The 57,671-nt window shown below is 54.3% G+C and carries 46 protein-coding genes and 2 tRNA genes (2 of these 48 only partly in view); 15 read left to right on the top strand and 33 right to left on the bottom strand.

The window, feature by feature from the left end; all coding sequences use genetic code 11:
- Positions 1-342 carry the 3' portion of an NUDIX hydrolase gene (locus tag CRO08_RS02610; protein ID WP_097034938.1) on the top strand. 291 nt of this gene lie to the left of the window's left edge, so only the last 342 of its 633 coding nucleotides appear in the window; its start codon lies beyond the left edge, outside the window; the stop codon is at positions 340-342.
- Between the two features lie 79 nt (positions 343-421).
- Here the strand turns inward: CRO08_RS02610 and CRO08_RS02605 are convergent, their stop codons facing one another.
- The 6 genes from CRO08_RS02605 to CRO08_RS02580 form a co-directional block, all read right to left on the bottom strand.
- The gene (locus CRO08_RS02605) at positions 422-2,896 is read right to left on the bottom strand and encodes an InlB B-repeat-containing protein (RefSeq protein ID WP_097034937.1); all 2,475 of its coding nucleotides are present in this window, start codon (positions 2,894-2,896) and stop codon (positions 422-424) included.
- Positions 2,897-3,109: 213 nt separating this feature from the next.
- Complete coding sequence (locus CRO08_RS02600) at positions 3,110-3,865, bottom strand: hypothetical protein (protein WP_097034936.1); 756 nt, start codon at positions 3,863-3,865, stop codon at positions 3,110-3,112.
- 91 nt (positions 3,866-3,956) lie between these two features.
- Entirely contained in the window at positions 3,957-6,149 is a 2,193-nt protein-coding gene (locus CRO08_RS02595; protein WP_097034935.1) for an NADP-dependent isocitrate dehydrogenase, read from the bottom strand.
- A gap of 94 nt (positions 6,150-6,243) precedes the next feature.
- The gene (locus tag CRO08_RS02590) at positions 6,244-8,127 is read right to left on the bottom strand and encodes a cellulase family glycosylhydrolase (RefSeq protein ID WP_097034934.1); all 1,884 of its coding nucleotides are present in this window, start codon (positions 8,125-8,127) and stop codon (positions 6,244-6,246) included.
- Between the two features lie 170 nt (positions 8,128-8,297).
- Positions 8,298-10,091, bottom strand: a complete 1,794-nt coding sequence (locus CRO08_RS02585) for an endo-1,4-beta-xylanase (protein ID WP_176495036.1) — start codon at positions 10,089-10,091, stop codon at positions 8,298-8,300.
- Between the two features lie 177 nt (positions 10,092-10,268).
- A complete protein-coding gene (locus tag CRO08_RS02580; RefSeq protein WP_097034932.1) occupies positions 10,269-12,149 on the bottom strand; it encodes an endo-1,4-beta-xylanase in 1,881 nt (626 codons plus the stop codon).
- A 380-nt stretch (positions 12,150-12,529) separates the two neighbouring features.
- On the opposite strand from CRO08_RS02580, the gene CRO08_RS02575 reads away from it, so the two are divergent.
- Entirely contained in the window at positions 12,530-14,017 is a 1,488-nt protein-coding gene (locus tag CRO08_RS02575) for a feruloyl esterase (RefSeq protein ID WP_097034931.1), read from the top strand.
- 79 nt (positions 14,018-14,096) lie between these two features.
- On the opposite strand, the gene CRO08_RS02570 is transcribed toward CRO08_RS02575, so the two are convergent.
- The 8 genes from CRO08_RS02570 to CRO08_RS02535 all read right to left on the bottom strand — a co-directional run bounded on the left by CRO08_RS02570 (position 14,097) and on the right by CRO08_RS02535 (position 30,121).
- The gene (locus CRO08_RS02570) at positions 14,097-16,712 is read right to left on the bottom strand and encodes a carbohydrate-binding protein (protein WP_097034930.1); all 2,616 of its coding nucleotides are present in this window, start codon (positions 16,710-16,712) and stop codon (positions 14,097-14,099) included.
- A gap of 159 nt (positions 16,713-16,871) precedes the next feature.
- Positions 16,872-18,536 carry a carbohydrate-binding protein gene (locus tag CRO08_RS02565; protein ID WP_255252219.1) on the bottom strand — a complete coding sequence of 555 codons (1,665 nt, stop codon included), beginning with the start codon at positions 18,534-18,536 and terminating at the stop codon, positions 16,872-16,874.
- 88 nt (positions 18,537-18,624) lie between these two features.
- Positions 18,625-21,324, bottom strand: a complete 2,700-nt coding sequence (locus CRO08_RS02560; protein ID WP_097035701.1) for a beta-L-arabinofuranosidase domain-containing protein — start codon at positions 21,322-21,324, stop codon at positions 18,625-18,627.
- A gap of 206 nt (positions 21,325-21,530) precedes the next feature.
- Positions 21,531-23,366 (bottom strand): carbohydrate-binding protein, encoded by a 1,836-nt coding sequence (locus CRO08_RS02555; protein WP_255252218.1) that lies wholly within the window; start codon positions 23,364-23,366, stop codon positions 21,531-21,533.
- Positions 23,367-23,500: 134 nt separating this feature from the next.
- Positions 23,501-25,012 (bottom strand): carbohydrate binding domain-containing protein, encoded by a 1,512-nt coding sequence (locus CRO08_RS02550; protein ID WP_097034929.1) that lies wholly within the window; start codon positions 25,010-25,012, stop codon positions 23,501-23,503.
- Positions 25,013-25,121: 109 nt separating this feature from the next.
- Complete coding sequence (locus tag CRO08_RS02545) at positions 25,122-27,455, bottom strand: family 43 glycosylhydrolase (protein ID WP_097034928.1); 2,334 nt, start codon at positions 27,453-27,455, stop codon at positions 25,122-25,124.
- A 229-nt stretch (positions 27,456-27,684) separates the two neighbouring features.
- The gene (locus tag CRO08_RS02540; RefSeq protein ID WP_097034927.1) at positions 27,685-29,334 is read right to left on the bottom strand and encodes a sialate O-acetylesterase; all 1,650 of its coding nucleotides are present in this window, start codon (positions 29,332-29,334) and stop codon (positions 27,685-27,687) included.
- A gap of 106 nt (positions 29,335-29,440) precedes the next feature.
- Positions 29,441-30,121 (bottom strand): hypothetical protein, encoded by a 681-nt coding sequence (locus tag CRO08_RS02535; RefSeq protein ID WP_097034926.1) that lies wholly within the window; start codon positions 30,119-30,121, stop codon positions 29,441-29,443.
- A gap of 147 nt (positions 30,122-30,268) precedes the next feature.
- On the opposite strand from CRO08_RS02535, the gene CRO08_RS02530 reads away from it, so the two are divergent.
- The 5 genes from CRO08_RS02530 to CRO08_RS02510 all read left to right on the top strand — a co-directional run bounded on the left by CRO08_RS02530 (position 30,269) and on the right by CRO08_RS02510 (position 36,812).
- Positions 30,269-30,931, top strand: a complete 663-nt coding sequence (locus CRO08_RS02530) for a DNA alkylation repair protein (RefSeq protein WP_072812815.1) — start codon at positions 30,269-30,271, stop codon at positions 30,929-30,931.
- A 300-nt stretch (positions 30,932-31,231) separates the two neighbouring features.
- Entirely contained in the window at positions 31,232-32,056 is an 825-nt protein-coding gene (locus CRO08_RS02525) for a tetratricopeptide repeat protein (protein ID WP_097034925.1), read from the top strand.
- 29 nt (positions 32,057-32,085) lie between these two features.
- A complete protein-coding gene (locus CRO08_RS02520) occupies positions 32,086-33,933 on the top strand; it encodes a hypothetical protein (RefSeq protein ID WP_141398206.1) in 1,848 nt (615 codons plus the stop codon).
- A 1-nt stretch (position 33,934) separates the two neighbouring features.
- Positions 33,935-35,029 carry a hypothetical protein gene (locus tag CRO08_RS02515; protein WP_097034923.1) on the top strand — a complete coding sequence of 365 codons (1,095 nt, stop codon included), beginning with the start codon at positions 33,935-33,937 and terminating at the stop codon, positions 35,027-35,029.
- Positions 35,030-35,237: 208 nt separating this feature from the next.
- Positions 35,238-36,812 (top strand): biotin attachment protein, encoded by a 1,575-nt coding sequence (locus tag CRO08_RS02510; protein WP_097034922.1) that lies wholly within the window; start codon positions 35,238-35,240, stop codon positions 36,810-36,812.
- A 79-nt stretch (positions 36,813-36,891) separates the two neighbouring features.
- Here the strand turns inward: CRO08_RS02510 and CRO08_RS02505 are convergent, their stop codons facing one another.
- From CRO08_RS02505 to CRO08_RS02495, 3 genes are read right to left on the bottom strand one after another with little or no spacing between them, the layout of a single operon-like run.
- Positions 36,892-37,314: a hypothetical protein gene (locus CRO08_RS02505; RefSeq protein WP_141398205.1), complete on the bottom strand. Its 423-nt coding sequence runs from the start codon at positions 37,312-37,314 to the stop codon at positions 36,892-36,894.
- Between the two features lie 40 nt (positions 37,315-37,354).
- Positions 37,355-38,128, bottom strand: a complete 774-nt coding sequence (locus CRO08_RS02500) for a hypothetical protein (RefSeq protein ID WP_097034920.1) — start codon at positions 38,126-38,128, stop codon at positions 37,355-37,357.
- Positions 38,125-38,643: a hypothetical protein gene (locus CRO08_RS02495; RefSeq protein WP_176495035.1), complete on the bottom strand. Its 519-nt coding sequence runs from the start codon at positions 38,641-38,643 to the stop codon at positions 38,125-38,127. Before CRO08_RS02495 ends, CRO08_RS02500 begins: the two co-directional genes overlap by 4 nt.
- Positions 38,644-38,703: 60 nt before the next feature.
- Here CRO08_RS02495 and CRO08_RS16895 point away from each other — a divergent pair, with 60 nt between their 5' ends.
- Entirely contained in the window at positions 38,704-38,883 is a 180-nt protein-coding gene (locus CRO08_RS16895) for a hypothetical protein (RefSeq protein ID WP_176495034.1), read from the top strand.
- 42 nt (positions 38,884-38,925) lie between these two features.
- Positions 38,926-40,197: an IS256 family transposase gene (locus tag CRO08_RS02490; protein ID WP_097034567.1), complete on the top strand. Its 1,272-nt coding sequence runs from the start codon at positions 38,926-38,928 to the stop codon at positions 40,195-40,197.
- 161 nt (positions 40,198-40,358) lie between these two features.
- Here CRO08_RS02490 and CRO08_RS02485 read toward each other — a convergent pair whose 3' ends face one another.
- The 5 genes from CRO08_RS02485 to CRO08_RS02465 form a co-directional block, all read right to left on the bottom strand.
- Positions 40,359-40,562, bottom strand: coding sequence for a hypothetical protein (locus CRO08_RS02485; protein WP_097034918.1), 204 nt, complete (start codon positions 40,560-40,562; stop codon positions 40,359-40,361).
- Between the two features lie 3 nt (positions 40,563-40,565).
- Complete coding sequence (locus CRO08_RS02480; RefSeq protein ID WP_097034917.1) at positions 40,566-40,979, bottom strand: PIN domain-containing protein; 414 nt, start codon at positions 40,977-40,979, stop codon at positions 40,566-40,568.
- The gene (locus CRO08_RS02475) at positions 40,980-41,195 is read right to left on the bottom strand and encodes a hypothetical protein (RefSeq protein WP_073116189.1); all 216 of its coding nucleotides are present in this window, start codon (positions 41,193-41,195) and stop codon (positions 40,980-40,982) included.
- 103 nt (positions 41,196-41,298) lie between these two features.
- Positions 41,299-42,303, bottom strand: coding sequence for a hypothetical protein (locus tag CRO08_RS02470; protein WP_141398204.1), 1,005 nt, complete (start codon positions 42,301-42,303; stop codon positions 41,299-41,301).
- 604 nt (positions 42,304-42,907) lie between these two features.
- A tRNA-Glu gene (locus CRO08_RS02465) sits at positions 42,908-42,980 on the bottom strand.
- Positions 42,981-43,058: 78 nt separating this feature from the next.
- On the opposite strand from CRO08_RS02465, the gene CRO08_RS02460 reads away from it, so the two are divergent.
- From CRO08_RS02460 to rpmB, 5 genes are all read left to right on the top strand, one after another.
- On the top strand, positions 43,059-44,807 hold the full coding sequence (locus CRO08_RS02460; protein WP_255252217.1) for an ABC transporter ATP-binding protein: 1,749 nt from the start codon (positions 43,059-43,061) through the stop codon (positions 44,805-44,807).
- Positions 44,794-45,450: an isoprenylcysteine carboxylmethyltransferase family protein gene (locus tag CRO08_RS02455; protein WP_097034915.1), complete on the top strand. Its 657-nt coding sequence runs from the start codon at positions 44,794-44,796 to the stop codon at positions 45,448-45,450. The genes CRO08_RS02460 and CRO08_RS02455 overlap by 14 nt, the downstream gene beginning before the upstream one ends.
- Before the next feature lie 2 nt (positions 45,451-45,452).
- Positions 45,453-46,643: a glycosyltransferase N-terminal domain-containing protein gene (locus tag CRO08_RS02450; protein ID WP_097034914.1), complete on the top strand. Its 1,191-nt coding sequence runs from the start codon at positions 45,453-45,455 to the stop codon at positions 46,641-46,643.
- A complete protein-coding gene (gene ispH, locus CRO08_RS02445; RefSeq protein ID WP_097034913.1) occupies positions 46,644-47,576 on the top strand; it encodes a 4-hydroxy-3-methylbut-2-enyl diphosphate reductase in 933 nt (310 codons plus the stop codon). It begins immediately after the preceding gene.
- 65 nt (positions 47,577-47,641) lie between these two features.
- Positions 47,642-47,863 carry a 50S ribosomal protein L28 gene (gene rpmB / locus CRO08_RS02440; RefSeq protein WP_072812793.1) on the top strand — a complete coding sequence of 74 codons (222 nt, stop codon included), beginning with the start codon at positions 47,642-47,644 and terminating at the stop codon, positions 47,861-47,863.
- Between the two features lie 106 nt (positions 47,864-47,969).
- On the opposite strand, the gene CRO08_RS02435 is transcribed toward rpmB, so the two are convergent.
- On the bottom strand, positions 47,970-48,617 hold the full coding sequence (locus CRO08_RS02435) for a PolC-type DNA polymerase III (protein WP_097034912.1): 648 nt from the start codon (positions 48,615-48,617) through the stop codon (positions 47,970-47,972).
- Complete coding sequence (locus tag CRO08_RS02430) at positions 48,614-49,159, bottom strand: lysophospholipid acyltransferase family protein (RefSeq protein ID WP_255252216.1); 546 nt, start codon at positions 49,157-49,159, stop codon at positions 48,614-48,616. Before CRO08_RS02430 ends, CRO08_RS02435 begins: the two co-directional genes overlap by 4 nt.
- Before the next feature lie 73 nt (positions 49,160-49,232).
- Here CRO08_RS02430 and CRO08_RS02425 point away from each other — a divergent pair.
- Positions 49,233-49,305, top strand: a tRNA-Cys gene (locus CRO08_RS02425).
- Between the two features lie 78 nt (positions 49,306-49,383).
- On the opposite strand, the gene CRO08_RS02420 is transcribed toward CRO08_RS02425, so the two are convergent.
- The 9 genes from CRO08_RS02420 to trpA form a co-directional block, all read right to left on the bottom strand.
- Positions 49,384-50,310: a LysR family transcriptional regulator gene (locus tag CRO08_RS02420; protein ID WP_072812788.1), complete on the bottom strand. Its 927-nt coding sequence runs from the start codon at positions 50,308-50,310 to the stop codon at positions 49,384-49,386.
- 109 nt (positions 50,311-50,419) lie between these two features.
- Positions 50,420-51,067, bottom strand: a complete 648-nt coding sequence (thiF, locus tag CRO08_RS02415; RefSeq protein ID WP_097034911.1) for a thiamine biosynthesis protein ThiF — start codon at positions 51,065-51,067, stop codon at positions 50,420-50,422.
- A 1-nt stretch (position 51,068) separates the two neighbouring features.
- The gene (gene thiS / locus CRO08_RS02410; protein WP_097034910.1) at positions 51,069-51,263 is read right to left on the bottom strand and encodes a sulfur carrier protein ThiS; all 195 of its coding nucleotides are present in this window, start codon (positions 51,261-51,263) and stop codon (positions 51,069-51,071) included.
- A 3-nt stretch (positions 51,264-51,266) separates the two neighbouring features.
- Entirely contained in the window at positions 51,267-51,926 is a 660-nt protein-coding gene (locus tag CRO08_RS02405) for a TatD family nuclease-associated radical SAM protein (RefSeq protein WP_097034909.1), read from the bottom strand.
- A complete protein-coding gene (locus CRO08_RS02400) occupies positions 51,926-52,756 on the bottom strand; it encodes a pyridoxamine kinase (RefSeq protein ID WP_097034908.1) in 831 nt (276 codons plus the stop codon). Before CRO08_RS02400 ends, CRO08_RS02405 begins: the two co-directional genes overlap by 1 nt.
- A gap of 66 nt (positions 52,757-52,822) precedes the next feature.
- Positions 52,823-54,058: a cytosine permease gene (locus CRO08_RS02395; protein WP_097034907.1), complete on the bottom strand. Its 1,236-nt coding sequence runs from the start codon at positions 54,056-54,058 to the stop codon at positions 52,823-52,825.
- Positions 54,059-54,228: 170 nt separating this feature from the next.
- On the bottom strand, positions 54,229-55,824 hold the full coding sequence (locus CRO08_RS02390) for a bifunctional anthranilate synthase component II/anthranilate phosphoribosyltransferase (RefSeq protein ID WP_097034906.1): 1,596 nt from the start codon (positions 55,822-55,824) through the stop codon (positions 54,229-54,231).
- A 1-nt stretch (position 55,825) separates the two neighbouring features.
- Complete coding sequence (locus tag CRO08_RS02385; RefSeq protein WP_097034905.1) at positions 55,826-57,274, bottom strand: anthranilate synthase component I family protein; 1,449 nt, start codon at positions 57,272-57,274, stop codon at positions 55,826-55,828.
- Positions 57,275-57,306: 32 nt separating this feature from the next.
- Positions 57,307-57,671, bottom strand: the end of a protein-coding gene (gene trpA, locus CRO08_RS02380) for a tryptophan synthase subunit alpha (protein ID WP_097034904.1). It continues 388 nt past the right edge of the window; only the last 365 of its 753 coding nucleotides appear in the window; the start codon falls outside the window, past its right edge; its stop codon occupies positions 57,307-57,309.

Here is a 57,671-nt window from a genome sequence, read left to right as displayed (position 1 = left end):
TACTGCATAGATCCTCGCCTACGCGAGGATGACAATGGGGCGCGCGAGGATGACGATGGGGCTCGTGAGGATGACGATGGGGCTCGTGAGGATGACGAAGGCAAGTCAATCCGCTACCTCGGCAAGTTCCCGGTGAATCCGGACAGGCATCGCGGCGTATTCCATGTGGTATTCATTGACGGGGTCGTGAAGGCGGGCGCAACGCATTTCGACAGCACCGAGGACATCGAGTCGTTCGAACTTTCCGACGAAGACCTGCAAAAGAAAATGGCGGATGGCACGTTCAACCATCCGCTACAGATTGCGGGTTACTTTAAATTAAAACTAAGCAAGAATTTCTAATAGATCCTCGCCTTCGCGAGGATGACGACATGCTGCGCGAGGATGACAATGGGGCTTGCGAGGATGACTAAAGCAGGTATTAGCGCACTAGCACGCGCTGTGCGTCGCTACCCACGCGAACCAGGTACATTCCCGGCACAAACGTTCCCATGCTGAACGAGCCCGCACTTGCCGTAGCCTTCGCCACGACATGCCCGCGCATATCGTACACGACTACACCCGAGCCGGCACGTACACCCGAAATTTCGAGCGAACGCGCGTGCGCCACCACACTGAAGCGGGCAACACTCGAACCCGCGACAGTGGGAATGGCATCCGGGTCCACCCGCCAGTGCGGGTAAAGCACCACATCTGCATCGGCCACATAGTCCACGCCCAGCCTGTACACGCCCTTGCCTCCATCTTCGGTAGACCAGCCATCCTGCAGGTAGCCCTCGCGCGTGAACACGGCATCTTTCAGCTTCAGCGTATCGCCGAACACCTTGACCTGCGGCTCGACAATCTCCAGAGCGAATTCGCCACCCATGTAGGTAACCGTGAACGTCTTCACTTCCCACTTGGCGTACAGCTTCACCTTGCCCGTAGAGCCTTCGGTAATTTGGGTCGCCGCATTCACGAAGTCGGCATCGTAGTACCAGCCGTCAAAATTGTAACCCTTCTTGGTAGGCGAGCGCAACTTGATGGTCGGAGTCTCGACATTATACGAAACCGGGTTCACCTCGTTGTTCGCGCCCGAGCCCATAAGGTACACGATATCGTATTCCTGCAACTTCCACTTGGCATACACCACGACGTTTTCTTCAATCACCTTGCTGGTATCGAATTCCGAACCTTCCGCGAACGAGGAATCGGTAAACCAGCCCACAAACTTGTAGCCGGCAGCCTTCGGGGCTTCGGGCAGCACCACCTTCTCGCCATCCTGCACGTAGGCGATGTTCACGCCAAATCCGCGCGTATCGAACGTTACCGTCCAGGTCGGAGCCTCGGTCCACACTGCATACAACGTTGTATCACCCTTCGCCTCTCCGAGCGTTGCCAGAGACGCTTCCGCATCGGCCGTAAACGCCCAGCCTTTGAAGTAGTTCTTCACTTCATCTGCCGTATAGCTTTCCGGCAGGCCAATGCCCTCCACACTGATCACCTCGCCTTCCGCGACCAGCTTGGACATCGATTTCACGGTACCCTCGCCCGGGAACGCACTCCCGTTCGCATCGAAGGTCACCTTGAACATCTTCTTCCACACGGCATAAACCGTCTTCGCCTTGTCGGCAACACCCAGCACGCTATCCGGCTTCGTGGCATCGCTTGTAAGCGCCCAGCCAGCAAATACGGTATCGCCGCGGGTCGGCGGAATAATTTCCGTCGCCGTAATCTTGTCGCCGACCTTCAAGAGCTTGCTCGTCTTGTCGCCATCGCGGAACACGCCACCATTCGCGTCGAACTTTACTTCGAACATTAGCGCACCGCTCTCGTTACGCGATACACCGTTCACCACCAGGTGCACTTCGCCCACGGACCAGACTCCATCCTCGCTGCAGGCGCCATCTTTAAGTTCGCCACCGTTCAACGCGCACATAACCTTGCCGACATTCAGTTCTTCTTCACTCAACGTCGTGCCATCCACCTCGAGCGAATCCGTCTTTTTGCCAACGCCTTCCGAAGCGACATCCTTGTCAAAGTAAGCGGCACCGACATTCAAGACGCCGTACTCGAAATTGCCGACAATACCGCCCAACTTGCCGTCTCCACTATTGACAAGGGCGGATCCATCGTATGCGCAGGATTCAACAGCCACCTTATCATTTTCATTTTTACCCCTAATGAACCCGGCAATGCCGCCGATATAGGTCTGGTTTCCGCTGGCATAAATAGAAACCGAGCTCAGGCTGTTCTTGATTGTACCATTCCAGGCATTGCCGACGATACCGCCGACACCATTACCGTTTCCGCTCGTAAGGATCTTGCCCGAAACGGTACAACCCTCAATAGTGCCGCCTTTCTGCCAGGCGACAACGCCGCCGACAGAAACCGGCTGCTGGGCACCGAGAATTTCGCCGGCACTCGCCGATGCGGTAATATAGAGGTTATTGAAATTGAGGTTCTTGACCGTACCTCCCGACATGACCGCAATAAACGCAGCGTTCTGGGCGTTGCAATTCGCAACCGACGCATCGCAGAAAGGATTCTTGATTTCGGCAATCTTGCCCGCATCGATATAGAGGTTCGATATGGTAAAGCCGTCACCGTCAATAGTTCCGGCAAACTGGTTGCGCCCCATGCCCGCAGAAATCGGCATAAAGAGCTTGCCTCCCATATCCAGCGACCTCGTGAGTTTCGCGTTCAACGTAGCCGTTCCACCCGCGCGGTAAATTGAATCGGTAAACCACGCCAGGTTCGCCTCGTTACAGATAAGGTAAAAATCCTTGCCGTCAATCTTCTGCGATTCAGGCTTTTCCATGGACTTGCCGTCCCACGCGGCAAACGACTGGCCGGCGCCCGCCAAAAACAGGAGCGACACAAACAAAATAAAATGGGATTGGACTGCAATTTTCATCGTAATTCCCTTTTTTTGCCTAAAATAATTAAAAAAAAGACCTTTTGACCGGGTTCAAGAGTGCACTACAAAAAAAATATGCACTATATCACAAGCGCATATCGGTTCGGTTTTGTAAAAAAGCCTTTTTTGGCGTTTAAAACACAATATTGCAGGTAACCACGCCCAATCTAGAGCATTCCAATTTGGATTATGGACGGAGTTACCAGCTAACTATTCAGCGTCTTTTCGCGCAAAAACAGCCTTGCAGGCATCCGCAAAACTGACCTTGAACCCCTCAAGCGGGCCCAAGTCGACACCATTCTTGAAGTGCGGGATGAACTCCGCCAGCTTCGCGCGCGAAATTTCGGACCAGTTTCCTTCCTTATCAAGGCAGAAAAACTCGTTATCGATGTATGCCTCGTAGTTGAACTCGCTTGTCGTAGATTCCAGGCCAAAGTCGCTGTAACCTTCGGGAGCCTGCTTTTCGGAATCCTCGATGGACTCCTTAACTTGTTCCAAATCTTCCGCATATTCATCGTCCACATCGGCAAAGGCATCCACACCGATGCTCAGCACGCCTTCTTTTGCGACAATGGACTTGTTCTCGCCGAAGGTGGCCTCGTAGGCGCTGGAACTCTCAGGTTCCGCAGACGAAGAGGATTCTATCCAGTCGTCATCTTCCGAGGAACTGGACGCATCTTCAGCGCCCGAAGAGGAACTGCCTTCCTCAGAACTGGAACTTCCGCCAGTTTCGGAGCTCGTGGCAACCGAGGAACTGGACTGCTTCGTAGCGGCGGAGGACTTTATCACATGACCGGTCTTGTCCATCTTGCCCGACGCCACGAGAGAATCGTACTCATCCTGGCTGTAGGTAAAACCATCCGGCGCAATCGCTTCGGGCGAAAGGTCCGAGGTACACGCCACAAGCAGGAATGCAGCGAAAATGCATGCAAATGCAAACAAAGACTTTCCGATCGAAACTTTCATTTCAAGCCTCCGGTTCTACGACGAAAAAGCAGAACAGTCCCACAAAGGGAATGTTCTGCCGTTAAACATATAATTTTTTTGTGCAAGTGGACTACAGCGCGTCAATTACGGCATTAAATTCCGCAACCGGGCGCATCCACTTCTTCAGGAGTTCGGCCTTGGGCAGGTAGTAGCCACCGATGTCGGCGGGTTTGCCCTGCTCGGCGGCAAACGCGGCGACGATTTCGGCTTCGCGGGCCTTCAATGCGTCGGCGACCGGGGCGAACTTCTTGGCAAGTTCCGCGTCGTCCTTCTGGGCGGCAAGAGCCTCGGACCAGTAGAGGGCCAGGTAGAAGTGTGAGCCGCGGTTGTCGAGTTCGCCGATCTTGCGGGCGGGCGTGCGGTTGAATTCGAGAATCTTGCCGTTCGCTTCGTCGAGCGTGTCGGCGAGGACCTTCGCCTTCTTGTTGCCATCCTTGAGGGCGACTTGTTCAAAAGCGGGCACCAGCGCGAAGTATTCTCCGAGGGAATCCCAGCGGAGGTAGTTTTCGGCGAGGAACTGCTGCACCTGCTTGGGGGCAGAGCCGCCTGCACCCGTTTCGTAGAGGCCACCGCCCGCCATCAAGGGCACGATGCTGAGCATCTTGGCAGATGTTCCGACTTCGAGAATCGGGAAGAGGTCGGTGAGGTAGTCGCGCATCACGTTGCCGGTAACGCCGATGGTATCGAGACCGGCTTTGGCGCGCTTCATCGTTTCGACAATCGCCTTGCGCGGGCTCATAATCTTGATGTCGAGACCATTGAGGTCATGTTCGGGCAAGTAAGCTTCCACCTTCTTCTGGATTTCGCGGTCGTGGGCGCGTTCTGGGTCGAGCCAGAAAATCGCAGGCGTGTTGCTGAGGCGGGCGCGTGTGACGGCGAGCTTCACCCAGTCGCGCACCGGAGCGTCCTTGGCCTGGCACATGCGGAAAATGTCGCCCGCTTCTACATTCTGCTGCAAGAGCACTTCGCCCTTGCTGTTCACGGCACGAATGACTCCCTTGCCCTTTGCGACAAAGGTCTTGTCGTGGCTGCCGTATTCTTCGGCGCCCTGAGCCATGAGGCCCACGTTCGGCACGGTGCCCATCGTCTTCGGGTCGAATGCGCCGTTCTGCTTGCAGAATTCAATCGTCTCGTCGTAAATGCCGGCGTAGCAGCGGTCCGGAATGCAAGCGACAACTTCTTGCAGCTTGCCTTCCTTGTTCCACATGCAGCCGGAATTGCGGATCATCGCAGGCATCGAGGCGTCGATAATCACGTCGCTCGGCACATGCAAATTCGTAACGCCCTTGGCAGAATCGACCATCGCGAGATCCGGGCCAGCGGCAAGAGCGGCGTCAATGGCTGCCTTAACCTCAGCCTCGCGAGCATTGCCTTCCAGGCGCTTGTACAAGTCGCCCAGGCCGTTGTTCGCGTCAATCCCGAGTTCCTTGAACAAGTCGGCGTACTTCGTGAACACGTCCTTGAAAAACACGCGCACAAATGCACCGAACAGCACCGGGTCAGAGACCTTCATCATCGTGGCCTTCAGGTGCACGGAGAACAGCAGGCCCTGCGCCTTCGCCTCGGCCATCGCATTGGCGATGAACTTTTCGAGCGATGCCACGCGCATCACGGTGGCGTCGATGATTTCGCCCTTCAGGAGCGGCTTTGCGGCACGAAGTTCCGTAACGGCACCCGCTTCGTCGACGAATTCAATCTTGAACGTGTCGGCGTCGGCCAGGGTGATGGACTTTTCGTTGCCGTAGAAGTCGTCGGCCTGCATGCTTGCCACGTGAGTCTTCACGGAGGTGTTCCACGTGCCGTTGCTATGCGGGTTGTTGCGGGCGAAGTTCTTCACCGCCTTGGGGGCGCGGCGGTCGGAGTTGCCCTGGCGAAGCACCGGGTTCACGGCAGAGCCCTTCACCTTGTCGTACTTCGCGCGGATTGCCTTTTCTTCTTCAGTAGCCGGAGCGTCCGGATAGTCGGGCACATCGAAACCGTTCTTCTGGAGTTCTGCAATAGCGGCCTTGAGCTGCGGCACGGATGCCGAAATGTTCGGGAGCTTGATGATGTTCGCATCCGGTTCAAGCGTAAGCTTGCCGAGGAAAGCGAGGTCGTCGCTCGCCTTGCCGAAGGCGGCCAGAATGCGGCCCGGCAGCGAGATGTTCTTGGTTTCCACATCGATGCCCGCGGACTTTGCAAAACCGCGAACGATGGGGAGCAGGGACTGAGTCGCCAAAAACGGCGACTCGTCAGTCAGCGTGTAATAAATCTTCGTACTCATACAAAAGTAAAGATAGAAAAAGCATCACCACGAAAAATGCCCCGAAAACAAGTTTCGGGGCATTGGGTGTATGGATTAGGATTTCTTTTTTGGCTTAGCGGGTCACGCGGACGCTCTGCATTGCACCAGTAAAGCGGTTGCGCAGGTAGTAGACGCCGGAGGTCTTCACCATGCTGGAAGAGCGGAGCATGTCGGCTGCGGCGTTGAACCCGTAGGCGCTCATCAGGCCGAGGCGCACGCCGTTCTGGTCGAACACGTAGTAGTCCTGGAGTTTGCCCGCATCAAACTTGACATCTGCAATGGAGGTCGTACCCGGGTCGTCTTCACCGACAATCGGTTCGGGGTCGGTCGCGTCCTTGCCCTTCACGAAGGTGAAGTAGTCCACGTCGAACCAGGCGCCGGTCACGTCCATGCGCAGGATATGCTTGCCTTCCGGGAGGGTCACGTTGGCGCTGACCTTGTTGTAGTCATCGTAATTCTCTTCGCCGGACTTGGCGGCAGGAACCGTAATCACATCGGTAAGAGCCTTGCCATCGAGAGAAAGCTGGAAGCTGGAGGTAGAACCTGCGGCAGCCACGGCGGCAAACATCGTGTAGTCGCCCGCTTCCTTCACATTCACGGTCCATTCGAGCCAGTCGCCTTCACTGTTGTAGCCCACGATCACGCCGGTAGCCTTCTTGTAGAGGTCAACGCCCGTATCCTTGCGGTAGTCGCTATCGCCGTGATTTTCGGAATCGTCGCTATAGGACTGGTTGCTCGTGCCGTCATCATTGACGCCCTTGCCCGGGATGTCGAAGTCTTCGGCTTCCACCTTGCCCGGGAGCGCAATCGGCTGTCCCTTGAACGGAAGCTGCGGTTCGGGCTCGACCGGCGTGAAGGTCACTTCGTTCTGGCCCTTGTTGAGGTTGTTCGCAAAATATTCCTCAAGCCAGTTCATGGAAGCGCGCTTGCGGCCATCCTTTTCGATAAGGCCGGTGTTTGCCACCCAGGTAGAGCCGTTGATGTAACCCCAGATAGTGATACCCGCGACCCAGGGAGTTTCCCACATGAAGGGAACCTGGTTTGCATAGTCATTTTTCTGCTTGGTATCGTCGGCTTCGCCGATATCGTATTCCGAAACGAGGAGCGGAAGGCCCGTCTCGTTATGGATGCGAGTCATCTTGCTTTCGAAATCGTTCTTGCTCATGCCCTTGCAGTCGTGAGCCTGCTGGCCGTAAGCATCGACCGGAGCGCCATTCTTGACGATGGTCTGGATGAGTTCGATACCTTCGTTGATCTGCCAAGAGAGCGTGTTGTAGTCGTTGTAGATAAGCACAGCCTTCGGCCAGCGTTCGCGGGCCATCTTGAAGGCATTCGTGATAAAGTCGTACTGGTGCTTGCCATTCACCACACGGTCGCCACCGAGGGCCTCGATAATGTAGGAGCCGCCACATTCGGTATCGTCGGTGCTGTGGCCTTCGGCACCTGCAGCAGGCTTGCCGTAACCGGAGTGGTAGTTGTCGCCCGCCCAAATGGCTTCGTTCACCACGTCGATGTATTCGAGGTCCGGGAACTTGGCCGCAACGGCATCGAACCATTCAGTAATGTACTGCTTGGTCTTTTCTACCGTGATGCTCGGATTCTTCTTCTTGCAGAGGAAGTTCGGGTACTGGGAACCCCAAACGAGGGCGTGGAACTTAAAGTGACGCTCACCGGGTTTTTCCTTGGCCCACTTGTAGGCGCTTTCGCACTTGTCGAAGTTGTCCCAGGCGAACTTGCTTGTACCGCTGTTGCCGTTAGAAAGGGAATGGATGGAACCCCACTTACAGCCGTTTTCGGGAGTAATCTGGTTCCAATATTGAGCAAAGTCGCTACGGATCTGGCCACCCGTAGTAATATTGCCCAGGAATTTTGCGCCACCATCGGCCAATGCGGCATTCGCCACGGTTGCAAGGCCAGCGATGGCAGCGACAGCAAGAGAAAGAGAAAGTTTTTTCATACACCACATCCTTTTTATTGTCTATATTCCAAAATTACCTTGAAAAACGCCAAAAAAAGCATGTCGGGAGGGTGTTTCTATGGATAGATTATCCATAGGAATAAAAGAAACAGGTCCCGAAACTTTCGTTTCGAGACCCGTCTCTAAAATGCTAAACCTTTTGTTTGCGATTAGCGGACCACGCGGACCTTCTGCATTTGGCCGGTAGCACGGTTACGCAGGAGGTAGATTCCCGAGGTCTTCACATCGTTGGAAGTCTGGAGAATCTGCTTTGCTGCATCGAAGCCATAGGCAGTGAGTATGCCCATGAACATGCCGTTCATGTCGAACACGTGGTAGTCCTGACGGACGGAAGGATCGTCGAATGCCACGGTCTGCTCGATTGCGTCCGTACCCGGGCCCGGACCTTCGCCAGCCTTCGAAATCTGGAACCAGTCGATATCGATATATCCCTTGGCAACTTCCATCGTGAGGATCTGTTTACCCTTTTCAAGCGTGATGGAACCAGAAACCTGTTCAAAGGTAGTCCAAGAAGAACCGGTGTACGTCAGCGAATCAGATACGACCTTGTCGCCAACCTTGAACACCAATGCACCACTACCGTCTGCAGCGACCATTGCAGCGATATCATACGTACCAGCTTCTGCAACGTTTATGGAGTACTCGAAAGTGTTTCCTGTAGGATTGCAACCGAGGACAAGGCCACCGTTCTTTTCGCCAATGCTTACAGACGTGCCCTTTCTGTATTCCGTATTCCAGGTATCGTTGCATTCACCGGTAACAGAGTAAGAGTTGTTGTTCGTTCCATCTTCGTTACGACCCTTGCCCGGAACGTCGAAGTCTTCAGCTTCAATCTTGGCGGACAGATCGAACGGCTGGCCCTTGAACGGAGTCTGCGGTTCGGGCTCGATCGGGGTGCTGTTCAGCAAGCCCGTCGAGTTGTTACCCGGGTGAGAAGGCAGGTAGGACTTGAGCCAAGTCATGGCCGCACGGTCCCTGTTTCCGTCGATGATACCCGAGTTGTCCAACCATGTGGCGCCATTGATGTAACCCCAAATGGTAATGCCACCAATGTGTTCATTTTCCATGAAGTAGGAAATCTGTTCTTCATAGCACCTCTTCTGGGTATTGTCGTCCGAGGTGTTGATATCATATTCCGAAATGAACATCGGTGTCTGGGTATTGTTCCAAATTTTTTCTATCGCGCTCTTCAGCGAGCTGAGAGCCAGGCAGTTACCACCGCCACCGGTACCGTTGGCACCGCCACCCTGGGTCATCATGTCGTGGGCCTGGAGGCCATAGGCGTCAACCGGAGCACCATTTTTCTTGATGGTCTTGATAAGGTCAATACCCTGGTCCAAGTTCCACTGGACCGTGTTGTAGTCATTGTAAATCAAGACGGCATTCGGCCAGCGCTTTCTTGCTTCCTTGAATGCATTGACGATGAACATGTAGTCACCATTATTGTCGCCGCCCATAGCCTGGATAATCTTGGTCTTCGGGTAATTGGAATGGTACTGGTTATTGCCGGTACGGATAGCCTCGTTCACCACGTCGATCATGTCAAGTTCGGGGAAATTCTGCTTGACGGCATCGAACCAGTCCATGATGGCCTTCTTGGTATCGTCAACGCCCAGGCTTTCGAGCCAAGTCGGATACTGGGAACCCCAAAGCAGGGCATGGAACTTGAAGAGGCCGCCGTTCTGTTTTGCCCAGTTAAAGGCCGCCTTACAGCCACCGAAATTGCGGTTGCCACGAGAACCTTCAATGGACTGCCATTTACATTCGTTTTCGGCAGTAATCTGGTTCCAGTACTGACCGAAGTCCGAACGCACCTGACCGCGAGTGGTGATGTTTCCGACGAACTTGGAAGCGTTTTCAGCCAACCCAACGCCGAAAGAGAGAGAAGACGCTGCAAGTGCAATCGCAGCGACCTTCGTTGCTGTTGAGAGAATCTTTTTCATATCCACATCCTTTGGTTTTATAACCATCTGGACATTAAATTATCCTCAAAACAGCACATTTTCTCCCGTTTATAGACATTTCCCATTGACAAAATGTCCATAACACCCCAAAAGGCAGGTTCCGGAGAATCCCGGAATCTGCTGTTTTTGAGGAAATTTCACCAATTTTCGGTGTTTTTACTTGATTACGCGAACCTTCTGCATTTCACCGGTGAAACGATTGCGCAGCAGGTACACACCCGAGGCCTTCACATCGGCAGAGGTGCGGAGGATTTCCGCGGCGCCGTCGAAACCGTAGGCACTCATGACACCCATATTGACGCCGTGCATGTCGAACACGAAGTAGTGCTGGAGAGCATTCGGGTCGTAGTTGATGTTCTGGCCGATAACCGTCGTACCTTCATCCGGTTCTTCAGACACGATCGGTTCGGGGTCGGTCGCGTTCTTGCCCTTCACGAAGGTGAAGTAGTCCACGTCAAACCAGGAGCCAGTTACCGTCATGCGGAGGATATGCGTCCCCGCAGTGAGGGAAACGTTGGCAGAAACCTTGTTGTAGTCGTCGTAGTTCTCCTCGCCCTGCTTGGCAGCCGGAACGCTGATGACATCGGTAAGGGCCTTGCCATCGAGAGAAAGCTGGAAGCTGGAGGTAGAACCGGCAGCAGCCACGGCAGCGAACATGGTGTAGTCGCCCGCTTCCTTCACGTTGACCGTGTATTCGAGCCAGTCGCCTTCGCTGTTGTAGCCCACGATGATGCCGGTAGCCTTCTTGTAGAGGTCGACACCCGTCGTGTCCTTACGGTAATCCTTCACGTCGCCGTGGTTTTCGACATCGCTTTCGCTGTAAGAGACGTTGCTTACGCCATCAGTTTCGCCGACACCGGAAATATCGAAGTCTTCGGCCTCAATCTTGCCCGGAATCTCGAATGCGGAGCCCTTGAACAGCTTGCGCGGCACAGGTTCGACCGGAGTGAGCACGCCAGTCTTGAGGCCGGTAGTGTTCACGCCCTTGTTGGAAGCCAGATATTCCTTCATCCATGTGAGTGCCGGACGATCCTGACCATTTCTCACAAGACCCGAGCAACCGTTCGCCTTACCATTACAGTTAAGCCAGGTCTGACCGTAGATCCATCCCCAAATGGTGATACCGGCAACATGGGGGTCTTCCATCCAGTACTTGACCTGTTCCTGATAGCACTGCTTCTGGATGCCATCGTCAGTAGACGGAACGTCATATTCAGAGATGAGAACCGGGAAATTATTAGTTTCCTTATGGATCTTCTGCATGGTAGAAACGAAGTTATTGTAATTCATGCAGACGCCGCCACCGCCAGTACCACCAGCCTGACCACCGTCACTCATCAAGTCGTGAGCCTGGAGGCCGTAAGCATCAACAGGAGCGCCATTCTTCCGGATGGTGTTGATCAGGTTAATGCCCTGATCCACATGCCACTGGATGGTGTTATAGTCGTTATAAATGAGGATAGCCTTGGGCCAACGTTCGCGAGCCATCTTGAACGCGGTCGTCAAGAAGGCGTAATCGCCGTTGTTATCGCCACCCAATGCAGGAATAATCTTGGTTCTGGTATAACCAGAATGATACTGATTGTTGCCAGTACGGATAGCCTCGTTGGCCACGTCGATCATCTCGATATCGGGGTAATGTGCCTTGACGGCATCGAACCAAGCGGTAATCGCCTTCTTGGTTTCGTCAACGCTCAGGCTTTCGAGCCAGCTAGGATACTGGCCGCCCCAAAGGAGGGCGTGGAACTTAAAGTGACCGCCATTATTCTTTGCCCAGTTGTAGGCTGCGTCGCAACCGCCCCAGTTGTAGCGACCGCGAGTACCTTCGATGGAGCCCCACTTACAACCGTTTTCGGCGGTAGCCTGGTTCCACAACTTGGTAAATTGGTCGTTGGGACCAGGAGAAGTGTTAGACTGAGTAATGTTGCCAATGAACTTTGCGGCGCCATCGGCAATGCCGGGACCCGCAAAGGAGAAAGAGGACGCCGCAAGAGCGACTGCAGCAACCTTCGTTGCCGTTGAGAGAATATTTTTCATAACCACATCCCTTATGTGTTATGGCCGACTCACCAATACCGGCCTAATCTAAAGATATCTCCTCCGGTTACAAAAATCTCACACCGACACACCTATTCCATTGACGTTTTATCCACAATCAAATGTTTACGTTCAAGCATTATCCAAGACACCTGTATTTTTCACCATGGCACAAAATGGCGATTTTTACAAAAAAAAATGGGATTAATCGCCCCATCAAAAATGAACCTTTTGCAAAAACGGCTTTTTTAGCGAAATTTTCCGTTACCAAAATGTAAATAACCAAATCTTTACAAACAACAATTCACCACACGGCAAGTTTACAAGATTAAATTTGTCTATGGAATGTATGTGGTGTTTGGGAAAAAAAGGAGTCAAATATGCATTTTCCCAAACTTTTGGGCATTGCCAGTGGGTTGGCATTGTCTAGTAGCCTGGCGTTCGCCTGGAGTATCGACGGGGTTGTAAAATCCAAGGTATCCGGCAGACTGCTTTCGGGCGTAAAAATCAGCACATTCAATATCGCTGGTTACGAAACTACCAGCGGCACGGACGGCACGTTCAGCCTCAATGGCGGTACGGACGCATTGCCCGGCATGAAGGTCGCAAACATGGCTATCCACATGGAAGGTGGCATGCTCACCATCTACAATGCGGACGCCAACAACCTCAAGGTTTCCGTAATTGACGCCCTGGGCAAGGTCCTTGCACAGAGCAACCCCGGGCACGTCCAGGGTATCGTCACTCTCAACTTTGGCAAGCTCGCCCGCGGCGCCAAGTTCATCCGCGTCAATGCCGATAGCGACAAGGCTACCTACATGGTGACCAACAAGGGCGTAAAGGCTCTCAAGAAAGAGGGCGACCTGTTGCCTATGCTCCAGTTTGCCATGGACGGCTATGCAAACCTGGTTTACCAGATGAAGGACGAAATCGAAACCGGCGTGACCATCGAGATGGTAAGGCCTTCGAGTTCCAGTTCTGGCGGTAACGACCCGGTTGTAACTTCATCCTCCGACACCCCGGTCGTATCTTCCAGCAGCAAGACCCCGATTGATACCCCGGTGGATTGTTCTGGCAAGACTATGAAGGCCAGCACATCCATCACTGTAGACGGCCGTAAGATTGACATTAAGTTCCCGAGCGGCTACAAGGGCGACAAGCTGGTACCGCTGCTCGTATACTACCACCCGATTGGAGGTAGTTCCGGCAACGCTGATGGTTCTTCTACCGTAAAAGCAGCCCTTGCCGACGGTGCAATCGTAGCAGCACCCAACGGTGGGAAAACCCCCGCAGGAGGCATGATGGGCAGCGTCCAGGCTTGGAACGTCGGTCCCTGCTGCACCGATGAAGACGACGTCACTTTCTCCAAGCATTTTATTGCAGAAATTCAAGAAAAAGCTTGCGTCGATCCGAAGCGCATCTATGCATCTGGATTCTCGATGGGCGGAGGCATGTCCAACTATGCAGGCTGCTTCATGGCCGATATTTATGCAGCCGCGGCACCTTCCGCATTCGACCTCGCCAAGGAAATCGTCGATGCAGGCAAGTGCAAACCGGCACGTCCCTTCCCGATTCTCAACTTCCGCGGCACCAGCGACAATATCGTGATGTACGACGGCGGACTCTCCCAGGTTGTTCAGGGCAAGCCAATCACCTTCATGGGCGCAGTCAACAACATGAAGGAATGGGCCAAGATGAACGGCTGCAGTGGAAGCCCCAAGCAGAACACGCCGGGTAACGGTTGCCAGATGTACGAAGACTGCGAAGGCGGCGTCAAGGTCGGTCTCTGCACCATCCAGGGAGGCTCGCACGCTGAAGGCGACGGACAGACGGGCTGGAATTTCCTGAAACAGTTCACGCTCCCGTAACAAACTTCTTTACTAACTCCAAATCCAAAAGGCCTCCGCAAATGCGGAGACCTTTTTCATACATAGCCGTTCAAAAGAATCAATGCAGGTTAATGCGAATCGCCTTCTTGCTGTCGAGCCCGCGGACCACGTACATGCCGGGGTTCACGCCCTTCGCGGAGAGGGCCGCCTTGATGCCGCCCGCGGCCGCTACGCCTTCGATTCTACAGACAAACTTGCCGTTCATGCCGAACACGTCGTAGCCGCGTTCGCCGAGGTCTAGGCGCATTCCGGAAACCTGACGAACGGGGGTAAGTTCCTCGGCAGTGAGCGCAAACTTTATCCAGTCAAGATTCACGTAACTGCCGGTGAACTGAATTTTCAGGATGTGTTCGCCCTTCGCAAGTTCGCTAGTTTCGCCGTCAATTGTGGCATAGGTATTCCAGTCTTCGCCCTTCGGCACAGGAATAGTATCCGAAACCGCCTTGCCATCGATGAACAGCATAAAGCTGCCGCCCTCGAGCCCGGTCGCCACATTCGCGCGGAACACGTACTTGCTCGCCGTAGTCACATTCACGCTATATTCGAGCCATTCGCCCGCCTGCGTGTAACCGATGGCAAATCCCTTGCAATCCTGGGTATTGAGCGTGTCGGAGCAGCCGAAGCCCACCACGTCCACGCCGTCTTCGCGGTAGGTATTGCCCTCGTTCACGAAGTCCTTGTCGCTGTAAGAAACGCTCTGGCCGCCCACATCGTAGTCTTCGGCCTGGATGGTACCCGGAAGGGTCGCCACGGCCTTGAAGGCTTCCTGCGTCACGGTGTTGCTGAAATCAGCCAGCGGGATTTCCTTGATGTCGCGGATGTAACGGAAGGCCTTTTCGATACCGGCATTGTTCACGACTTCGTCGCTGTAATAGTTGTTGGACTGCTGGAGATTATTCTGACCCGCCTGGTTCTGACCCACACCTGCGGGAGAATTCTTGAACACGTTCTCTTTCACGGTAAAGCCGCTGGAGCCTTCGTCCAAGTAGATGGGCACATTCCAATAGTCAGCCCACTTGGAAGTTCCGTTATCGTGGATATAGTTGTGCTGGATTTCGCTACCGGTGCCCTGGTTACTCAAGGTGTAAATCGGGCCGGAGTCGCAAAGCAGGCGGGCAATATGATGAATTTCGTTCCAGTTCACATGGTTGTTGGTCATGGCCGTCTGAGCCTTTGTCCAGCCAAAGCCAATGGAAATGCCGGAGTAGTAAGCGTAAGAGACCTCGTTATGTTCAATCACCACATAGCGGGGATAACCAGCACCGATACCTACGGCACCTTGATGTTCATTAGTCGTGTTGGTGACCAAGTTATTCTTGACCGTATCGCGGGTGCTGATTTCGTCCTTGTCGCTGGGATTATAGGCGATGTGGATTTCGGTCGTGGAGTCCTGATAGAACTTGCCGAGCATAATGCCTGCAGCGCCAATTTCGAAGAAGGCGTTGCCCTGAATCATGTCGTCATTGGTGCCGGAGACAAAGTCGAGACCCGTAGCCGCAATCTGCGAGAATACGTTGCCCTGCACCAAGAAATGATGTGCGTTCTCGACACGGAATGCAGCATCGGGGCGCCACAGCAAGTACTTGTTGCTGTTCAGCTTTTCCCAATTTCCGCGGCTAGGATCCGGCAGAACGTCAACATTGAAGTTCGCTGCCTGCAAATCCAGAAAGCCTTCTTCGCTGGGGCGTGTAAAGTTGGAATGGGCGAAGGTCAGGCCCTCGAAAGACATGTAGCCCACCTTGTTCTTGGTATCTTTACCCAAGACGCTGAACAAGGTATTGAGGCGAGGTGCAACCACGTTTGCGGTAGCCATGCTTTCGCCTTCACGGGGCTTGTAATAAAGCGTTTGATTCTTTTCGTCCAGGTACCATTCACCCGGAGCGTCAATCAAGTCGTAGGAATTTTCAAGATAGAAAACCTGCTGCTTGGGCGGATTGCTCGCGAAAGCGGTGCCGAGCATCGGGTAAGCGCGGTGGAACAGCTTGGTGCGTTCAGGATCCTTGGGAATGAGCTTTGCCGTACCGCCGTTCACCTGGGCCTTTTCCAGGCGCAAGATGTTTTCGGACCAGGCAATCATCAGGTGGATTTCGACATCCTCGATGTTCTTGATATTCTTGACGTAGTCGGCAGAGACATCGAAGGCGCGGCCCGTAGAGTCCACCTTCGTGAGTCGCACGAAATCGTGGTCGAAACCGCCGTTGCCTTTTTCCTTTGCGTCAATCACGTTGGGGAAACAAGCGCGAACCGCCTTGCGGTTGTTCACGTAAAGCTGGCGGAAACGGCCTTCTACGCCTTCGGCTTTCCAGATGTTGTTAGCCTCGTCGTGAATGGTCCAACCCGTAATGGGCATACCGCCAGTAATCAGCGGTTTTTCGCCATCGGCCGCTTTATAACGCACATAATGGCCGTCCTTACCGCCGTCGCGTTCATCAAATGCAATGGTTGCGGGGAGCGCGTAGGTGCCTTCGCGTAAAATTACCTCGATGTCACCCGTCATGGAGCCGTTAATGGCGCGCACGGCCTTTTGCGCCTGCGTAATCGTCTTGAAGGGTTCGGCTTCCGTACCCTTGTTCGAATCGTTGCCCGAGGGGGCCACATAGAAGGTTGCCTGCGTCGCGGCAAGAGACATGCCCGACATCACCAAACAGAAGGAGAGTAACGACTTCGTTCCCATAATTTCCTCTTTTTCCCGTTTTTACACCAAGGGGGAATCCCTATCCCGAAAATTACCATTTGCATGTAAAAAAAGAACCCCCTCGAAGGGAGTTCTCGTTGACAACTTATCAATGATTCGACTTAGGTCACTGAGCTTGCCGAAGTGCACCAACCTGGTTTACTTGATGCGGTGGCCCGTCAGGTCGAAGCGCATGCCGTTCCTTTCCACAAACAGCTGGCCGCCCTGCTTGCGGAGGCGCGGGGCCGAAGTCTTGGTAACGGAGGCGGGCATGATTTCGCGGATTCCCGTAGTCGCCTCGCAGGCCTCGCCTTCGCAGAACTTGAGCCAGTCCACGTTCACGTAGCTACCCGCAATGGCAAGTTTCAGGATGTGTTCGCCCGCAGTAAGGTTCGCGACACCGACATCGACTTCCTTGTACACATTCCACGTGGTATCGACCTTCTCGAAAGTCACCGTATCGCCAATCGCCTCGCCATCGACAAACAGCTGGATTTTCGAGGTCTCGGATGCGGTCGCCACATTTGCACGGATTGCGTACTTGCCGCTCGTAGCGACCTTCACGCTATATTCGAGCCACTCGCCCGCTTCCGTGTACCCGATGGCATAGCCCTTGCAGGCCTCGCCGCCACAGGTTGCGCCATCGAGGGTAACGACATCCACCGCATCTTCGCGGTAGGTCTCGCCCTTGTTCGCGGCATCCTTGTCGTAGAAGCTGAAACGGTTCCCGCCCTTGTCGTAGTTCTCGGCCTCGATCACGCCCGGAATCGCCGCAGGTTCGCCGCTATACGCTTCGCGCACGAGCGGAGTCGTCTCGACCGTATCGGCCCAGGCCATCTTCATGCGGTCTACGCCCGACTGGTTCACGATTTCAAGCTTGATGTTCGCCCCTTCGCCGGTGCGCTTGGTCATGCTGTACCAGTCGCCATCGCGCAGGCCCGGCCAGTAAAAACTGCCCATCTCCCATTCGCGCAACTGGGCAGACATGCCGCGGATGTAGGCCATAAAGTAGTTGGTCGGGTTGGCATTGTAGTCCATGTAGTCGTAATGCACACCGTTCTTTTCGCCGGGGCTCATCGCGCCGCCCCATTCCGTACACACGGTGCGGTCGGCATACTTGCCCACCTTTCCCTTGAAGCTGTTTTTCCAGCCCTGCTCGGTAGTGATGCTCATGTTCCAGAAGGTGTATTCGTGCACCGCAAAAAGGCACCCTTCAAAGCGCGGATCGTCGGCAATGTCGGGCACGTTCCATGCAAGGCCCGAGCCGTCGAGCAGAATATGGTCGCGCGGCACATTCGGGAATTTCTCGAGCCATGTGGCATACAAGTTGCGCAACTCGTCCTTACTATACATGTGCGGTTCGTTGAAGATTTCAAAGTAGGCGTTCGGGTGGTCGCCGTATTTTTCGACGATTCTCGCCCACATTTTCCACCAGTCGTCCATGTTCTTGGGGCCGGAGGGCTGCGCGGGGCCCCAGTAGCCCATCACGATGCGGCCCTTGGAAAGGCCCATGTCGATAACGCCCGTGTAGGTGTCCCAGAACGTGAGGATTGTGGGTTCGTTCACCGGAATGCGCACGCTGTTGGTGCCGAACAGTTCCTGGAACTGCCCGATAACGCGGTCTGCCACCACCGATGCCGACTGGTAATTGTCCGAAAGGCTCATGCCCGAAAGAACGAGCACGCCAGAGACGAAATTGTCGCGTTTGTCCGCCCAGTTCACACCGCGGAACTGGCTCGTGACGGCGAAGGAACTCACTGCCGAAAGTGCGGTTGCAGCAAGAACAGAACAGGCTACACGCCTGAAACCATAACCAAACATCATAAGAACTTCCTTGTTAACACCAATAAGAAAATTACTTGAAAAAAGCGTAAAAAGGAACCCCCGCTAGGGAGTTCCTATGGACAGAATGTCAAAAGCCGCCCTTCCTGAAAATCGTTGAAGCATAACTATAGCCATCCCGCTGGATTTTCAGGATATACGTACCGTTACCAAGACCCGCAATCCCGATGCTAAAGTTGGACTGCCCTGCCGGGAGAGCCTCGGATTTCACGAGACGGCCATCCATCGCGTAAATCCTTGCGGTAAAGCCCTGCGAGAGCGCCGTTCCGGAAGCAATCTGCAGTTCGCCGCCCATCACACGGGCCTTCAAGTCGGGGCGCGCGGGCATTTTCGCGGGTGCGGCAAACGTCGGCACAGTATCCTGCACTTCGGGCTTCGGCTTGTTGCGGAGCAGTCGCACGCCGTAGATGCCGCCTACCATGCCGGAAGTCGCCGTAAACGAGATGCGCACAATCTTCTTGCCCTTCACCATGTTGTCCGGAATCGGGTAAGTCACGTTCACGAACTCGTTCTTGTTCCAGCGATTCGAAATCGTCTCGGTCACGAGTTTTTCGCCGTCGATATCGATATCGAATATGCGGGTGCAGCCCTCGTTGCCCCAGTAGCGCACCATGAGGCTCAGGGAATCCTCGCTGTTCGTCTCGAATTCATAGCTGATAAGGCCGCCATCGCCACCGCTGCACTTGCCCGCATCGCGGTAGAATTCCCCATTCGCCGTGCCCGAGGTGGAATTTTCGATTTTCATCTTGTGGTCCGCTTCGGGCTGCTGCTCGCCCGGCGCCACCTTGTCGACAGTCTTCTCGTCGAGCGCAAGAGCCTCTTCCTGTTCCTTCTTCAGGCGTTCCAGAATGGAGGGGTCGGTAAGCACCATCCAGTACATCATATAGCGGGCATCGTGCACCTCGTAGAACGGCTCCAGCAACAGGTTCGCATCCTTCTTGGCCGCAAACAGGTAGGGCGCCTTGAAGTGCATCGGCTCGCCCTTCACGGGCTCCACCTTCGAGGGAATATCTTCCTTCTTGCTCGCAAGCATGGGGGCCTGATCCAGGGATTCAAGCGCCCCCGACGCGATATGGCTCCAGCGTCCGTCATCGGCAACGAGGCCGTTCAGGTTCGCCGTCCCCGTCTTTGCGGAAAGCACGATCGGGCCATGCATAAGCGCCACGTAGTCAGAAACATTCGGGAGTTCTTCCACGTGCGTGTACATCGGGAACAGCACCTCAATCACATCGCCGGACTTCCAGGACTTACCCGCAGACACATAGCTCGACGGATCGGATTTTTTCACGACGGTATCGCCGTTCACGATGACCTTGAACTCCCCTTCCTTCACCCAATACGGATGGCGGATTTTCATATCGAAACTGCCGCTACCCGTAACAGTAAACTTCGCACTTTCGCCCTTCGGGAACTCCGTCTCCTGCTTGATTTTTACGCCCTTATCCTTCCAGTTCAAAAGCGATGCCGCAAACAGATTTACATACAAACTAGATTCATCCTTCGTGTAGATAAACTGGTTGTACTTTGCCGGGTTTTCCATGCCCGAACCCACGCAGCACCACATGGCGGCATTTACCTTCGAGTAGACGCGGTAATGGCGCGGGCGCGCCGGCGTAAAGTACACGTAACCGCCGTGCTTCGGGTGAATCGTAGAAAGGATGTGGTTAAAGAGCGCACGCTCGTAAAAGTCCGCCTGCTTGGCGCTATGGTCCATGTTGAACAGGCGTTCCGTCAGCTTGAGCATGTTGTAGGTGTTGCAAGATTCCGGGCCTTCGCGCTCTTCCACGTACTTCTTGTGGTTATCGAAAGACGGGAAATGTTCCGAAATGCTGTTACCGCCAATCGCAATGCTACGCTTGTTCACGACGCGGTCCCAGAAATACTCGGAGCCCTTCACGTAGGTCTGGTCGCCGGTAAGTTCTGCAATACGCGCAAAGCCCACCACCTTCGGGACCTGCGTATTCGCGTGCACGTTCGTGAGGTTATCGTTGTTTGCCGCCATCGCATTCAAAAGCCACTTGTGGGACCAGCGCTTGGCCTCTTTCAGGTACTTATCCTGCTTGGTGAGCGCATAGGCATCGGCATAGACTTCCGCCATGCCGCCGTGTTCCGTACCGAGCATCGATTCCATGGCGTTGTCGTTGAGCCCACCCGTAATCGTGAGGCCCCAATCGCAAAGAGCAAGGAACATCGTTTTCGCCTGCTCGTAGCCCGCATAGATATAGGCATCGCGCAAGCCCGCATAAAGCTTGTGGATGTTGTACCACGGCACCCAATAGCCGTTCTGTGCGCCCGCATTGCCGCTCTTGAATTTGAGCCACATCTGCTTGCCGTTGGGCACGCCGCTGATGTACCCCTTGAAATTGTTATCGCGGGAATTGTAGTCCTGGATGGTCTTGAGTTCGCTCAGCACGTATTCCAGGCGCTGCTTGACAAGTTCGTCCCCGGTATCCGCAAAGTGCATGGCAAGCGCGCTCAGGTAATGGCCCAGCACGTGACCGTCGAGGCCCGCCCAGTTCGAGAACTTGGTCGCCTTGGGTTTCATGCCCGCTTCTTCATAGAACGGTGCAATTAGTTTGTCCGTATCATAGGAGAGCAGCGTTTCCACGTTCAGTTCCTGACGTTCCTTCAGGGGGCCACCCAGCAACTGCACGTCGCCCAGCGGGAACATGTCGGAGTAGAGCAGGTCCTGCGAAAACCCCTGCGTGAACAAGCCGCAAACCGCAGCGAAAGTAATGGCGGCGAGCCGCTTCGTCTTAATACCAAACATCTTGTACCATCCTTTCCCTATACCATGCACCATCATAAAAATTAGATTCGCGGCACGGCAAAAAACACCCCCTTACACAAAACACTTTTGCTAAAATTTCAAAAGCCCAGTGTAAAAATTTCCAACAAAAAACGCCCCGCTATTGCTAGCGAGACGCTTTTTGTTAGGAGGAACTTTTGAAGATCCCCGCCTGCGCGGGGATGACGTTAGCGGAGGCGGTGGCCGGTCAGGTCGAAACGCATGCCGTTCTTCTCGACAAAGAGCGTATTGCCCTTCTTGACAAGGCGCGGTGCGGTGGCATCGCCACGAACAGTAGGCATCACCTGGCGGATAGCATCCGTACCCGGACCCGGTTCGGTGCTTCCCGGTTCCGCGAACTCGATGAAGTCAATGTCCATCCAGTCGCCGGTTACCGTGAAGCGGAGGATGTGTTCGCCCTCGGTCAGGCTCACGTCGGCCTTGACCGTATTATACTCGTCGTAGTTTTCTTCGCCGGTGGTTGCGGCAGGCACTGCGATTTCTTCGGTAATGTCCTTGCCGTCCATGGAGAGCTTGAAGCTGGAGGTGTTGTTGGCAGAGGCAACGGAAGCCTTCATGGTGTAGGTCCCCGTCTTGGCGACCTTCACGGTGTATTCGAGCCATTCGCCCGCCTGGTTGTAGCCCACGATAATGCCCGTAGCCTTCTTGTAGAGGTCTACGCCGGTACCCGGACGGTAGTCGCTATCGCCGTGGTTTTCGGTATCGTTCTCGTTGTAGGTGGTGTTGCCCTGGCCCACGCCGTTAATGTCGAAATCTTCCACTTCGATCTTGCCCGGAATGGCGAGAGCCTCGCCCTTGAACGGCTTGCGCGGAACCGGCTTGAGAACCAAGCGGAGCAGTGCAGAGCCGTGAGCCGGGAGTTCAATAGAAACGTGAGAAACCGGGCCCAAGTCCTTCTTTTTCCAGGCATCGCGGACTTCCACTTCGCCTTCTACGCCAATGTCTGCAAAGTTGCATTCAACGGTCTGGGTAGAGTTGTTATTGTTGAGGAGGGCCACGGCAAGGTCGCCATTCTTCAAGGGCTTGGTCCAAACCTGCTTACCCTGCTTGTCAGAGATGCGATGGCCCTGAACGCCCAGAGAATCCTGGTTAATGGCAATCATGTCCTTGTTCAGGTAGAGTTCCTTGGTCTCGTTGCTCATGTTGCGCACGTCGGAACTGATCATGATGGGGGCAGCCATGATGGACCACATCGTCATCTGGGAGCGCTGTTCTTCGTAAGAGAGGCCCCTGTTGCCTACTTCGAGCATGTCCGGGTCATTCCAGTGGCCGGGCTTTGCAATTTGCCAGTACTTGTTGTTGGCATCGATAATTTCGTAGACGCCGCGGTACCAGGAGGTAGAAATCCATTCGGGGCCGATGTCAAACGTAGTACGCCAGAGGTTAGCGATTTTCGGCATCCAGTCCTTGTATTCCCACATGCAAATGCTGAACACGATATCGCGTCCGGAATTGCGGAGAGCGTTGGACATGGCAGTGTAATCTTTTTCCTGGGTTCTCGGATCGGAATCGCAGTTATCGTACTTCCAGTAGTCCACTCCCCATTCGGCGAGTTTCTTGGCATCCTGTTCTTCGCGGCCATTGGAACCACTTTCGCTCTGCCAGTTGCTATTGTAATGGTGGCAGGTACGTTTACCGCGGTCGCCGTAAAGACCGAACTTCAGGCCCTTGCTATGCACGTAATCGGCAATGGCCTTCATGCCGCTCGGGAAAGTCTTCGGGTTGTTCTGGAGGTTGCCCTGAGCATCGCGCTTGGTATCCATCCAGTTGTCGTCGAGGTTCAGGTAAATGTAGCCCGCGTCCTTCAAACCGGAATTGACCATCGCGTCGGCGATTTCCTGAATCTGCTTCTCGTTGATATTTTCATGGAACACGTTCCAGCTGTTCCACCCCAGCGGGGGCGTAAGCACCAGGCTATCGGGGTGCGCGAAGGCCTGAGAGGCCAAACCACAAAAGGCAAGGGCAACAGCCCCGCCAAGCGAGCATTTTTTTAGACCAAACATCTGCATCTCCACTTTTTTGATTTACTGGTTTAAAAAATACTCTCCAAAAACGGTAAAATACCCGCCAAAACAGAAGGCGCCATTGATTTTTTGTCAATGGCGCACTATGCAAAAATTGGCGTTTTTTGCGATTTTTAGCGGGAAACGGGCACCAGAAGCGATTTTTCGCCCTTCAGGCCGCGCAGAAGGTAAACTCCCTTCGTGTAACCCGCACGCAGGAGCGTTTCAGCCTCGGTCGCATCGTGCATTTCGATTGTCCCGAGCCTGTGCCCGCGCAGGTCGAACACGGCATACGACACCGGCTGTCCATACCCAAACTGCACCCCGCGCAGGGCGGTCGTTCCCGTATCGGCGGGGGCTTCCGTCTTCGCGATTTTCACGTTATCGAGCGTGAGCGTGCCGGTGGCGGCGCCCGCATTGAAACTCAGGCGGCTGTTCGTATCGGTCGCGGCCGTCATCTGGAACTTGAACGTGAAGGTCTTCGAGGTCGTTCCGAGTTCAAAATTCTGCTTTTCCTTGAGGTAAGATGCCCACGGATCGTTGTGCTGCTCCACGTTCACCTCGAGCGTACGGGCCGCACCCGCGCTCGCGTCAAAACTGATTTCGTACCACTGTCCCTTTTCAAGGTGCAGGTCGTGCTGGATAAGTTGCACTTGGTAATTCTCGGTACCGATGGCAGAAATATCGAGCTGGTACTTGCCGCCCTTGGCCTCGCCCGTCGCCTGCGCGTCACCATGCACCTGCAGGTCCCATGCCACGGATGTGGAATCAAACCCGCCGTTAAAGATGCTGTCGCGGTTGGTGGGCACCACAATTGCGGGAGGCGGCGGCGTGATGCTGGAACCGTCCAGAGAGTAGTTCTTCACGAAGTTCCAGATTTCCACGCTCGTGTTGACACTCACGGCCTCGTCCATAGAATACCAGTGACCCTTGCCGTCAATCGTCAGCAGGCGAACTTCGACGCCGTCGGTGCAGCCGCTCCAAATTTCGAGCGATGCGGCAGAACCCGGCTTGGTCGAGGGATACGGTTTGATTTTCTGCGAATTGCTGGAGCACTTCTGTGCATTGACCCAGCCCTTGAGGGTATTCACGGTGCTATTGTAGTTCACCACGTCGTCGGTGGTACCGTGCGTATGCATAATCGGCATGGCGCGCTTGGGCGAGTTCACGCCGCCGCCACCCGAAACAGGCGCGATGGCCGCAATCTGGTCGCCCATCTTGTTTGCCACGTGATAACTCATCATGCCGCCCATCGAGAATCCCGAAACGTACACGCGGTTTTTATCGATGCCGTACTTGTTGTACATCTCGTTGATGATGGCCTTGATAAAATTGAGGTCCTTGTTGCCGGAGATATCCCAGGCCTTGTTTTCGCCGTTCGGGAACACCACCACAAAGCGCGCGGTATCGGCAATGGATTCCCACTTCGCAGCGTTTTTCTGGTAGGGCGCATCCTGGTTCATACCGTGCATCTGGATAATGAGCGGGCGGTTCTTCTCGATGCCCGAGGGCGCATACACAAGCATGCTGCGGCTCTTGCCATCAACCGTTATGTTGTCTGCAAGTGCAGGAACCGAGAAAGCAGTCGCTGCTATTAGCGCAAGGGCAGAAACCGCCTTCGCAGAGGAAATTTTAAGACCAAACATATTGACTCCTTAAGGGCAAAACACCAAACTGCCCTACCATAATATATACCCCGCAGGGTCGAAAATTACCCGCGGGGTATAACAAATCATTGTCATTTTGTAAAAAGCGTTACTTTGTCACAAGGACGCGGCGAGTCATGCCAGTCGCGGTCCTGATCAGGTACACGCCCTTCTCAGAAACCATCGCGCGCACCTTGGACTGGGCCTCGTACGTGCTTGCAGCATCTACGGTTCCCACGAGCGTGCCATTCAGGCTGAACACGCGGTAGGTCTGCACGCCCTGCACGCCGAAGCGCACCTTCTGGGCAATATCAGTCCCAATAGGTTCGGGGTCCGTGGCGTCCTTGCCCTTCACGAACGTGAAGTAGTCAATATCGAGCCAGGCGCCAGTAACCGTGAAGCGGAGCACGTGTTCGCCCTCGGGGAGCGTCACGTTGGCCTGCACCTTGTTGTAGTCGTCGTAATTCTCTTCGCCGGAGCTTGCCGCAGGCACCGCGATTTCTTCGGTAATGTCCTTGCCGTCCAAGGAGAGCTTGAAGCTCGAGGTATTGCCTGCAGCAGCGACAGCCGCGAACATGGTGTAGTCACCCGCTTCCTTCACGTTCACGGTGTATTCGAGCCAGTCGCCTTCGCTGTTGTAGCCCACAATGACGCCGGTCGCCTTCTTGTAAAGGTCAACGCCAGTGCCCTTGCGGTAATCGCTATCGCCGTGGTTCTCGGAATCGCCGTCGTAGTAAGAGGTACCATCCTTACCCTTGCCCGGCACGTCGAAGTTTTCGGCCTCAATCTTGCCCGGGAGCGCAACGGCGGGGCAGTTTTCACCTGCGGCGCAGAACGGAGTCTGCGGAACAGGTTCAGAGCCAGCGCCATCGAGGTAGATTTCATCGTTCACGTCGGTACCGACCTTGAACCAGTCAAAGTCCGCATAGCCGCCAGCCTGCTTGGTCGCGAAATTGAAGAGACCCCAACGCACGCCCACGAACATGTGCAGGTCGTAATTGAGCTTCACGTCGCTACCAATCTTTGTCCAGGTATTGCCATCGGTGCTGTAGTAGAAGTATGCGGTACCGCGGTCAATCGGCAGGTCGAAATCAATTCGCAGGTAAACCTTGGAACCCGAAATCGCCTGGCTTGCAGCCTGTTTTTCACCATCCTTATTACCGGTGTACATCACCACCTTGTAGCTGCCGCCATCTTTAGCAAGCGCCACAAAGCCCTTGTCATCTTGCAGGGCAACGAGGCCGGCCATATCGCCATCCTTCATGCCGGTGCCATCGACAAGCGTACGGCCAGAGCACTTGGGGCCAAAGGAACGCTGGGTCAGGGTGTTCTTCGCATTCACCACGCGGCTATCGGTGCGGCTCGTAGTAATGCGGTAGAATCCCGGATTTGCAGAGAGGCTCCAGTTCTTGTTATCGGGATTGTGGTTGAACTGCCATTCAAGAGCAAGTTCGCTGGATTCAAAATCATCGCTGGTGACCATGCCATAGCCCGGAAGCGGGGATTCCGGCAGGTCAATTGTGGAGGGAGCCTTGGTGCCGCTCGTAGGTACGGGCCAGCCGTCCTTCCATTCCATCGGGACCAAGTGCGACATGCGGCCGACCGGGCCGGAATCGCGGAACAGGAGGGCATACCACTTGCCATCGGGAGTATCGAAGATGCCGCCCTGCGCAACACCGTTATCGGAAAGGAAGTACCTTCCGCTAAATCCGGAGAGCAGGCTCTTGGAACGGTAAACGATTTCGCTACGGCTCTTGCCGGCCGGCCAAGAAATAGTGAACAGGTAGTATTCGCCGTTCACCTTCTCCATGTGCGAGCCTTCCTGCTGCACATAGTAGTTGCTGGTACCGGTCACCTGGTTGACGCTCACGCCACCGAGTTTGCCACTCTTACCGCCCTGCTTCACGCCGCTTGCATCGTCGTTCAGCTGCACGTAGCTAATCTGGTCGCCGCTGCCGTAGAACACCCACACGGTGCCATCGTCATCGAAGAAGAGGGACGGGTCGTGGTAGAACGGGAGCTGCACCTCGCTCCACTGGCCGCTTTCCACGTCGGCGGTCTTGTACAGGTGAGTCTTGCCCGTCGTGTAAGACGGGGTCAGCACGTAGAAAAATCCCTTGTGGTAACGGATGCTCGATGCCCAGGAGCCCTTACCGTAGGCGTCCTTGCCGCCATTCAGGTTTTGCTGGTCGTTGTTGGTGAGCGTCTGGTAGGCATAGCCCACCGTGCGCCACTGGGCCAAATCCGTGCTCTTGAAAACGGGCACGCCTGGCGCAAAGTGCATCGTGGTGGTCACCATGTAGTATGCGTCGTCAACGCGGACAATCGAGGGGTCCGGGCTATCGACGTACATAATCGGGTTATTGACCGTAACGGCAAAAGAAATGCCGGTAAAAGCAGCTGCAGTGAAGGCTGCGCGAGCCAGAAGTTTGAAACATCCCATACAGAAACTCCTTATAACCCTAAAATTACCCTCTAAAAAGGCTTTTTTATAGGGTTCCGATATGTTTTCCATTGATATTTTGTCAATAGGAGATTAGGGAGGGGCGCGCAAAAAAGCCCCGGCTTAGCCGGGGCCCGATATATGATTAGGAGAAGACTATCCGTAGATGAAGCCGAGGGAAACGGCAATCACCATAAAGAAGACTATCTGCTTCACAATCCTGATTTCACTACTTTGCATAAACGCCAACCTTCCTGGAAACCATCCCGTTTGCCGTGTTGCCGCGGAGCATGTACACGCCGCCGCGAACCTTGAGCGCACCCGACTTCACGTAATCCATCGCGCTAGCCATGCCGCTTGCACTAAAGCGAGCCACGCGGTTGCCGCGAAGGTCGAACAGTTCAAAGTTGCTCTCGGCTTCGGTCATGCTGAAGCGGACATCCTTGATTCCTGTAGTCGACACCGCCTTGAATTCCACGTAGTCGATGTCAATCCAGTCGTTGGTAATCTCGAGCTTCAGCTCGTGTTCGCCCTTGGTAAGCGTGGCCTTGCCGCCGCTTACAACTTCGAACGCATCAAAGCCGTTTCCGGTATTGGCCATCTCGGTACCGATAGGCTGGTCATCCATGTAAAGCGTCAAACTACCGGTTCCGTTCTCGCCCGCCACGTTGGCAGAAATCTCGTATTCGCCATCGGCAGCCACGTTCACGGTGTACTTGAGCCATTCGCCCTTCTGGTTGTAACCCACGACAATGCCCATGTTCGGCTGGTAAATGTCCACGTCGTCCTTGCGGAGCTTGCCACCCTCGTTACCCTTGTTCAGGTCGTAGTAGGCAACACCTGCACCGCCCTTGTTGTAGTTCTCGGCCTGCACCTTGCCCGGGATTTCGATCGGGTCGGTATACGGGCCATATTCCTCGGGAGGCTCGTCGGGAACCGTAGACTGGCTCGGGTCCACCAGGTTTACAGGAGGAGCATCCGGGTCAATAGTCTTGTCGATAAGCTTGAGCATCTCGGAGCAGTAACGCCTGCCGAGTTCAATCACGCCCGCACGGCCAAAGTGGTACGGGTCCTTGCCGTTGCCCTGCAGGCCCTTCGAGGATGCAAGCCCGAACTTCTTGAAGTTGTTCTTGAGCTGGGCAATGCCGCCATTCTTGCTTCCGCAGCAGTTGTTACCTTCCTGCAGCAACTCGCCCGCCACGAACGGGACTTCGTTCTCGTCGAGATCGAGCGCGTCGATAATGTCCTTGTAGGTCTTGTAGACGGTGCGGCGCCAGTTGTCGTCGGTACCGTCACTTTCGCCCTGGTGGAAGATGAAGCCCTTGATGACGCCCACTTCCTTAGCCTTCTTGGCGAGTTCCAGGATGCGTCCCGGAGGGTTGTTGTCATAATCCTTGGGCCAGCCCCAGCTCATGATGTCCTTGCCGTCACCCTTGAAATAACTCTCGTACTGGTCCTTGTCAAATGCGCGAATGCTCACCGCACCAATTGCCACCGGGATAATGCCCACGGTCACGCCCGGGAGGGAATCGACCATCGCGCGGCCAAAGTAGTCGGCCGGAGAGAGGTTCTCGAACGGGTGGAACATCGGGGGAATCGCGGTGTACCACTCGCCAGTCTTGATGGACTGATTCGTCTTGCCGCTGCGCTGGCTCGCGTTTGCGTTATGCGAGGCGAGCATCAGGAACTTTTCCTTGTACTTGTCCTGGTCTTCGGAAGGAACGATATCGCCGTTACCCGCCATGTTGGACTGCCCGTAGGCAATATAAATATGGAAATTGGGGTTCGGGGCCGCAGTAGCGACCGTCGCAAGCATTAAAATTCCGCCCACGAGCCACAGCGCGATAGTCAGAATCTCGGAATACTTTTTCACATCCATAACACACTCCTTTGTCTTCTCTAAAATTACCTCCGAAAAAGGCGGAAATTTCATCAAAAAGGGGTGTTTTTATGGACAAAAAGTCAACAAGAACGCAAAGATTTATTTACGGCAGAGGGTTCTTGCGGGGGCGGCCACGCGGGCGCTTTACGGGCTGGCCTTCGGCATCCACGAGGGGGCCGGGGCCGTTCCTGCGGGCAAGTTCGGCACGGATTTTCTTGGCACGTTCTTCCATGCGGATGCGGCTCAGTTCAGCCGCGGAATACACCTGCGCCTTAGTGGTCTCGCTGGGTTTTGCCCCGAAGGAACCACGAAGCACGCGGCCCGAGGGCGGGACAGCCGGGGCAACAGCCTTCGGGGCTTCCGGCTTGGGCTCGACCCGAGGGGTTTCGGGTTCCACCGGCCTGCGGGTAACCGAGGTAAACAGCGATTCCAGCTTCTTGCGGGCCACGGAAAGCTTCGATGCCGGGCGGGAGGGCGCCTGTGCCGGAAAATCGCCCGCAGGCTTTACAGAAGCTGAAAAACTCGCGTAACGACTCTTTTCTACGCGCGGGGCCCTCTTTTTGGCGTTTTCGGCGTAATTTGCGGCAATTTTCGACATCTCCGCACGCGAAATCCCGAGTTTTTTGTCCATGCGTTCACGCTTGGAGGGCCTGGCAGCCGCCCTGCGACGCCTGGGGGTGTCTTCACGCCCCTCTTTTTGCAGGATTTCTTCATTGGAAGGGCCCCGAAGCTCCGGCGGAACCTCGATAACCCCACTGTCAAAAACCGTTTTTTCAGTACCCATATAGCCCCAAAAAATCAATTTTTTCGCTTGTCAAGAGTAATTTTTGTCATTTTTTTGCAAAATTGCAGAGAAAATTTAAAAAAAAATGAAAAAAAGTTTTGTCAAGGTCTAGAAAAATATTTTTTTTAGGACTATTTTTGTGGGGTCATGTTAAGATTCACGCAAGATATACTACTCGCACTACGTGCCATCGCGAACGAGGAAGAAGCTCACGAGATGTCCAAAAAGACGCGCGAACAGTTCGATTTTCTTGGAGTCCGTCTTGTCCCCCGCCGCGAAGTCACCTACCCTATTTTCGATAAGAACCCGCCCAAAAACGATACCGAGCTAGTCACCCGGGTCGAAGACATGTGGTCGCAGCCTTATCGCGAAATACAGTATGCCGCTTGCGACTACCTCTTCCGCCATAAGGAAATGCTCGGTGGCCAGCACCTCAACTTCCTCAAGAAGTTGATCAAGACCCGCGCCTGGCGCGATACGGTCGACATCCTTGCATCTTGCATCCTGGGCGACCTCGCCCTCCGCCTCCCGGCTCTCCGCACCAAGATTACCTCTTGGATCCGCGACCCGAACATCTGGGTAAGGCGCAGCGCCATCATTTTCCAGGTGCAGTACAAGGACCGTACCGACTGGCCCCTGCTTAGGCAGTTCTGCCTCACCTGCGCGAAGGAAGACGACTATTATATCAGGAACGGAATCGGGCGCGCGCTGTCGGAATACGCGCGCATCAACCCCACCGAAGTGCGCCGCTTCGTGCAAGACAACAGTTTCGCCGAGCAAACCACCCAGGAAATTCTCAGACTTATATAATAAAGAAAGCGCCGAAGGCGCCCGCACAAATATTCCGCAGTCATCCCCGCGTAGGCGGGGATCTTTTTTATATGCCTAGTCTTTTTTCTTCGGACTTTTCTCGGGTACGTCTGTGCGCAAGGGAAACACAAACCGCCCTTCAAGCACGCAGCCCTTCGCTCCCGGGCAGCATTCCTGTTTCCGCTTATCGCAAAACGTCTCGCGCAAGTATTTGCATTCCCAACTCATGCCATTAATATACATTAAAAATGGAGAAATATTAAAGTTTCCCATACAGTTTGTTTATCTATATTATATAGCATGGCTAAAGTAGTACAGATTACCGCAGAAAATTTTGAGACCGAGGTCATCCAGGCCTCCGAGACCCGCGCCGTCGCGGTGCTTTTTTCCTCCGCAGAATACCCTGACTGCGCCCCCTACTCGCAGTTGATGGGCCAGCTTTCCACCAGCATGGACTTCACCCTCGGGGTGGTGAGTTGCGACGAGCGCGAAAACATGCAGCTCATCCAGGCGTTCCGCGTGCAGTCCGTGCCGGAGGTGCACGTGGTGGACAAGGGCCAGATTGCAGATGTCATCGCAGGCGTGTTGCCCGAAGCCGACCTGAAGAAGCGACTCGAGAAGTTCTTTATCTCGGACGAGGCCCGGTTCCAGACCGCCCTCGAAGATGCGATTGCCCAGAAGAACTTTGACCAGGCGCTCCCGATGCTCGACGAGGCCCTCGCGAAGACCCCCGACGATAAGAAGTTGCAGTTATTGTGGGCGAAGGCGAGCCTCGGCATGGGCGACACCGAGAAGGCGAAAGCCGTGCTCCAGAAGTTCAACGAGGGCGACGACCAGTACCGCGAGGCGAAATCCCTGCTGGAACTCCTCGACTTCCACGCCGAAGCCGCGAAGAAGGACGTACAGGGCAAGGAAGCCATCGTGTACCACGAGGCCTGCAAGCTCGCCTGTGCCGAAGAATTCGAAAGCGCACTCCAGGCGTTCCTTAACTTGTTCGTAGAGGCACCCGAATGGAACGACGGCGCCGCAAAGAAGGCGATGCTTACCTTGTTCGGTGTGCTCGGGCCCAAGCACGAACTCACGTGGAAATACCGCGCCAAGCTCAACACGATGATGTTCATTTAGCCTGCTTGAGGGCGAGGCAAGGAGGAGTCATGGGTAAATTGGGTATAGTACGTTTTCTCGCGGCAATGCTGCTACTTGCGGGCACCGGGAACGTATTCGCAGAAGGAAGCCTTAACTGCATGTTCGATGCCAAGCCCTGCGAAGACCTCGCAGACTCCTCCCTCATATACCAACTGCCCGATTCCGTCAACACGACCCTGCAGGTGGAACTCGACCGCGACACCTCCTTCGTGTTCTACGGCTCCATCGAGAAATTCGACATCGAGGCATACCTGAGCCCGTACACGCAGCAGTCCCGATCGGAGCTCGAGCGGCAACAGATAGAGCAATTCCAGCACAGCAAATACGGCAACACCGTCTTTGGCGACAGCACCAGCGAGCAAGACAAGGAACGCTTTGCCGCATGGGCCATGCCGCATATCGACACCATAAATGCAAGGCTCGAGTCCTCGCCGAAGGACCTGCAGACCACCTTCCGTGCGGTAGCCCCGGACATTGACTACGCCTTGCTCAAGTTGACCTACGACGTGAAGAAGGTCTATGACCGCGGTACAAAGAAGTGGATCGCACCGGCAGATAGCCAGAAGACATACACCCGGCGGATTTTTGTCCGGAGGGGCGTATATGTGGTCACCGACCCGATTGGCCTACGGGCGAACAGGTCCGCCATCAAGACCTACTCGAACTTCGATAGGATATTCACGAGCAACGGTAATTCCACGATTGTCGACGAGAAAAAGTTCGATTCCCTCGATGCGTTTGCAAGCAGGCGCGGGACTTTCGTACCGCAGGCATTCGTCGTGGAAGTCATCAAGAACATGTCGCCCATCTACATGGCCCGCATACAGCAGGCTCTTGTAGAGGGCAACAAGGACGTTCTCCGGAAAACCGTCACCCTGCTCGACTCCTTCTCTGTCAAGGCAGAGGGATCGTTCGTCATCGGCCCGGTACTGAATCTCAGTTGCCAGACGCGCCAATTCATGAACTTCTACCTGGGCACATACGACGACAACCTGCAAGGCAACCTGGATTGCATATCCACTTCCCTTGACAACAGATCGAACGACGGCCTGATATATGTAATGCTTCGCGATTCCCTCAAGGCCATGCACCAGTCCGGAAAATTCGAGAATGTCATTGCAGACCTGCCTTCCGGAGAAAGGGCCTTCTGGCGAATCATCGTCGCATCGCTTTCTGCAAACCAGGATACGTTGAACACGGTAATAAAGGCGAACGTCGACAGCATCAAGAAGGTGGAACAGCGCGAATTTGTGCTCAAGAACTACTACAAGGAAATCACCCAGAGCAACCTGACGGCACAAGTCGGCGTAGGTGCCGGGCTAAGCCTCCCGCTAGGGGACGCGCGCGACTACTTCCCCACCGACTTGACTTTCTACATGTGGCTCACCTTCACGTACAAGCGGTTCGACATCGGGTACTCCATGCACAGCATGGTTAGTAAGAACCTGACCGACACCACGTTCGCGAATGCGATGTACATGGATTTTTCCGTTGGTCTCAGGACATTCAGGACAAAGTATTTTGAGCACCGCATTATGGCAGGTCCGTCTCTCATCTTTACCGATATCAGGGTGAAGGATTCCCCCGATTCGAAGGACGAACTTGAAGACGAGACCACCTGCAGGTACAATGTCTCGACGGCCCTGGATGTATACTTTAGCGGCATCAAGTACGACGACGTGAACGACAAGCGAGCCATAAACAAGGGGCACGCCCGCCTTGGCCTCCGGCTGCTGGCCGGCTACAGCGGCTACGCGACAAGCCTTCTCAAGAACGCTGACGGCGGTAACTTCTATGCGACCCTGAGCCTAGTCATCCAGGGTTACGGAAGCAGCCTCAAGAAATACGGGGAGTAAAATGACGATGCGATTCATTCCCTTCCTAATTCTCGCGATATCGTTCACGCACGCCCTTGCACAAGATGCCGCCAGCGAAGAGAACTGGGGCTGGGGCGGCGAGGAATTCCCGAAGGAGTCGTTCCGCACGGTTGCGAACAACACCCCGAGAGTCCCGCTATTCGACGAGGCTATCGGGGAACACCTGCTCAACAAGGACTTCAAGTTTCTCGCGGATGCCGACTCCGTAAGGGATGCCGCAGAAAAATCCCAAATAGCATACCGGTACGCTAGCCAGTACCAGTGGAACGCAGAACGGACAGAGTTTTTCAAGAACGTCTTTGCATACCTCAATAGCGACGCCTGGGAACAGGACCTGGCAAAACTCCCCGAAGGGGATGCCGCGTTCATCAGGGTTGTCGTCTACGACGCATTTTTCGGCAACGTAGACAGGCGTTACGCACAAATTCAACTTTCCAAGATTACGGATGAAAAACAACTCAATTACCTGAAAAAAATCTACCACATAAAAACCGAAGCAGAAGAACTCCATAATGGCCGCCTGCTATTGGGATTCGGCATCGGAGCGAACATCTTTAGCAACGGTGCAGACGATATTATCAAGAATGCGCCCTCGGTCGACATGAACGTAGGCTACTGCATTTACGGAAGGTACTGCGTGGACTTCCATATCGGGGGAATCTTCCAGCGGGGCCTCAAGGAAGATGTGGTACAGGATGGCTACACCTATTCCAAGAAGGACATCTCGTACACCACCGTCGAGGCCCTTTTCAAGGTCAACGTGTTCACCTCTTACGACTACGACCTTGCAGTCTTTGGCGGGCTCAGGCTCCACGCCCTCGAAATCGACAGCAAGACCGACGAGAAGTACAAGGAAAAGTTCGGGCGCACCATGGACGACTTCTATTCGTACGGGTACACCACGGGCATTATGGGCGCCAAGTATTTCGGTGGAGGCAATGCCGCGCCTAAAATCTTCGGCCTCGGCGCACGCATAGGCGTCGCCACCTTCGGGGATACCGACCTCAACATTACCGGGTACAACTGGTACGCCACCCTGAACGTGCTCCTGCGGGTCGGAACGTCCGAGATGTAGGCCAGCAGGCTTATTATAAAAGCAATTATTATAAAGACAATTATTATAAATATAATAATCATCATTTTAGGTCTACTAGCGCCCTTTTCCAGCCCATTTTTCCCTCATTTCCTAGTAACGAATAACCAGTAACTAGCAACTATTTCTATCTTTTCGCCCGTATTTTATTGTACAGTAAAACAAGGGATTTATCCCACAAGGAAACACTATGAAAAAGATCAAGTTCCAGGACACCTCGTTCCGCGATGGTTTCCAGTCTATTTTCGGTGCCCGTGTCTTCGCGAAGGACTTCATGCCCGCCGTCGAAGCTGCCTGCAAGGCCGGCATCACCCACTTTGAAGCTGGTGGTGGCGCCCGTTTCCAGGCCCTTTACCAGAACTGCGGCGAAGACGCCTTCGACATGATGGACGAATTCCGTCGCGTTGTGGGCCCGAACGTCCGCCTGCAGACCCTCGCCCGCGGTATCAACGTGGTGGCCCTCGCCCCGCAGCCGCGCGACATGATCAAGCTCCATGCCGACATGTTCAAGAAGCACGGCATGACCCGCATCCGTAACTTTGACGCCCTCAACGACGTGAACAACCTCATCTACTCCGGCAAGTGCATCACCGACGCCGGTCTGGAACACGAAGTCGTTGTGACCATGATGGAACTTCCTCCGGGATGCGACCTCAACGCCGCCCACAACCCGGAATTCTACGAACGCATCCTCCGCAACATCCTGGACGCGGGCGTTCCGTTCGCATCTGTGTGCTTCAAGGACGCTTCCGGTACCACGAACCCGACCAAGGTGTACGAGACCTTCAAGCGCGCCCGCAAGCTCCTCGGCGACAAGGTGGAACTCCGCATCCACAGCCATGACACCTGCGGTACCGGTGTGGCCCAGTACAAGGCCGCTATCGAAGGTGGCGCCGATGGCGTCGACCTCGGCCGCAAGCCGCTCTCTGGCGGTACGGCTCAGCCCGACCTGTTCTCCATGTTCCACGCCCTCAAGGGCACGGAATACAAGCTCGCCCTCGGTGAAGACAGCATCGTCGACGATCACATTCCGGAACTCATGGAAGCGAACAACGTCGCCGTTGAATGCCTCAAGGACTATAACTTCCCGCCTGAAGCACGCCAGATTACCACCGACGTGATCTTCAGCCCCATGCCGGGTGGCGCTCTTACCGCCAACACCCTCATGATGCGTGAAACCAAGACCTTCCACCTGTTCCCGAAGGTTATCGAGAACATGAGTGAATGCGTCCGCCGCGGTGGCTTTGCCTCTTCCGTGACGCCGGTTTCCCAGTTCTACTTCCAGCAGGCCTACATGAACACCCTGAACCAGGCTGCAGGCCGCGGTACGTGGTTCAAGATGACGGAAGGCTACGGCAAGATGCTCCTCGGCTACCAGGGCAAGACCCCGTGCGAACCGGATCCGGAGCTCGTGAAGATCGCCGCCGACCAGTTCAACATGAAGCCGTTCAAGGAAGCCTATCCGGGCATCCAGTGCGCCGAAGAAATCCTCGAACCGGGCATCCCGGCTGCGAAGAAGCTCCTCGAAGAAAATGGCCTGCCGGTTACCGACGAGACCATCTTCATCACGGGCTGCCTCCAGACGAAGGCTGGCAACAAGGGCATCGAATTCCTCAAGGGCAACCGCCACATTGGCGTGCCGAAGAAGGACCCGAACGCCGCTCCGGCCGTGGACACCAAGAACATGAAGGCCGGTGCTGCAAGCACCTACCGCATCGCCCTTGGCAACCAGAGCTGGGACGTGCAGGTCAGCACGCTCAAGTAAGTCTTATAGACAAATTAAAGGGAGCTCCGTTGACGCGGGGCTTCTTTTTGTTATAGCGAAGAATTATGTTTACGCCCTATTAGAACGGCTCGCACAAAGGAATACTTGCATTACATTTTTTGCCTTCTGCGTAATTATAACGGACTTGATTGTATTCGCCTTTCACTTTTAAGCAACTGTTACTGTCAACAACCTGGATATTCAACATGCCATTCGGCTTCAGTTCAAAGAAACTACTGTCTTGGAAAGATACTCTAATAGCTGATGAGGAAATACTTTTTTGTGGATTTGGAAGCCTCCAAATCATACTGTCGCTACAAGTTTCAAATATATCTAAGGCCATGTGATAGTGAATTACTCTTTTGAATGTTCGTCTAGACAACGATAATTCATAAATACCATCATCATCAACAATAAATAATTCCCCCGCAAAGCGATTCATTATAGGATCTACAATCATTCCATAATCAATCATTTTTCTAAGCCGGTTTTCGTTGTCCATTTTTTTGAAATCCGTTTCTGATTGATATCCCATTATGTCTTCATATATTTTTTTCAATACATCTCGTCTGTTTTTTTTTCAAATCCGTTTCTGATTGATATACCGTAAAGTCTTCATAGAAATCTACAATGCTATCCACTTCATATAAAGATGAATCTGATAATTTGACAAAAAACAGCGCATCAGGATAGTTGGAACGATACAGGAGAGCATGATACCCATCGTCGAAAAGTTCTGCGTAGGTGACGGTCGTGTCCCTGCTTTTGAATGCTTCGGTAATTTTACCACACCATGTATTAACGTTCAATTTATCGAAGCCACTACATATTTGAGCGGCACCATTCGAAAAAGTAATATACGGCAATGAGTCGTGGCCGATATAGTAATAGTAGTTTTTATTGTCTTGACCATATATCCACCAGTCACCGGAGCCCTCGTTCATCTGGTTCACATCAAATTGGAAGATATTCGATTCTTTTGGAATGATGTAATTAGGCTCAATCAAGAGCATCCAACAGTTTAAAAGAGCATTCGAGAAGGCCATCAACAGCACGACAAGACACAACGGCACAAGCAGAAAAAGGAATTTGATCCATTTCCGTTTAGCACAGCGAGTTTCTTTTTGACGGGGCATATATTCCAAGCCGAGCGATTCAATTATCGCACGCATTGACGATTCGTCAGTAATTTCAACATCTTTAAGAAGAGCTTTTAACCCATTGACATCTTTGGCACGAACCAGTGCGTCAAATTCATCCATCCGTCCGCTTAAAAACAGGCGCTCGTTTACTGTCATGCCTTTGTATAGGGTCATTCTTGATCAAAATCCTTACAGATGTCCTCAAATTTAATTTCAATATTTCCTCCAGAGCTACGGTATTTACCGTAAAAATATAAAGCCTTTTCACAATCATCTTTTGATGGTTTATATCCGTAAAGATTGCCAAGAGCAGAATAATAATATGCTTCTGGATATAAAGATGCATAGGGGTTCAATAGATTATATGGAAATAGAATCCAATTTTTTGAATCGCCTGCTATTGTTCCATTTTCAAGAGACAATTGATATATCAACATGCTAATAAAAAAATCAAAATTTCCCAATTCCACATTTGAGCGAGAATAATCTTTCAAGGCTTTTAAAACATTCTTGTCATTATCTTTAGCCACCATTTTTTTGAATCCATTTTCCATAACATCAACATGGGCTGTTTTGCAATTATTCAAGCGAAGGGCTGTGTTCGGATAAATCGAAATAATCAAGGCTTCGACGAAACACTGGACATCCGTTTTTTGAACTTTAACAGAATCAATCTTATTTTCCGCCACACTCGATAAATTAATCGAAGGCGTCTGTATTTTATTTTTTGAAGAATCGAGGTTTGTCTGTTGGCCCAAAAGAAAGCCAAGCATCAAGGCAACCATAAAAACTATGGCGAAAGCTTATACAGTTTTTCTGGAAAACGCTTTACAATCGGCTTTTTTCATTTAGGCTTGTCCTTGGAAGATGCCCCAAAGTTAGTTGAAATTTCTGCAACCAAAAAGAAAAAGGTGGTCTCCAACTTGTAAATTTGGTTCAGCAAAAAAACACCAAGCAAGAGGATAACCACCATGATGAAAAGTACAAAAAGAACCCCCAAACTGTCAATCGTCCGCCGCGAAGAAATCGACATTTCGACCAGTGTCGGGGTGGTTCTGGCCGACCTTGCCGAACAGGGGAAAAGCTGCCTTGACGCGCTGTCGAGGGAGATGGGCGCAAGGCTCGTGGAGGCGATACTCCTGGCCGAAAGGGAACAGCTCGGCGGTGCAGCATACCACCCCAGGAAGGGCTTCAAGAAGTGGTCCAGCCAGGGTGGTTCCGTGTACATCGCGGGTGGCAAGGCGAAGGTGCGCGTACCCAGGCTCAGGGACGAAAACGGCGAGGTCAAATCGCGTATCTACGCCCGTCTGAAAGACCCCGACGCGTTCTCCGAGCACCTGCTGCACGCATGCCTCTCAGGCCTGTCCGGGAGGCGTTACGAGGATGTGTTCTCGACTGCCGGGGAGGCGTTCGGCGTAAGCAAGTCGTCGGTGTCGCGCAAGGTCGTTGCCGCATGCACAAGGAAACTGAAGGAACTGAACGAGCGCAGGCTGGAGGACTTCGAGGCGGTTGCCGTCTTCATGGACGCAATGCATCGCTGCGGCGAGGTCGTGATGGCCGCCATAGGCGTTGACGCGGAAGGCTACAAGCGCGTGCTTGGCCTCTGGCAGGGCAGTTCGGAAAACACCGAAATGTGCCGTTCGTTCCTTTCCGACATGGAGAGCAGGGGCCTCGCCCTGCACCCCGACATCATCTTCGTGACCGACGGCGGGACGGGCCTCAACCGCGCCCTCAAGGACCGCTTCGGCAAGGACCTCAAGCACCAGCGCTGCGTGATCCACAAGAGGCGCAACGTCGAGTCCCATCTGCCCGAGATGTACCGGGCCGAGTTCGACAGGCGCTACAACAACGCCATCGGGATGGTGGGCTACGAGGACGCGAGAAGGGAACTTCTCAAGGTCCACGAGTGGCTCGAAGGCATAAACACGAGTGCCGCCAAATCGCTTTCCGAGGGCGGCGAGAGGCTGCTTACGGTCCACCGGCTGGGCATCCCCGCGCTCCTGCGCAAGTCGCTCATAACGACCAACATAATCGAGTCCACCTTCAACGGTCTCGACGCCATCGAGAAGAACGTGAAGCGCTACAGGGACATTGGAATGTTCAAACGCTGGATGGCCGCTGAGGTCCTCCACCGCGAAAAGAACTGGAGACGGTTGGACGGCTATGCGGAAATCCCCGAACTTGTCGAAAAACTTCGGGAAAAGAGCATGAAATTACTTGACAATGAAGCGCTAATAGCCTAGATTTACACCAGTTGGAGACCTGGATTTTCAACTAAAAAAGGGACAAATTCTGTCCTTGCTCAATAAACCTAGTTTATAAATATAACCTATTCCGCGGAAAAGGTAACCGGCGAGGCCGCGACAACACATCCCCCGCAGAGGATTTTTTTGCTTATCAGGGGTTATGAATTCATCAAACCCTTGATGAATTTTTCTGCATCGACGACCGGTGCTCCGTTATTGATTTCGGAGATGGCTTTGGAGAGTTTAGCATACACGTCGTTCCAAGGCGTAACACGACCGTTCAGCATATCATTGTAGCCTTTCTCGAGTTCCGCATCAAAGCGTTCTTTTGACCATTTGGCAGAGTTTTCCATCTTGTTCATATACTAGAAAAATTTAGACAGGAATTGCCCGGGTTCAATGGCAGGAACGGCGGATGTCCCGAAATCGTCAATATTTCGCGTAACGATGTAATCGAGATTTAAACGGGCGGCGCACTGTTGTTGCAAACCATCTTCCAAATCTTCGGTATCCGGATTTTCTGTGACAGCCGCGAAATCCGAAGCAGTTTCCGGAATAACAGTAAAGAACTGGCAGAACATATTTACCAGTTTCAACCTTTGCTCGGCAGACATATCCTTGCGGAGGATGTAGTAGATGTCGCAAAGGGAATGCGCCGTCACAAAACCGAAATGGCTCTGCCTGATACATTCTGCGATGATTTCTTTTGACTCGCGAAAAAACGGTTCACGATGTTGAACCATGTCAAGAATGACATTTGAATCTATCAGCAGATTCATTTAGAAATCCCTGCTTTCTTCGCGTTCTTTCTTGTAGTCAATTTCGCGTTCTACTGAACCAGCGAATTCGTCAAGCAGGGCAAGACCAGCGGCCACGTTAGTCGCTGACTTTTTGCGTTCCAGAATGCGGTCCAACTTTTGCCGAAGGACTACGATCTGAAACAGGGGGAGTTCTTCCACCTGAGATTCGAGTTCTGCAAAAGCTGTATCCGACATAATTGAACCTCTTGTCTATCTTAAATATACTCTTTTCTTTGCCGAAAAGCAAGCGAATGGCGTTGCAATATGGAGTAAAAATTTACCTGCTGCGGACAATCCGTTAATTTTTCGGTATCGGCATCGTGAGAATGGTGGCTTCTCCCCGTTTTTGCTTGTAAAACTTGTCAAAGCCAAGAACAACAATTTTATCTTCCGTTACAGCCAAACGTTCAAATGCGAAAACAGGCATTTTCTCGTTCTGCCACGTTTTTCCACCATCAATGCTATAATACAGGTAGTGAATCATCTGAAATGTGCTCACCTGAAATTGAAGAATTCCCGCCATCACGTCAGCCTTAGCATAGAAGTCAGACGGTTCCAAATCATAAACGGCCCCAATTCCCCAATGCCATTTATACGAAAAACGGCTATGCACTCTATACTCATTTCCTAATTTATGTAAAATACGGACCTCTTTCGTTTTGTTGTCACCGCAAATAATCCAATTTCTATCATTATGGGCATACGTTCGCCCATCACTACTGCAAAGGCGTTCATCAAAATATTCTTGGTGGGCGTTTCTTTCTAGCAAAGCCATCTTTTCCGATGACTCGTCTTTGTTTAGATAGTATAATCCTAATTTAGGTGATTCCGCCATTCCAACGTATTCCCATTTTTCAAAATTTCCATTAGGAACATAAACCGGACTGATTGCAGAATCGCCGCTATCAATGGAACCGACCATATAAACGCAATCATCAATACGATCAAAAGAGGCTGCATGAAAATCCAAGTCGATTTCAGTCTTCTTCCAATTTTTACCACCATCCGTTGTTTGCAAAACGACGGGTTTGTTATTATCGCTTCTAAGTCTATTCTTTGTTCCAAATATAGTGACTTTTTTTTCATCCTCAATTACGGCACTTTCAAAATAAAAATCCGTCTCGACCGTATTTTTTTCCATTTCAAAAGAAGACGAAGTCCAATCATTTATCCACTTTTCGTGAATATCAACGTACGCGAAGAGCAGCATAATAAGAAACACTATGCCTACGGGAAATAGGCAACCAATAGCAAAGATGAATTTGCCTAGTTTTGTCTGTCTAATTTTAGAGAGTTTCGTCATACGCAAACATCTTAATTACAAAGATTGCAGTTCCTTATAAATATAACCTATTCCGTGGAAAAATCGACCGACGGGGCCACGGATTGGACTTTTTTCGGGAAAATGTCGTGCGAAAAGGGCAATTTTGCGGAAATTGGGGATTAAACGAGATGTTTCGAGGCTTTTCAATCCCCAATTTTCAGAACAAAGTAATAGTTTTTGGTATGAATTAGGGAGTTGGCCCCTCAAAAAGAGCCTCCAGTGGGGATTAAAATGCTTTTTTTGCGTAGTTCCATCCCCTTTTTTGGCTTCTTATGAAGCCCGAAGTACAAACAAACTAAGATTTTGGGGATTAAAGTATGCCATTTGAGGCGTTTTTATCCCCATTTTCGCCCCAAAATGCTTTTTTTGCCTGGACCAACTATAAAATAAAAGAACCATTCTTTCGAATGGTTCTTTTATACCCTTTTATGGTTGGGCTTAGGCTTTGCCTAAGCCAACCGGGTATACAAAAAGGAACTCACTACTGTGAGTTCCTTTTCGTACCTGTTTGGGTTGGGCCTCGCCGCTTCGCGCCAAGGCCAACCACAAAATAAAAGAACCATTCTTTCGAATGGTTCTTTTATACCCCCAAGCGGTTTCGAACCGCTGTTGCGGGAATGAAAATCCCGAGTCCTGGGCCACTAGACGATAGGGGCGTCTTATGTAGGGCCAAATATAGTTATTCGTGGATTTTTGTAAAGGGGGCCAAATGACTTTTTTTGTATTTTTTGGGGGTGAACATCGAAAAAAGGCTAAAAAAATCCCTGTTTCGCGGGATTTTGCGGTTTTTGCCGCTCGCTCTCATGGCCAGCATCGCCGATGCGGGCATGCTGTGGGGCATCCGCTCGTTCATGGGGCTGCTTTCGGGGCAATCGCCGTTCAGCCTCTGGGAATGGGCCGCCCTGATGGGGCTCCTGGCCGCGCTCCGGCTCGTGTTCATGTTCGCGAAGGTCCGCAATTCCGAGACGTTCCTGTTCAATACCGGCAAGCGCGTGACGGAATGGTTCCTCGGGACCCTGCGGGGGCTTTCGCCCAGGCTTTTCCATGATGGTTCGGGCGATGCGAAGGTAGAGGCCGCCTACGAGGCGACGCTTTCGCTCCAGAGCAACGCCGGAGCGTATTTCCAGCTGGTGCAGGCGCTTTTGCAACTCGCCATCTTCTTGCCGGTGCTCCTGTACATTTCGTGGCCGCTCACGCTGTTCCTGTTTGCGGCGGTGGTGCCGTTTGTCGCCTGGATGCAGCGCAGGCTCCATGCGCTCGGCCCGCAAGAAGAATCGCTCCTGTACGCGCGGTCGAATTTTAGGCTTTCGCTGAATACCGCCCGCAGGCTATACCGCAACTGGAGCGGCAGAACCGAGATCGAGCACCTCGCCCACGAGGTTTCGGAAGAGGCAGGCATGCTCAACCGCAAGGGGCTAGACGCGAGCATCCGCAAGAACGCGCTTTCCATCGCGATGGAGACGCTCTCGGTGGTGGCGATGGTCGCGGTTCTCGCATTCTGTGCGATGCTTATCGCCCGCGGGTGGATGGACGGCACGGGGCTCGTGCTGTTCTGCTCGGCGCTGTTGCTCTGCTACAAACCGGTGAAGGAATGCGCCCGCGCCGTGCCGCAGTTCCGGGCCGCCGCGAGCGCCTGCGACGTGCTGGAGGAATTCGAGAGGTTGCCGATGCGGACGGCGTGTGAACAGGATACGCGCGGTCTTGAGGCGGGCGACCCGCGCGGTTCTAATCAAGATTTAAACGGCGCCGCCCAAGATGCCGGCGCATCTCGCACACAAAATGCCGCCGGGCTTGAAATCGCGCATGGAAACTTCACCTACGAGGGGAGCGGGACGCCGGTCTATCACGACTTCGGGATTACTTTGTCCAGAGAAAAACCCGTACTCTTGCGCGGGCAGAACGGCATCGGGAAATCGACCCTGCTGCGCCTGCTCGCAGGCCTCGAGGAATGGGACGCCGCGACCCGCGATACACCCGCGCAGTCACTGCCCGAAAAAAACGGCCAGCCCGCAAACGTATTCTTTATCCCGCAAGACCTGGAACTCCCGCCACGCCGCCTGCTTCTAGAACAACTTAACAACGTGAAATCTGCGGGCATCCCTAGCCCCGCGAACTCATCCGAACCCGAGCGCAGTTCGACACCCGAAAGCAACAATAAGCCCACAAACATCCCGAAAGCAGACCTTCTCGCAAGCTTCGCCCGCACCGCCGGTACCGACCGCCTGCTCGAAAAGCAAGGCCTTTCGGGCGGGGAACGCTCCCGCATCGCCCTCCTGTGGGCACTCGCAAGTGACTCGCCCACCGTCCTCCTCGACGAACCGATGGCGGCCATCGCGCTCGACGACCGCGAACGCATTCTCCTCGCATTCCTCGATACCGCAGCCGCCCTCGGCAAGTGGGTCATCATGGCGAGCCACGACCCATTCAGCGCTACGGCGCAGTCCCGTTTCAACGTAGTGGAGATGGAACATGCGAAAGGCTAGCGAAATTCTCTACCGCTTCCGCGGCTACATCCTCGCGCTTTTCGCCGTGGCGCTCCTCGCCTGCCCAGCAGCGCCCTTCCCGCAAAATTACTCCCGCATGGCGGAAGTCGGCCCCTACATCGGCACGCTTCTCTTTTACATCCTGGGCATCGCGCTCCGCATCAGGGCCCGCCAGTTTATAGGCCAGCACACGCGCGGCAACACGCACGAGGCCGCCGTACTCGTTACCGCAGGGCCCTACGCGCACATGCGCCACCCGCTGTACACGTCGAACACCTACATCGCGCTGGGCGCAATCTTTTTCCACCTCGGCGTGAACGGGCTCTTCCACATCTTCATTATTGCGATTGCCCTCTTCGAATACGCGCTCGCCCGCGCCGAAGACCGATTCCTCGAAGAAAAGTTCGGCGACACCTGGCGCGCCTGGGCCAAAAAAACGCCGATGTGCACCGCGAATATCGAGGCGCTTTTCTGCCGCAACTCCGGCGGCAGTCCAAAACCCGCAACAAACGGGGCCGTTCCCGAAACAGGCAGCCCCGCGCGCACCGTTTTACAGGCTTTCAAGGCCGATGCATCGACGTGGTTCTGGTTCGTATTTTTTAATTTGATTATCGTTCTACTTAAACTACACGGCCTGAGATAAACATGTTTAACGCGATTGATTTTGCACGATTCGCCATTGGCACTGCCGCCAAGGCAGTCGCTAAGGTCCCTGCCGTAAATACACGGTTCCATATCGGCGACCGCCTGAACGGACCCTGGCCCGAAGGCCCCTTCCTATGGATGCACGGGGCAAGCCTCGGGGAATGCCGCATGCTCCTGAACCTCGCAAAGTTCCTGCAAGAGGATATCGCGGGCCTGCCCAGGATTCTCATCACCACGCAGAAGGTGGAGGTGCTCAAGTTCCTGCAGGAATCGGGCGCGCACATCGAGGCAGCCATCGCCCCCGCCGACACGCAGACTGCCATGAAGGCCTTCGCCAAGAAGGTCAAGCCCGTCGCGCTCGTGCTCGCCGAGAACGAACTCTGGCCAGGCTACATCTCGACAATGCGCACGCTCGGCGTAAAGCCCTCCGTCGCCATCGTATCGGGCCGCTACCGCAGTTCGCTGCCGGGCATAGACTTTTCGCCCGTCGGGTTTGCCAGCATGCAGACCGGCGGAGACCTCTCGCGATTCCTGAACGTCGCCTCCAAGGCAAACATCGAGAACACCATGATAGGCGGCGACTGGAAGATTCTCCCCTGGGTTAGGGCAGGCAAGGATATCGCGCGCAACGAGAACCCGACCATCGATACCGTATTCGTGTCGATGCACATGGCCGAATGGGCAAGCCTGAGCCGCATGATAGTCTCTTCCATCAAGCGGCAGGAATCCGTGGTGCTCATCCCGCGCAGGCTCACCGAGGTCGACGCGTTCCGCAAGGCGCTCATCGAGCAGGAACTCCTGGTCGTGGACTGGCCGCTCGTGCAGAAGGGGACCGTCTCGATAGTGACACACTTCGGGCTCACCAAGGACGTGTTCAGCAAGGCCCGCACCGCAATCGTGGGCGGCTCGTTCAGCCGCGGGATCGGCGTGCACGACTTCTGGGAACCCCTGCAGATGGGCGTTGCCACCTGCATCGGGCCGTTCGCTACCGGGCAAAAAGAAAACGTCGCGGCGCTCGTACGCGAAGGCGTGCTGACGCAGCTCATGTCCACCGCCGGGTACGCGAGGCGGAACCTTCCCGACCCGAAACTCGTGAGCACGTTCCTCACCCACGAGAAGGCGAAAATCCAGGATTCCTACCGCCAGTTTGTCGAATACATCCGCAGTATAATTCCGCAGGGAGCGGTCTAAATGAAAAAACTTGTACTTGCCACCCCGCGTGGGTTCTGTGCCGGCGTCGACCGTGCCATCCACGTGGTCGAAAAAGCCATCGAAAAGTTCGGCACCCCCATCTACGTGCGCCACGAGATAGTGCACAACAAGTTCGTGGTGGATACCCTCAAGGAGAAGGGCGTCGTGTTCGTCGACGAGGTCGACGAGGTTCCGGAAGGCTCGGTCGTGATATTCTCTGCCCACGGAGTCGCAGAACACATCTATGCCGATGCCGAAAAGCGCGGGCTCAAGGTGCTTGACGCAAGCTGCCCGCTGGTGCTCAAGGTGCACTACAGCGCCAAGAGGCACTACGCCGCGGGACGCCACATCATCCTTATCGGGCATGCGGGACACGCCGAAGTGGAAGGCACGCTCGGGCAACTCCCCGAAGGCGCCATCACACTCATCCAGAACGAAAAGGACGTCGAGAAGGTCTCCGTACCCGAGGGCAAGGAACTCGCCTACATTACCCAGACGACGCTCTCCGTGGCCGAGACCCGCAAGATTATCGAGGCCCTCAAGGCGAAATTCCCGAACATCGTCGGCCCGAACGCGGGCGACCTGTGCTACGCGACAGGCAACCGGCAGGCGGCGGTCCTCGACCTCTGCAAGCAGGTCGACATGCTTCTCGTGGTGGGGGCGAAGAACTCCTCGAATTCCACCCGTCTCATGGAACTGGGGCTGGAGCAGGGCATCAAGAGCCACCTGATCGCCGGCGTGAACGCCCTCGACCCCTCCTGGTTCGAGGGCATCGAGTCCGTGGGCATTTCGAGCGGGGCGAGCGCACCCGAGATCCTGGTCCAGGAGGTGGTGGACTGGCTAAAAGCCCGTTTTAGCCCCCTAAATACCGAAAATTTCATAAAATTGCTGGAATCGACCAAGTTTAACCTGCCCAAAGAGCTGCAGGATTAACTTTAGCCTTGACAATTCAGTGATTTTTATCTAAAATTGGTGTCCGAAAAACAACGGAGTTTATTATGAGCCGCATTTGTGAAGTTACCGGTAAGGCCGGCCTCGTGGGCAACATGGTTTCCCACTCCAACCGCAAGAAGTTGATGAAGCAGCTTCCCAACCTCCAGAAGAAGCGCTTCTACATTCCTGAAGAAGACCGCTGGGTGACCCTCCGCGTGAGCGCCGCTGGTCTCCGCACCATCAACAAGGTCGGCATTCAGGCCGTCGCCCAGGAACTCGGAATCTAATTCCCGTTTCTAAAGCAAAATTTAACCGCCAAGGTGACCCTTTGGCGGTGTTTTGTGTGTTTAGCAAGGCGCCTTTCGGCGCCTTTTCTTGACTTGCGGAAAGCGACTACTTATTGATAAACTGCGGCACGCCCTTGTACTTGGCGAGGCTAGCCATGATGTTCGCCATTTCCCAGTCCTTCTCCTTGAAGCGGCGGCGGAGCAGGGCGACAAACACTTCCATGAGCATCTCGCAGTCGTAGACGGCACGGTGCATCTTGGCGGGGTCGATCTTCATGGTGAACTCCCCGCGCTTCATGAACAGGCCCGCCATAAAGCCCAGCTTGTGGTTGCTGAGTTCGGGCAAGATGGTACGCGCCATCACGAGGCTGTCGATCACGGGGTTCACGGGCACGAGCTGCGGGTTCTTGGCATACGCCACGCGCAAGAAGCTCGCGTCGAAGTTCGCGTTGTGGGCCAGCAGGATAGTGCCCTGGCCGCAGAAGGCGGTAAACTTCTTGAGGCACTCACCCACGGGAGGGGCGTCCCTCACCATGTCGTCGGTAATGTGGTTCACCTTGGAGGCCTCCTCGGGAATCAGCATGTTGGGATTCACGAGCATGTTGAATTCCGAGAGCAACTTCGGGACCACCTTGTTTCCCTCGACGGCGACGGTGAACTTGACCGCACCGATTTCGATGATTTCGTCCTTTGTATTTACCAATCCAGTCGTTTCCAGGTCAAATGCGACAAATTTTGGCGGCAATGTAATCACGGCTGAACCTCCTTTCTATTTTCTGAATTTTCAATGCAAAAATACTTAATTTCGATGTCAATAGATGACATCGGGAGCGGAACTACAAAATTATCCCAGGTATGGAGCGTAAAATGCGCCCCGTAGCGGGCGTCGACCTGCCAGAGAGGCCTGCCCGAAGCCTTCGAGAGCCATGGGGAACCGGGTTTGACTTCGAGTGCCGGACCGCGGGGGCCATCGAGCGCCATGCCTACAAATCCGCCCGAACGGAGCGTCTTTAGCAGATGACGCACGTTCAACGAACCGCGCGTGTCGGACCCGCGGGTGACGGTGTACCCGAGGCGCGTGAGCGTGCGGGCAAGGAATTCCCCGTCATGCGATTCCGAGACAAGCGCGTGCACCCCCATTCCGCGGAAAGCCGCACCACAGGCGAGCAGGTCGCGGTGCCAGACCCCGAGAATACCCGGCCCGTAGCCTTCCGGCGCATGGACGCGAACCCGCAGGCTTTTTATCCAGAGCCTGCACACAAATGCCGCAAAATCAACGCCAAGTGCACCGAACATGCCCAAAAATTAGTTTTTTTGCCCATTTGCTCTTGGCAAAAGCGCAATCATTATCTATATTAGCGCTCACATCGGCGACGTACCCAAGTTGGTAAGGGGCGGCTCTGCAAAAGCCTTATTCATCAGTTCGAGTCTGATCGTTGCCTCTTGAAAACCCCGCTCATTTGAGCGGGGCTTTCTTTTTTTTAAACGAGCTTTCCTTTTCAAGATTTTAGTTGCTTTACTTACGATGAGCAGGTCGCGAGGTAGCGCTGCAGTTCCTCGACGTAGCGCTCGCCCACCAGGCCAAGCAGCATGTTGCGCTTCGCGATGTAGCCGATTTCCATGACGCGGCGCGATTCCTCGCTCTTGTCCTTGAAGGGCACGGCCAGGTAGTCGGAGCCGTTCAGTTCTTCGCAGATGATGCCGGAGCAGAGCGTGTAGCCGTTGAGGCCAATCATCAGGTTCAGCATGGTGGCGCGGTCGTTCGCCTTGATGGTGCGCTTGTATTCGTTTGTACTCAAGATCTCTTCGGCAAAGTAGAACGAACTGTTGTCGCCCTGTTCAAAGGAGAGGCACGGGTATTCCGCAAGTTCGTCGAGCGTAATGAACTTGTTTTTCGCAAGCGGGTGCCCCTTCCACAGATAAACATACGCCTTGCAGTCGATAAGCTTGTGGAACGCGAGGTCGCGGGCGTTCAGCAGGTTCGTGATAATCTTGCGGTTGAAGTCGCTCAGGTAGAGGATTCCGATATCGCTCTTGAACGAGGCCACATCCTCGATGACTTCCTTGGTGCGGGTCTCGCGGATGGCGAACTCGTACTTCTCGGTATCGAACAACTTAACAGTTTCGACGAAGCTCTTGACCGCGAAGGAGTAATGCTGCGTAGACACGCCGAACTTTTTCTTGCGCTTGCCAATCTTGCCGTACTTCTCGAGCACGGTTTCATAATGGTGGTAGAGTTCCCGCGCATACGAAATGAAGTCCTCGCCCTCGCTCGTGAGCTTGACACCGCGGCTCGTGCGGTTGAATATGAGGATATTCAGTTCGTCTTCCAGGTCGCGGATGGCGGCCGTGAGCGAAGGTTGCGAAATGTAGAGTTTCTCGGCAGCCTTGTTGAAGGAGCCGGTTTCTGCGATGCCGATGGCGTAACGAAGTTGTTGTAGCGTCATAAAAATGGACCTCGCTTGCTTATGTTTTCATTTCCTATTGAAACTATAGGAATAAATATAGAATAAACCTATCACTTTAACAAGGGGCTATAACTTTTAATTTTGTTATTTAAACGTCTTTTTCGCCAAGAATAAGCCGGATGACAGTCAGGGCCTGGTGTGCAGCGCAGAGCATCACGCGGGGGGCGGTGAGTCCGATATCCTGGTCCACGTCGCTCTTGCCGTCGCCGCAGAGGTAGAAGCGCTCCGTTACCTTGCGGGTGCGAATCGCGTTCCCGCTGTCAAAACCCGCCATACCACTCGCAGCGACAAGCGTTTTCTGCGGGAACTGTTCCAGGACAACATCCACGAGCATCGCCTTCGCGTCGGCCCTGTCGAACGCCTCACACACGATGTCGGCATCTTCAAGCAGGCGCACCGCATTTTCGGCAGTCACCTTCTCGTTGTGAACCTCGTACCGGACATAGGGCGCAACTTCCTTCAGGTTCGCAAGAAGCGCCTCCGCCTTCGGGAGCCCCACCTGGGAGGCCTTGTACTGCTGGCGGTGCAGGTTCGTGATATCGACCGTATCGAAATCGATCAGGATGAGTTTCCCGATTCCGGAACGCGCGAGCGAGATAGCGATATTCGAGCCGAGCCCGCCGAGCCCGCAAATAGCGACCGTCGCCGCCTGCAGTTTTGCAGTAGCAACGCTCCCCTGCTTCTTCTCGAGGGCGGCAAGGATTTCTTCGCGCGATGGAACCGGACGGCAGTCCATGTTACCCGCCACCTACAAAGTTCACGACTTCGACGCAGTCGCCTTCCGCAAGCACCGTCTCGCCGTACTTGGCCTTGGGAACGATTTCCCCGTTCCGCTCGACAGCGATGCGCACCTGGTTATAACCCGCCTCGACAAGGTACTGGGCGAGCGTCTTTCCGGCCGCATCTACATTTTCACCGTTGATTTTAAGCATAGACTATTCCTCGAACGGACGCACGCGAAGCGTAACGCCCAGCTCTTCGCAAATCTTGCGGCAGGCTTCAATCTTTTCTTCGGGCATTACCTTCTCGACCACCGTCATGACCACGTTCTTCACGTGAGCCTTCGCGAGCACCGCAAATTCCTTGATGGCGTCGAACGACTGTATGCCGAACTTGGAGCGCGTCAAGGCCAGGAATTCCTCGGCATCCGGGGCATTCAGCGAAATGGATACCGTATCGAAACGGCCTTCGAGTTCCGGCGTCACGTCCCTGCCATGAATCAGGTTTGCAAGCCCGTTCGTATTGAGGCGGACCTTCAAGTTCGGGTACTTCGCCTTGAGCCGGTCAATCACCTCGCATACGTCGTGCAGGCGTTCAAGCGGTTCGCCGAACCCGCAAAAAACCAGGTCGTTGATAACGGAAAGGTCGTAGGGCGCGAACAGGTCCATTACTTTATCTACACTCGGTTCACCTTCCTTGAGCCAGAGCGAATTGCCTTCCATCATCTTCTTGGTCTGGCGCAGGCAAAACACGCAACTGCACGGGCAGCGGTTCGTCATGTTCACGTAGATGTTCTTGCCCGCAATATCACCGCTGTTCGCGATATCCAAATAGCCGGCCTGGCCGACTTTTCCTGTAACCGTATAAATAACCATCAGTCCTCCATCAAGTCACGAAGATACATCTCGACGCTCAGGCCCCAGTGATCGGGGACGGTATTTTGTTCGCAATACTCGATGCACTTGGACGCAAATTCCGTAGCGCGCAGTACCGATTCATAGAACCCATGCCCATTCAGGTACATACCCGCAATCACGGCGCTTATCACGTCGCCGGTCCCGCTCCGGTCACGGCCGATGCGGTCCACCATGATAGTGCGGGGCTCACTGCCGCGGCTGTACACGTAGTTCATGATCTGCTTATCGCTATAATGGATTCCCGTCACCACGATGTGTTCGGGGCCGCGCTCGCTCAACTTCCGGCACAAGCCTTCCAGTTCATCGGCGCTGAATTTTCCATCGCGATAATCAACGCCCATCAGGGAGCAAAGTTCCGTGAGGTTCGGCGTGAGGATGTCGGCGTAATGCACGAGCGCGCGCATCTTTTCGCAAAGTTCCGGCGTGTACGTGGTGTAAAGCCTGCCGTAGTCGCCCATCACCGGGTCGACCAGCGTAAACACGCCCTGCTTCTTGAAGGTCTTTATAAAATCGACAACGATATCGACCTGTTCTTCGGAGCCGAGGAACCCCGTAGCGATTGCATCGAACGACATGTCCAAATCCTTATAGGTCTGGATATAGTCGCGCATCTTGGAAGTGTAATCGTCGAAAAAATACTTGGGGAACTGCGTATGCGTCGAAAGGATTGCAGTCGGCACGGCAACGGCCTGAATTTTCATGGCCGAAACGACTGGCGCCATGACGGCAACAGAACAGCGACCGAAACCAGTGATGTCATTGATCAACGCAATCTTTTTCTGTGGCATAGCGGGCTATAATTTAGAAATTAAAGCGAAGTCATTCTGGAGCGGAACGCAGTGGAGTAATAGAATCTACCGCTTCACAAGCACGCGAGCGTAGGCAAGAGCCGCCGATACGATGACAGCGAGAAGCGTAGGACCGAGCGGCACGGAATCCAAGCGTACGGCAACCTGGTACACGACAAAGCCCGCAAGCCACGCGAAAAGGTTCCAAATCCAGAACGCCTTGCCGGATACGCGGGCAGTTTCTTCGCGAGCAGTTTCTTCGCCGGTATAAACTGCGCCGGCCTTCCCGAAGTAGAACGACACCAGAAGAACGGCGGCCATCGGTGCAAAGACCGAAGCGATGAGGTAGAGGAAACTGATGTAGTGGTCCATGATCCCCGAAATCGCGAGGAGTGCACTGATAGCGCTCACCACGACGCCCGTGATTTTCGGGTTCAGCCTGCGCACAATCGCCTTCGCCGATTCGCCCGCGGAATTTGCCGCAAGGAAGTTCGTCGTGACGGTAGAGAGCACTACGATAATGATGCCCGGGATGCCGAGACCCGCAAGGAGAATCGCCTTCGCAATGTCGTTGCCCACGCCGGCGCTTGCGATTTCAAGCCCGATGAAATACATCCAGAAACTGGCGATGGAGTAAGCGATGGCAGAAACCGCCGTAGCGCGCACCGGCTTTTCCACATCCTTCGTGTAGTCCGAAATCACGGGCAACCACGAGAGAGGCAGGGCCATAGATATTTCAAAGATGTTCCAGAAACCGAGGGCGTGGCCCGCGGAATCCGCACCCGAAGAGGATGCCCCGGCAGAAATCGAGCCCGTTCCGAACAACTTAACCGTCAAGGCGGCAAGCAAGACGGCGAGCACCGCCATCACGACGGTAGTAACCTTCGCGAAACGGCGCAGACCCACGAAAACCCAGAGTGCGATAAGCACCGCAAGCAGCACGCAAGTCAACGGGAACGAAATCGGAAGGTCCAGGCCCGCGAGCACGGAGGCGCCCTGCGCGTTCAAGACCGCAATCCACGCCACCAGCTGGAAAAGGTTCAGCGACGCAAAGAACTTGGAGCCGTATGTCCCGTAGACAGAGGCTGTTGTTTCCATCGCGTTCACCCGGATGCGGGCGCCGATAAGCCCCACGAAGAACAGGAAAATTCCGCCGACGATATGCCCGAGAACCAGAGGCAACCACAGGGAACCCGGAGCAGCCTCGGCACCGATTTCTATACCCGCCTCAATTTCGGAAACGGAAACTGCGACGCCGAACCAGATGACGGCATTCGTAAACAAGCCTGTACGTTTTTCCATTCTACACCTGCCTTGTTTTTTTTCGAACGCAAATATAGAACGCCCGTTTCCGAGCGTCCAATACTTTTTATATGGCACGAGTTATAGGTTTTGGTTATAACCATCCCTCTTTGCCAAGCCCGCTGTCATTCTGGAGCCACGTAGTGGCGATAGAATCACGGGCATCTCCTTTACGAGTTCGTCGCCACCTTGACTTCTTCAATCTTTTTCAGGACCGAGCCGTCTTCCATGGCCTTCATGGCCTTGTCGAAGCCTTCCTTGATGCTCTCCGCCTTCTTGCTGATGTAGAGGGCGGCACCGGCGTTCAGGGCGCAGGCATACTTGATGCCCGGGCGGCCCTTGCCGTTCAGCACGTCGAGAGCGAGGTTGAAGTTGTCGACACCCGTACCGCCAGCGAGGTCTTCGGGATCCACGGAGGGGATGCCGAAGTCCTTGGGGTCGATGCGGTAAGTCTTGTACTCGCCATCTTCCAGGATTTCGGCGATGGTCGTCGGCACGCAGGGCGAAATTTCGTCGTAGCCGTCGTCACTGATGGCAACCATCACGCGCTTCGCGCCGAGGGCCTTTGCCGCCTTGGTGAAGGGTTCCAGCACGGTCGTGCTATAGACGCCGAGCATCAGGTACTTGGCTTCGGCCGGGTTCGTGAGGGGGCCGAGCAGGTTCATGATGGTCTTCACGCCGAGAACGCCGCGAACCGGGCCGGCAAAGCGCATGGCACTGTGGTAAACAGGCGCCATTAGGAACACGAAATTCGTCTTGTCGATGACGGAAGCTGCCTTTTCGGGAACCATGTCCAGCTTGAAGCCTGCGGCCGTGTAGAAGTCGGCGGCACCGGACTTGCTAGAAACCGCGCGGTTGCCGTGCTTTGCAATTTTTGCGCCACAGCTTGCAGCAATCAGGCCGGAGAGCGAGCTCACGTTGAAGCTTCCCTTGCCGTCGCCACCGGTACCCACGATGTCGGTGAGTTCGTCGCCGCTGTAAGGGAACTTGCGCTTCTTGCTGCTGAGTACCTTCGCGCAGCCGGCGATTTCGTCGGCAACAGGGCCCTTGCTGGAAAGTGCTGTCAGGATTGCGGCCATCTGGCGTTCGTCCATGATGCCGTCGGTCAAGTCTTCCATGAACATTTCGGCAGTTTCGCGGCTCAAGTCCTTGCCTTCGGTAAGCGTGTTCAAGATTCCACGCACGTCAAGCGGTTCGCGACGGTAGTTGAGGAAAGCCTTGAAGAATTCGTCGGCGCGGCCGCTGGCGATGGATTCCGGGTGGAACTGCACGCCTTCGATCGGGAGCGTCTTGTGGCGAATGCCCATGATGTCGCCGTCGGTAGCGCGGGCGGTCACTTCGAAATCCGGAGAGAGCGTCGCTTCGTCAACGACCAGGCTGTGGTAACGCGTGAAGATGTTCTTCTTGCCGATGGTGCGGAAAAGTCCCTTGCCGTCGAGATCGATTTCTTCGGCGATGCCGTGCTTGATGAACTTGGCCTGCACAATCTTTGCGCCGAAGGCGTAACCGATGGCCTGGTGACCGAGGCAAACGCCCAAAATCGGGAGCCTGCCCGCAAAATGCTTGATGGCTTCCACGGAGATGCCTGCGTCTTCGGGGCGGCCCGGGCCCGGGCTCACAATCAGGCGGCTCGGGGAGAGCTTTTCGATGTCGGCGATGGTGCATTCGCGGCTACGGAGCACGCGGATTTCTTCGTTAGTGATCTTGGCAAGCGCCTGGTAGACGTTGTAAGTAAAAGAGTCGTAGTTGTCGATAATGACGATCATCTTAGTTTTCTCCTTCGAGCACGGCGCGGATGGCACCCAATTTTTCATTCGTTTCTTCAAATTCGCGGTCGGCGTTGCTGGCCGCGACAATGCCACCACCGGCCTGCAGGCTGATGGTCTTGCCCTGCTTGAGGCAGCAACGGATAGCGATGCAGAAATCCAAATCGCCGTCGGATTCCATGTAGCCCACCGCACCGGCGTAGAAGCGGCGCTTGACCTTTTCGAGGCCCGAAAGGATTTCGATAGCGCTGATTTTCGGAGCGCCGCTCACCGTGCCGGCAGGGAAGCTGGAACGCAGCACTTCAATCGCCTTCTTGGTCTTGGAAACCTTGCCCTGCACGTCAGAGACCAGGTGAATCACGTGGCTGAACTTTTCGCATTCCATGTACTTGGTGGTTTCCACCGTGCCGGCTTCGCAGACGCGGCCGAGATCGTTACGGGCCAAGTCCACAAGCATCAAGTGCTCGGCGCGTTCCTTCGGGTCTCCCTTCAAGTTCTTCATCAGGGCTTCATCTTCGGCATCGTCCTTGCCGCGGCGGCGGGTACCTGCAATCGGGTGAATCGTTGCAATGCCTTCACGCACACGCACGAGGCTTTCGGGCGAGGCACCGATAAACTGGTGTGTACCGTAATCGAGGAAGAACATGTACGGAGACGGATTCACCGTGCGGAGGCGGCGGTAAATATCCAGCGCAGCGATGTCGCTTGCAAACTGGATGCGGCGCGAAGGCACGGCCTGCACGATGTTGCCTGCGACAATGTGCTTCTGCAGGGCGGCAACCTTTTCCACGTATTCCTTGCGGGACTGTTCCAGGTCAGTCATCGTAATGCCCTTGCCGTACTGCGGTTCGGGAGCGAGGTAGCTGAAGTCCAAATCCGCGAGGCGAGTTTTCACGTTCTCGATGGCCGCCTTCAAGTCAATCTGGTGCTCTTCATAATTCAAAGCAAACAGGTGAAGCTTTTCGGTAAAGTGGTCGAACACGATGTAGATGTGACCGACCAGGAATTCGGCTTCGGGAATGTTGAGTTCATCAACCTGCGGGGCAAGGCGAATGGTATCGCAGCGGGCGCAGAATTCGTAACCGAGGTAGCCCACGCCCGAGGAGGGAATCGGAATCTGGTTGGGCGGCACCGTATTTTCGGCAGAAATCAGCGTGAGGGCATCGAGAATATCGCCCTCGCCTTCCTTGAGGAAGGTGCTATCCTTGCCGTCGATGATGATACTCACGTCCTTCTCGTTCTGGCGCAGACGGAAGCCCTCGTCCACCATCAAGGTAGAGTAGCGGCTACGGCCGTGCGAGAAACTCGCGGATTCAAAGATGGCCTTCGCACCGAGCTTTTTGCCGAGCGAAAACGGGGTGTAACGTTCGCCCGGGAGCGCTACGTAGATGCTATCGGTACGCGGTTCGTAACCCGGTTGTTCTGTGATATGCTTGATCTTGTTGGTCATGATGATCCTCTTGTTTTAAAATTCCTGATTCCCTAGAATTGGGTGAGTTCCTTGGCCTTCGCCTCGATTTCGGCAATCGCCTTTTTTCGGCCTTCGGCAGAATCTTCGTTACCGAGCACGATATTCACGAATACGGAACCCGCCACCACGGCATACACGTGTTTGCTGAGCACCTTGGACTGTTCGCCGTTACGGATGCCGAAGCCGCCGAGCACCTTGGCGCCACCCTTACCGACCATGTCGATAAAGTCGAGCGTTGCCTGGTCAATCGTGGTTTCGCTGCCAGTAGTGCCCGCGCGGAGAGCGGCGTAAATGTACTTGAAACCCTTGGAGGCCATCGTCTCGAGGCGTTCCTTCGTCATGCTGGGAGCGGCCACCGGGATGTTCTCAAGGCCGT

The sequence above is a fragment of the Fibrobacter sp. UWT3 genome, assembly GCF_900230125.1.
GTDB lineage: Bacteria > Fibrobacterota > Fibrobacteria > Fibrobacterales > Fibrobacteraceae > Fibrobacter.
Note: the sequence above shows the minus strand (reverse complement) of the source record. Positions and strands in the feature narration are given on the sequence as shown.

What these genes read in the sequence shown, in the direction of transcription:
- CRO08_RS02605 (WP_097034937.1), bottom strand. Translation starts at nt 2,896, where the DNA reads ATGAAAATTGCAGTCCAATCCCATTTTATTTTGTTTGTGTCGCTCCTG.
- CRO08_RS02600 (WP_097034936.1), bottom strand. Translation starts at nt 3,865, where the DNA reads ATGAAAGTTTCGATCGGAAAGTCTTTGTTTGCATTTGCATGCATTTTC.
- CRO08_RS02595 (WP_097034935.1), bottom strand. Translation starts at nt 6,149, where the DNA reads ATGAGTACGAAGATTTATTACACGCTGACTGACGAGTCGCCGTTTTTG.
- CRO08_RS02590 (WP_097034934.1), bottom strand. Translation starts at nt 8,127, where the DNA reads ATGAAAAAACTTTCTCTTTCTCTTGCTGTCGCTGCCATCGCTGGCCTT.
- CRO08_RS02585 (WP_176495036.1), bottom strand. Translation starts at nt 10,091, where the DNA reads ATGAAAAAGATTCTCTCAACAGCAACGAAGGTCGCTGCGATTGCACTT.
- CRO08_RS02580 (WP_097034932.1), bottom strand. Translation starts at nt 12,149, where the DNA reads ATGAAAAATATTCTCTCAACGGCAACGAAGGTTGCTGCAGTCGCTCTT.
- CRO08_RS02575 (WP_097034931.1), top strand. Translation starts at nt 12,530, where the DNA reads ATGCATTTTCCCAAACTTTTGGGCATTGCCAGTGGGTTGGCATTGTCT.
- CRO08_RS02570 (WP_097034930.1), bottom strand. Translation starts at nt 16,712, where the DNA reads ATGGGAACGAAGTCGTTACTCTCCTTCTGTTTGGTGATGTCGGGCATG.
- CRO08_RS02565 (WP_255252219.1), bottom strand. Translation starts at nt 18,536, where the DNA reads ATGATGTTTGGTTATGGTTTCAGGCGTGTAGCCTGTTCTGTTCTTGCT.
- CRO08_RS02560 (WP_097035701.1), bottom strand. Translation starts at nt 21,324, where the DNA reads ATGTTTGGTATTAAGACGAAGCGGCTCGCCGCCATTACTTTCGCTGCG.
- CRO08_RS02555 (WP_255252218.1), bottom strand. Translation starts at nt 23,366, where the DNA reads ATGTTTGGTCTAAAAAAATGCTCGCTTGGCGGGGCTGTTGCCCTTGCC.
- CRO08_RS02550 (WP_097034929.1), bottom strand. Translation starts at nt 25,012, where the DNA reads ATGTTTGGTCTTAAAATTTCCTCTGCGAAGGCGGTTTCTGCCCTTGCG.
- CRO08_RS02545 (WP_097034928.1), bottom strand. Translation starts at nt 27,455, where the DNA reads ATGGGATGTTTCAAACTTCTGGCTCGCGCAGCCTTCACTGCAGCTGCT.
- CRO08_RS02540 (WP_097034927.1), bottom strand. Translation starts at nt 29,334, where the DNA reads ATGGATGTGAAAAAGTATTCCGAGATTCTGACTATCGCGCTGTGGCTC.
- CRO08_RS02535 (WP_097034926.1), bottom strand. Translation starts at nt 30,121, where the DNA reads ATGGGTACTGAAAAAACGGTTTTTGACAGTGGGGTTATCGAGGTTCCG.
- CRO08_RS02530 (WP_072812815.1), top strand. Translation starts at nt 30,269, where the DNA reads ATGTTAAGATTCACGCAAGATATACTACTCGCACTACGTGCCATCGCG.
- CRO08_RS02525 (WP_097034925.1), top strand. Translation starts at nt 31,232, where the DNA reads ATGGCTAAAGTAGTACAGATTACCGCAGAAAATTTTGAGACCGAGGTC.
- CRO08_RS02520 (WP_141398206.1), top strand. Translation starts at nt 32,086, where the DNA reads ATGGGTAAATTGGGTATAGTACGTTTTCTCGCGGCAATGCTGCTACTT.
- CRO08_RS02515 (WP_097034923.1), top strand. Translation starts at nt 33,935, where the DNA reads ATGACGATGCGATTCATTCCCTTCCTAATTCTCGCGATATCGTTCACG.
- CRO08_RS02510 (WP_097034922.1), top strand. Translation starts at nt 35,238, where the DNA reads ATGAAAAAGATCAAGTTCCAGGACACCTCGTTCCGCGATGGTTTCCAG.
- CRO08_RS02505 (WP_141398205.1), bottom strand. Translation starts at nt 37,314, where the DNA reads ATGGACAACGAAAACCGGCTTAGAAAAATGATTGATTATGGAATGATT.
- CRO08_RS02500 (WP_097034920.1), bottom strand. Translation starts at nt 38,128, where the DNA reads ATGACCCTATACAAAGGCATGACAGTAAACGAGCGCCTGTTTTTAAGC.
- CRO08_RS02490 (WP_097034567.1), top strand. Translation starts at nt 38,926, where the DNA reads ATGATGAAAAGTACAAAAAGAACCCCCAAACTGTCAATCGTCCGCCGC.
- CRO08_RS02485 (WP_097034918.1), bottom strand. Translation starts at nt 40,562, where the DNA reads ATGAACAAGATGGAAAACTCTGCCAAATGGTCAAAAGAACGCTTTGAT.
- CRO08_RS02480 (WP_097034917.1), bottom strand. Translation starts at nt 40,979, where the DNA reads ATGAATCTGCTGATAGATTCAAATGTCATTCTTGACATGGTTCAACAT.
- CRO08_RS02475 (WP_073116189.1), bottom strand. Translation starts at nt 41,195, where the DNA reads ATGTCGGATACAGCTTTTGCAGAACTCGAATCTCAGGTGGAAGAACTC.
- CRO08_RS02470 (WP_141398204.1), bottom strand. Translation starts at nt 42,303, where the DNA reads ATGACGAAACTCTCTAAAATTAGACAGACAAAACTAGGCAAATTCATC.
- CRO08_RS02455 (WP_097034915.1), top strand. Translation starts at nt 44,794, where the DNA reads ATGCGAAAGGCTAGCGAAATTCTCTACCGCTTCCGCGGCTACATCCTC.
- CRO08_RS02450 (WP_097034914.1), top strand. Translation starts at nt 45,453, where the DNA reads ATGTTTAACGCGATTGATTTTGCACGATTCGCCATTGGCACTGCCGCC.
- ispH (WP_097034913.1), top strand. Translation starts at nt 46,644, where the DNA reads ATGAAAAAACTTGTACTTGCCACCCCGCGTGGGTTCTGTGCCGGCGTC.
- rpmB (WP_072812793.1), top strand. Translation starts at nt 47,642, where the DNA reads ATGAGCCGCATTTGTGAAGTTACCGGTAAGGCCGGCCTCGTGGGCAAC.
- CRO08_RS02430 (WP_255252216.1), bottom strand. Translation starts at nt 49,159, where the DNA reads ATGTTCGGTGCACTTGGCGTTGATTTTGCGGCATTTGTGTGCAGGCTC.
- CRO08_RS02420 (WP_072812788.1), bottom strand. Translation starts at nt 50,310, where the DNA reads ATGACGCTACAACAACTTCGTTACGCCATCGGCATCGCAGAAACCGGC.
- thiF (WP_097034911.1), bottom strand. Translation starts at nt 51,067, where the DNA reads ATGGACTGCCGTCCGGTTCCATCGCGCGAAGAAATCCTTGCCGCCCTC.
- thiS (WP_097034910.1), bottom strand. Translation starts at nt 51,263, where the DNA reads ATGCTTAAAATCAACGGTGAAAATGTAGATGCGGCCGGAAAGACGCTC.
- CRO08_RS02405 (WP_097034909.1), bottom strand. Translation starts at nt 51,926, where the DNA reads ATGGTTATTTATACGGTTACAGGAAAAGTCGGCCAGGCCGGCTATTTG.
- CRO08_RS02400 (WP_097034908.1), bottom strand. Translation starts at nt 52,756, where the DNA reads ATGCCACAGAAAAAGATTGCGTTGATCAATGACATCACTGGTTTCGGT.
- CRO08_RS02395 (WP_097034907.1), bottom strand. Translation starts at nt 54,058, where the DNA reads ATGGAAAAACGTACAGGCTTGTTTACGAATGCCGTCATCTGGTTCGGC.
- CRO08_RS02390 (WP_097034906.1), bottom strand. Translation starts at nt 55,824, where the DNA reads ATGATCGTCATTATCGACAACTACGACTCTTTTACTTACAACGTCTAC.
- CRO08_RS02385 (WP_097034905.1), bottom strand. Translation starts at nt 57,274, where the DNA reads ATGACCAACAAGATCAAGCATATCACAGAACAACCGGGTTACGAACCG.